This window comes from uncultured Maribacter sp., assembly GCF_963974015.1.
Lineage (GTDB): Bacteria > Bacteroidota > Bacteroidia > Flavobacteriales > Flavobacteriaceae > Maribacter.
The window spans coordinates 1-57671 of record NZ_CAXBBZ010000012.1; the positions used below are offsets into that span (position 1 = coordinate 1).

The window sequence follows — 57671 nt, forward strand, 5'->3', positions numbered from 1 at the left end:
ATACAACTTTTGCTTTAATAATATCTGAAAAATTTACTTCTTCTTTTTTCTGAACAGTCACCTTTCCCTTACCAATAGGCTTAGGCTCTCTTGCCTTCCACTCCAAAACAATAGAGTCATCATTCACCAAGGTTAAATTTCCTTCGATTTTTTGATCCTTTGTTAGAACCTCTAGCTTCCTTCCAACATTCTTTAAATATTGACGTGGCATTACTAGAGGAGCCGAAGCACCTGCCGAAGCAACTTCAAGTGAAAAATCGTGCTCGTCTCGATCTAAATTATGCTCGATAGCCCTACTGATTTTCATACAGTCACTCACCGTAACCCCATGATCACCATCTATTACAACGTGAATACTATTATCAGCACCCATTGTAAAATCTATCAAAAATAGGGATGTGTCTTCTTCAAGACCCTGCTCCAATAATTCTTTAACTTTTTCCTTTAGCATAAATAATAAGTAATAAAAGAGGGGACTAATTGTCCCCTCATGAATACTTTTATATCCTTTCAGCACTGCAAATATACAATAAATTTAATTTCCTACAATACCGTTTCACCTCCTAATTCATTCCACACTAAAACAATCAAATAAAAAATAACCTCTTTAAAAAGAAGCAAGGTTAGTTTTTATATTATTTTTAGCCGAATGTCAACCAAAACACAACCAAATGGAAATTCTATCCTCCTACAACCTAATCATTGGCGCATCGCTTATTGTTGTATTGTCGTTCTTATTTAATGGTATATCAAAAAAAACGAATATACCTGCAGTGTTAATGCTAATCGTATTAGGTATGCTAATAAAGATAGGCTTAGGGTTTTTCATACCTGATATACCCGATTTTAAAGGCTCCTTAGAAATATTAGGAACGGTAGGTTTAATTATGATTGTACTTGAGGCCGCCTTGGAGCTAGAGCTGAAGAAAGAAAAATTTTGGCCTATTCTAAAATCTATGGCAATTGCTTTAATTGGCTTGATTGCTTCGGCTTACGTTGCAGCGCTAATTTTATATCAATTTATACCAAACATGACCATGCAATCTGCATGGCTATATGCTACACCTCTATCCATTCTTTCAAGCGCTATAATTATACCTAGTGTTGGCGGACTTACAGAAGCAAAAAAAGAATTTCATATTTATGAAAGTACATTTTCTGACATCATGGGTATTATGATGTTCTATTTCTTAACAGGCAAACTAAACCCTTCAGAGGATGCTGGTGTAGCAGGTTTTGCAGGAAACTTAGTACTAACCATCATAATTGCAATTGTTGCGAGTTATGCCATCATATTAATTTTTCAACGTATTAAAAGTCAGGCAAAACAATTTTTACTCATATCGGTATTACTGCTACTATATGCAATTGGAAAAAAGATGCACTTATCCTCTTTAATTATAATCCTCATATTCGGTTTAATTGTAAAAAATGTAAACTTATTTTTTCCTGGGAAGACAAAAATTTTCTTGGAAACTGAACGGATGCAACAAATATATCATGAATTACACATAATAACCTTAGAAACCGCATTTGTTGTTCGCACCTTCTTTTTTGTGATATTCGGAATCACAATCGTGCTTGCAACCTTATTAAGCGTTAATGTAGCAATAGTGAGTTTACTAATAATAGCCTCTATTTACTCAATACGCTTTATTGTACTTGTTATCTTTGTCGGCAAAGACATACTTCCACAACTATTTATTGCCCCAAGAGGATTAATAACCGTATTACTTTTTTACGCGATACCCATGGAAGCTCAAGTAGAAGGATTCGAATCGGGAATATTGTTATTTGTAATAATCGCAACAAGTTTAGTTATGACGTGGGCTATGATTCGTGACAAACGCAAAATGGGAACCCTGCTAGATGAAATAGATGAAGAAATATTAGAACGCAATTTAGCTGAAGATGCATTACGTGCTTCTGAAATAGAATCAGCAAACGGCCATAGTATTGAAAAAACGCAGCAAACATCGAAAAAAGACCCTATTTGATATAAAAATAGAATACGAAATAACCTAAAAAGGGTTGTCTTTTTTAAGTTTAATTAGTACTATTGAGGACCAAACGAGGCATGAACCTCGACCTGATCGCTATGAGCTTCAAGCTGATTATTGTTCATGCTATCTACTTCTTTTCTAAAACGAAGAATCATAAGTGTATCTAATTGCTGATCGATACTATCTCGCAAAACCCTCCAGTTAGTGGAATTCATTTTTTTATTGTACTCCATTATTTTATTGAACCTATCTAAATTATAACGGTTCGCTTTCCATGCATGCGCAGTACTTTCTTCGTGCTTTAAATCTTGTAGGTAAAATCCAATGCCAAATCCAAGCAACACAACAATCAATAAAATTTTTAAAATTTTTGGAGAAAGATTCATAGGTCAAGTTATTAAGGGCACTAAATTATGACAAAACCACATCGAAATGGTTTCTTTTCCGATAAATTACTAACGTTATTAGATTAAATGTACAAAAATACTGATATAATAGATAGCCATTTCTTCTTGTTAACATTCAGAACAAATCTCAACACTCCACTAACTTAACGAATGTTTGGGCTGTTAAAAACAAAAATCCCGACATCACATGATATCAGGATTTTCTTTGTTCTCATTAGTTGGCCCACAAGGACTCGAACCTTGAATGACGGTACCAAAAACCGAAGTGTTACCATTACACCATGGGCCAATACCTTCTAAGAGGGTGCAAATTTAAAACAATGTTTGGTTTCACCAAACATTTTTTAATGTAATAATAAAAAATAGTGCTTTTACCCTGTTAAAGGTTTATAAAAATAGTACAAACTTCTCTATATTAATTAGTAAATTCGCGACTTAGGTTTAACCCAAGCTTCATGTTTTCAAAGAACTACCACAAGTGGGACACCATATTAGGATGGTCCGTATTTTTCATAGCCCTTATTACATACTATATTACCGTAGAACCCACAAATAGTTTTTGGGATGCTGGCGAGTATATAGCTACAGCCGCAAAGCTGCAGGTAGGACACCCACCAGGAGCTCCTTTACTGCAAATGATAGGTGCATTTTTCTCTATGTTCGCCTTCGAACCTAGTAAGGTTGCCATGATGGTGAATTTAGTATCAGGCGTTTCAAGTGCATTTACCATTTTATTCATGTTCTGGACAATTACTAACCTTACCAGAAAACTTATCGATAAAGATGGTCCGTTTACCAATAGTAAAGCGATAGCTGTTTTTGGTAGTGCATTTGTAGGATCTCTTGCCTTTACCTATTCAGATAGTTTTTGGTTCAATGCAGTTGAAACAGAGGTTTATGCAACGGCAAGTTTCATCATGGCCTTATTATTATGGCTAGGCTTAAAATGGACTGATAATTTAGATGATCCACGTGGTAACCGATGGATTATTTTAATCTCGTTTGTCGTAGGCCTTACTTTCGGTATTCAATTTATGGGCTTCTTAGCCATACCGTCTATAGGTCTATTGTATTATTTTAAGACCTATAAGGAGACTACAGTTAAAAATTTCCTGCTAGCCAATATCATTGTTATAGCAATTTTAATGTTGGTTTATAAATTCTCTCTTACTTACGTCCTTCAATTATTTGGATGGGGAGAAGTGTTTTTCATCAATAGCATCGGATTACCCTTCAATTCGGGATCTATCATCATCGGCTTAGTATTCATTGCTACTTTCTATTTTGGCTTGAATTACACTCGTAAGAATAATTTTAGAACCGGTAACACCATCGTATTATGTATGATGTTTTTATTCCTAGGATTTTCATCATGGTTAATGTTACCAATTAGAGCAAATGCCAAGGTAGTTATCAATGAGAATAATCCAGAAGATGCAAGAGCCCTTTTAGCATATTACAATAGAGAGCAATACCCTGGTGTAGATAGCCCTGTATATGGTACTTATTATTCTGATATGTTTGCAGCTGCTGGTGAAGACCAAGATGGCAAACCTAAATATGAAAAAGATTATACGCTAGGTAAGTATATTGTTGTAAACAAATTCAAGGATGCAGTTCAGGGTCCTAATCCAAAACATCAAGGTCTACTACCTAGAATGTGGAGTTCACAGAATGCAGAAAACTACATGCGTTATTTTGGGGCGTTAGATTTTAGAATCACACAGCCAAATCAAGAATTAAGACAAGCAGCTGAGCAGATTAAAATAGGTTTTGCTAATGGTGAAATTGGTGCAGACCAATACATTAGTTTTCTGAAACGTTTTGATGAATATATAGAAGTTCAACCACCGACTGTTTGGGACAATATTAAATACATGGTTGAATTTCAATTCAATTATATGTACCTACGTTATTTCATGTGGAACTTTGTAGGTAAGCAAAATGACGTTCAAGGACGTTACAACGATAATGGAAATTGGCTTAGCGGTATAAATTTCTTAGATAGCTGGCGTTTAGGCAGTCAAGATAATTTACCGAGCGATATTAAGAATAACCCTGGTAGAAATACGTACTTCTTTTTGCCGCTATTATTAGGTATAATTGGGATTGTTTTTCAAGTTTCAAAAGACAAAAAACAATTCTGGGTATTATTGATTTTCTTTCTTTTCACAGGTTTGGCAATTCAATTTTACACCAACCCTGGTATATTTCAACCACGTGAACGTGATTATTCCTTAGTAGGCTCATTCTATGTTTTTGCTCTTTGGATAGGTTTAGGCGTATACGGGCTTTATGACAGTTTTAAAGATTGGATTACTCCTAAAATTCTAGCTCCAGTTGTGGTTATTGTCACCCTACTTGCTGTACCTACGGTAATGGCGGTTCAAAATTGGGATGACCATGACCGATCTAATCGTTTTACGGCAAACTCTTCTGCCAAAGCATATCTAGATTCTTGTCAAGAAGATGTGGGAGCCATACTTTTCACCATTGGTGACAATGACACCTTCCCTATTTGGTATGCACAAGAAATAGAGCATTATAGAACAGACGTACGTGTAGTTTGTACGAGTCTTTTTGAAACAGATTGGTACGTAGATCAAATGAAGGTCGCTGCATACGAAAGTGCTCCTATTCCTTCTCAAATTTCACATGAGAAATATAGATGGGGCTCACGAGATGTGTTATATCACCAAAGTATCACCGAAAATAGATGGCCTATTAAAGATTTCATTAATTGGATAGATAGCGACAAACCTAGAACAAAGCTCAAATATCTTTTTGAACAAAATGGGGCTGATTTAAGTCAGTACTCAGAGGACACTCAAAATATGGTGTATTATCCTACTAATAAAATAAGGGTTCCTGTTAACAAACAAAATGTATTAAGTAGTGGTCTTGTTAAAGAAAAGGATGCAGGTTTAATTGTTGATTTTATCGACATAGATTTACCTGGTGCCATCACCAAAAAGAGTATGATGATGTTAGATATTTTGGCCAATAATGATTGGAAAAGGCCATTGTATTTTTCTGGAGGTAGTTTTGATGATGCAGAATATCTATGGATGAAAGATTACCTGCAATTAGATGGCTTGGCGTACAAATTGGTTCCTATTCGTACAGAACGCCCGAATGCTTTTGAATTAGGCCGTATTGATACCGATTTAATGTATGATATTGTTAAGAAATGGGATTGGGGTAATGCAGGCGGTGATATTTACCATGACACGCAAACACGCATACAAAGCGTGTCTTTTAGAGGCAATTTAGCCCGATTGATGGAAGCATTGATCAAAGAGAATAAAATGGATAAGGCTAAAGATATTATTGAAATATCATTAACAAATATGCCAGTTGAAAAATTCGGGTATTATACGCTTATAGAACCATTTATCGATGGATACTATAAAGTTGGTGAAAGCCAAAAAGCGCGTGAACTTTTCGAAACATTGAAGAAGAAGTATCAAGAACGATTAGAATACTATGCCTCAGTAAGTTTAGATGAACAATACAGTAGCATCGATGACATTATCGCCGATATGGAAGCCTATAGACGTAATATTGATATAATCATCGCGAACGATACTGAAGAGATGGCTGAAAAAGAAACTTTAATATTTAACGAGTATATAGATAAATTTCAACATTTCTATAAAGACGAGGATGATATGGCGTTACCAGAGGGCGGCGGATTAGAATCTGACCCAGATATGATAGATACATTACCAGATTCAGATACCATACAGACAGACAATACAAATACAGACATATTACAGGACACTGTTGGTATAAAGGCACAACAATAAGCTTTGGGCGAAAGCCCAAGGCTATACTTAGCTAATCGAATTTATTTAGGAAAGTTAAACGTACTCCTTAAGAATACCAATAAGGGTATTGGCATCTTGCTCACCGCTTTGGCGCCATACCATTTCACCTTTTTTGTAGATCATTAAGGTTGGTAGACCTTTAACACGTAAAGCTTGAGAAAGCTCTTTATTTTTATCTACATCAATTTTAATAACCTTACCTCTATCGCCTAGAGCTGCAGCAACATCTCTCAATACAGGATGCATTGCAGTAGACTGTTCATTCCACTCTGCATAAAAATCGAGAAGAACCGGCACTTGTAAATCTATAAGCTCACCAAATTTGGACATATAAAATGCTTTACTATGTTAGCCAAATGTAATAAAAATTGTTAAAATACAACCCTAGCCGATACATTTGTAGGCTTCTAAAAGGGTTAAAATCATGTTAATGCCTTTTTTCGCAATGTAATGACAGTAATTTCCGGCCATATTCCAACTCTTCCTGGATATCCCAAAAACCCAAAACCTCTATTTACATTAATAAATTGCCCCATTTCCTTATAAATACCTGCCCAATAAGGATATCTCCATTTTACAGGGCTCCATTTGATCCATCCCGGTATTTCAATACCAAATTGCATCCCATGGGTATGCCCACTTAAAGTCAAATGGTAATGATATGAATCTTTGATTACTTCCATCTCCCAATGAGATGGGTCATGGCTCATTAGTATCTTAAAATCATTCTCGTTGATTTGAGAAGCTGCTTTTTTTAAATCTCCGGCCTTTTTAAATCCACCCTTACCCCAATTCTCAACTCCTACCAAAGCAATTTTATCACTTCCTTTCTTTAAGTATCGATGTTCATTAAGTAATAAATCAAAACCCATTTCTTTTTGTAACACTTTTAGGTCTTCCAAATTTTGACTCTTAATCTCCTCAGTCTCCCATGGTATATAATCTCCATAATCATGGTTACCTAAAACAGAAAACTTACCATCTTTAGCTTCTAAGGTTGAAAATAAATCTGCCCATGGAAGCATTTCTGAAGTCATATTATTTACCATATCACCTGTAAACAAAAGCACATCACTTTTTTGCTTATTGATTAGATCAACACCGTACTCGATCATTTTTCTATCATCAAAACTGCCGCTATGAATATCTGAAATTTGAGTGATTTGATAGCCATCAAAACCATCAGGAAGATCATCAAACTCTAAAGTATATTTTAAAACCTTAAAGTTGTATTTACCTTTATACATGCCGTAAAGAAGCGCACCAAAAGGTATTGAAGCTATACCAAGAGCAACTAAACTCAAAAATCGCCTACGTGCCGGCAGACCAAATTCTTTATCTACCCCATAAATTTTATGATAAATTCCGGAAGTGATTCTATATAAATCTTCAGAAAATAAAAAAATAATGGTAATAATATTGAAAGTAAGTATTGTCAATAAAAACCCAAACGCATAGCTTTTAGGCACATTTAAAACTCTACTAGTATCATCACCTACCGTAAACTGATATACAAAATTGACCATTACCGCAAACGAAACAATAATGTATAAATAAGACCACCATGGCTGCTTAGCAATTGTTTTTAATGCTTGAATTACATAAAAACCCAGTGCTATATAAACCAAGATGAAAATAATCCAACGTGTCATAGATTCTTTTTCGCAAAGATATCCGTATAAAAGTTTTATAAGAGCTCATTTGCATTTTATTTAACCTTATCCATCACTGCCTTGATTTTCTCGAACTGCGTAACCACTAAATGGTCATCACTTAGAAAACCACCTGTATTCATAGAAATCAGTGGCGCATTAGACAAAGTTTCAGTCATTGCCGTACCCGATAAATGAACAACATTAAAACCCTTATTCTTAAAAAGTTCGACGTTGCTTGAATTGATTCCTGAACCGGGCATTATTTGAATACAAGAATTTTGCTGCTTTAAATCAGACAATAAATCAATACCTAAGCGTGCAGACTTTTGCTGACCAGAAGACAAAATATAATCTATTTCTAAATCATCTAATTGCTTAAGGGTTCTTAATGGGTCTTTAACCCAATCAAATGCCCTATGAAATGTAAACTTTAAATCACCCGAAGAAGATCTTAATTTTCCTGTTCGTTCTACATCCAAAGTAAAACTTTTAGTGAGCACGCCAGAAACGATTCCTTCAAATCCTAGTTCCTTGCATAATGCGATATCAGCCAACATAATATTAAACTCCGCGTCAGAATACGTAAAGTCACCACTTCTTGGACGAATCAAAACATGTACAGGAATTTGCACCTGATTTTTTACTGCTTTCAACAATCCGTAAGATGGGGTTAAGCCCCCTACCGCCAACTCACAACACAACTCAATGCGATCTGCACCAGCACGTTCAGCAACTAAGGCAGATTCTAACGAATTTGCACAAACTTCTACTAGCATATTCTTATATTTAGGGTTGTTAAAAGTAAAGAACCCAACCCATGAAAAGAAGAAAGTTCCTTAGAAATTCTAGCACAGTAGCTGCAGGAATAATGTCAGCTCCTTTGTTAGCATCATACACTGAGAAAACAACTTCGAAAGAAATAAATTCTGCCGGAGTTTTACCTATCGCTATTTGCACATGGGATTTCGGTAATGCGACCGCCAAAGCATGGGAAGTATTAAAAAATGGCGGCACCTCATTAGACGCAGTTCACCAAGGCGTTATGGTCGAAGAAAACGATTTAAAAAATAGTACCGTTGGTAACGGTGGCAGACCTGACCGTGATGGCAATGTCACCTTAGATGCGTGCATTATGGATAAGGATGGAAATTGCGGAGCTGTTTTAGCAATGCAAAATATTGCGAATCCAATATCCGTGGCTAGAAAGGTAATGGAAGAAACACCGCATGTTATGCTTGCCGGTAAAGGAGCAGAACAATTCGCTTATGAGCAAGGTTTTGAAAAAACAGATTTATTGACCGAAGAGTCAAAAGAAGCATGGTTAAAATGGAAAGAAACCTCACAATACAAGCCCATAATAAATATAGAAAATCATGACACCATAGGCATGTTGGCTATTGACGAAAAGGGAGATATCTCAGGAGCCTGTACCACTAGTGGCATGGCCTACAAAATGGCCGGTAGAGTTGGAGATTCTCCAATCATAGGTGCCGGATTATTTGTGGATAATGAAGTTGGCGGGGCAACCGCTACAGGTGTTGGTGAAGAGGTTGTTAGAACCGTTGGTAGTTTTCTTATCGTTGAATTAATGAGACAAGGAAAGTCACCACAAGAAGCATGCGAAGAGGGCGTAAAACGTATTATTGCAAAAAATAAGGATAAACAAGATTTTCAAATCGGGTTTATTGCCATTAATAAAAAAGGAGAAACAGGTGGTTATTGTATTCATCCTGGGTTCACATATAGAACGTATACCAAAGATGGCCATATAAATAACCCCTCGGATAGTTATTTAAAAAGTTAGGTTAGTTTGACTTAGAAAAATTTTAATGTCTAACCTTAAGACAAATCCATGGGTTAATTTCTCTTTCAATTTGTACTTTTAAACCCTCAAATTTAATATTCAAAAATGGCAGATCAAAAAAGACTCTTCTTACTAGATGCATATGCATTGATATTCCGTGGCTATTATGCCTTGATAAAAAATCCTAGAATCAACTCTAAAGGCATGGATACGTCTGCGATAATGGGATTCATGAATTCATTGCTTGATGTAATTAGAAGGGAAAAACCAGACCATTTAGCTGTATGCTTTGACAAAGGTGGAAGTGTAGAGCGTACAGATATGTATGAAGCTTACAAAGCAAACCGTGACGCAACACCCGATGCCATTCGTATAGCGATACCTTATATTCACAATATTCTGGAAGCGATGCATATACCTAGTGTAGTATTAGAAGGCTGGGAGGCAGATGATATAATAGGTACCTTATCTAAACAGGCAGAAAAGGAAGACTACAAAGTATTTATGGTAACCCCCGATAAAGATTTTGGACAATTGGTTTCTGAAAATATATTCATGTACCGCCCTGCACGTATGGGTAATGGTATCGAGATATGGGGAATTCCAGAAATTCAAAAACGTTTTGGCGTAGAGCGTCCAGAGCAGGTTATAGATTACCTAGGTATGATGGGCGATGCCAGTGATAATATACCTGGTCTACCAGGTGTTGGCGATAAAACCGCCAAGAAATTTATTGCTGAGTTCGGTAGCATGGAAAATCTTTTAGCTAATACTGACAAGTTGAAAGGAAAAATGAAGGAAAAGATAGAGGAGAACAAGGAATTGGGCATCCTCTCGAAAAAATTGGCAACTATTTGTATTGATTGTGACGTAACCTTTAATGCATCAGATTACGAGCTTTCAACCCCTGACTTTGAAAAGGTTCAAGAAATATTTGAAGAGCTAGAGTTTAGAAGGTTAAAAGATCAATTCTTAAAACTGTTTTCTAATGAAACCGCCGAAACTGTCACACAAGTAACAGGCACACCAACCGGTAAAAACCAAGAACAAGATGCAGGATCCGGTCAGTTTTCACTTTTTGGAAATACTGGTGATTCTCCTGCAACCATTAAAGACTTCTCAAGCAGACAGACAATTACGGATGTTGCTCATGTTTACCAAAGCGTCGCCTCGGGTTTGGCTATGAAGTTGTTTATTCAAAATTTGATGAAACAAACATCTGTTTGTTTTGATACAGAAACTACAGGATTGGATCCTTTAACTGCAGAATTAGTAGGAATTGCTTTTTCCTGGGAAGCCACTAAAGGGTTTTACATACCTTTTCCTGAAGATAAAGACGAAGCACAAGCCCTTATTGAAGAACTACGCCCTTTCTTTGAATCTGAAAAAATTGAAAAAATAGGTCAGAACCTTAAATATGATATCAAGGTTTTAGACAAATATAACGTTGATGTAAAAGGACCTTTGTTCGATACCATGTTAGCACATTACCTTATCAATCCTGATATGCGCCATAATATGGATGTTTTAGCGGAAACCTACCTTAACTACACTCCCATTTCCATTACCGAACTCATTGGAAAAAAAGGTAAGAACCAGTTGAATATGCGAGAAGTTCCCGTAGAAAAACAAACGGAGTATGCCGTAGAGGATACCGATATTACTTTTCAATTGGCTCAACATTTTAGACCAGAACTAAAAGAAGCCAATACAGAAAAATTATTTCATGAAATTGAAATTCCATTATTACGGGTATTAGCAGATATGGAATTGGAAGGCATCAATCTAGATAAAGAATTTTTGCATTCACTTTCTTCCGATTTGAACAATGATATCGCTGCACTTGAGAAGAAAATCTATGAGGACGCTGGCACCGAATTTAATATTGGCTCACCAAAGCAGCTAGGTGAAATCTTATTCGACAAGCTAAAATTGGTTGAAAAGCCTAAGAAAACGAAAACGGGTCAGTATTCTACTGCTGAAGATGTATTGTCCTATTTAGCAAAAGACCATAAAATTATTCAAAATGTATTGGATTACAGGGGTCTTGCTAAATTGAAAAGTACCTATGTAGATGCATTACCTGAACAAGTTGAACCATCAACGGGTCGTGTACATACAGACTATATGCAAACAGTTGCCGCTACAGGTCGTTTGAGTAGTAATAATCCCAATTTGCAGAACATTCCTATACGAACCGAACGCGGTCGCCAAGTTCGTAAGGCATTCATCCCAAAAAATAAGGATTATACTTTATTGGCTGCAGATTATTCTCAAATAGAACTTAGGATCATTGCTGCTTTAAGTGAAGAAACCACCATGATAGAGGCTTTTAAAAATGGTGAAGATATTCATGCTTCAACCGCCTCTAAGGTTTTTAATGTTCCTTTAGATCAAGTAACCCGTGAACAACGAAGTAATGCTAAAACCGTAAACTTCGGCATTATTTATGGAGTTTCCGCTTTTGGTTTAAGTAACCAAACTGACTTGTCAAGAAGCGAAGCTAAAGAGCTTATCGACACCTATTACAAGACCTATCCAAAACTGCGAAACTACATGAGCGAGCAAGTAGATTTTGCTCGTGAAAATGGTTATGTACAAACTGTTTTAGGCCGAAGAAGATACCTTAAAGATATAAATGGCAGCAATGCCATTGTTAGAGGTGCAGCAGAACGCAACGCTGTAAACGCTCCAATTCAAGGTAGCGCAGCTGATATTATTAAAATTGCTATGATCAATATTCATAAAAAACTTGTTGAAGGCAATTTTAAATCTAAAATGCTTCTTCAGGTTCATGATGAATTGGTCTTCGATATTTACAACCCAGAGTTAGAAGAATTAAAAACATTGATAAAGTCTGAAATGGAAAATGCCTACAAATTAGATGTTCCTTTAGATGTGGAAGTGGGTGTTGGAGAAAATTGGTTGGTGGCGCATTAACACTATTCCCCTAAATGTTAAACCTTCTTAATATTACAAGAAACTCATTTAAAAACCCGTTAGGTATTTACTATTCTATTGTAAAATACCATGAAAAACAAAATATTATTTTTCATTTACATAACCGCTTTTCAAGTAGGTTTTTCCCAATCATACAAACATGAAATAAGTGTTGAGACTAAGAACCCCATAAAAATAAAAGTCTTTCCTAATCCAGCAACCAATGTAATAAATATTTTAGGTCTTCATAATTCACCCAATGCATCGATTATCATCACAGATATATCTGGTACGCAGGTTATCTCGCATCAGTGGGTAATTCAGCATAACGCCCTAAATATTCCTGTATTTAATTTAGAGAAAGGGGTTTATTTGATAACCATACAAACAGAACATCAAAAAATACAGCGTAAGTTTTTCAAGGAATAAAAAATCTACTATTGAAAAACAAAATTATAAGTCAATGCAAATAGTGGACTATTTAAAATAGAAAGTTCATAAGAACCTAAAGGGCTGCCTAAAAAAACATCGGCATCAACACCAGGTTGACGTTGAGAATAATATATATTGAAAGGATTTCGACGACTATAAACGTTATAGATTGTAAATGTCCAATCGCCAATCCATCTTTTATTTACTTTTTCACCATACTTAATATTCCAAGAGAAATCTAGTCTATGGTAAGGCCGAAGTCTTGCATTGTTTCGATCAATAAAAATTGGAACATCAATATTTTCTAATTTAAAAACACTATTTGCAACTGTATAAGGTCTTCCTGTTTGCCCTGTGAAATTAAAACTCCATGTATTATACTTATCTCCTTCAAAATTTATAGTTGAATTTACCACGTGTGGTCTATCAAAATCTGAAGCATACCAATTATTATTATTTATTCGATCTCCAAGATCTTCATTATCGGATCTTAACAAACTTCTAGACCATGTATAGTTTAACCAGCCATTTACTTTACCACTAGATTTTTTTATGCTAAACTCAACACCATAAGCCCTACCCTCACCTTGAATGACATCACGTTCTAAAAATTCTTCAAGAAAAAAATCTGCCCCAGGCTTAAAAGTCAAGTTATTTTTAGAATCACGATAATATCCTTCTAAACCCAATTCAACAGCATTATTCGCCAAATTTTTATAGATTCCTAATCCATAAGTATCACTTATTTGGGGTTTTATATTTGAATCAGAAGTCTTCCATCTTGAGGTAGGCAAAGGTGTTGTTGAATTATATACATTTTGAAGATATTGGTTGAGTCTTGCATAACTTGCCTTTATCGATGTAGTTTCGTTTAACTTTATATTCGCTCCTAGTCTTGGCTCTAATCCATTATAAGTCTTCACCCCTGCACCCTTTTCAAAATCAGTGACACCCAATAACAAACCGGTAGTTTGGTCTAATTGCGCTTGCTTATAAGGACCTACAAGAACATAATGACTAAATCTTAAACCTGCTGAAATAGCCACATTGGCAACTGGCTTAAAATTAACATTACCATAACCAGCAAATTCATAACTATTTTCTTCAGCCAAAGATACCGCTACCACACTATTACCATTACCAGGCCGTAATTCACCTGGCCTAATCTGGTACTTATTGGCCTGAACACCTACATAATAATCTAGATTAGACTTTATTTCCTTAGAAAATTCTGTAGCAAAACTTTGATAGTTAATTTTCGATTCAAACACAATTTCATTTGGATTGTCAACTTCTGGAAATATAGTTTTTGGCGAATAATCACTCATAACTAAGAATGTTCTTAGATTACTTCTATCATTAAAAGAATGCCTCCAATTTAGTGTGCCGTTTAGAGTTTTAAAATCATACTGATTATTTTTCGCATTGATATTCTGTATTTGGGTAATCAAATCCAACTGATAAAAATCTTTACTATAAAATCCAGTAAATGTTATTTGATCATCCTCTGTTGGCAGATATAATAATTTCAAAGTACTATCATAGAATTTAGCTTTTGTATCCTTTAATCGTTCTGAAACCAAAGGCAATAAAAAATCTGTAAGACCGGCTCGTCCGCCAAAGGTCATCATTAGCTTATCTTTAATTATAGGTGTTTCAATATTCAAACGACTTGAAACAATACCTATTCCTCCACTCAATTTAAATTTGTCTACATATGGGTTTTTTACTTTTAGATCTAATACCGAAGTTATTCTACCTCCGTATCGTGCAGGAATATTAGCTCTATACAAGTCAACACTTGAAATAACATCTGGAGTAAATACTGAAAAAAGACCAAATAGATGGGTTGGGTTAAAAACAGGTGCATTATCTAATAATAATAAATTTTGATCTAGTGCACCACCCCTAACTGATAACCCATTACTGATTTCTCCCGCGTTATTAACCCCTGCCAAAAGGGTCATACTCCTCAGAACATCTGCCTCGCCAAGACCAGATGGTATTTTTTTCAGCTCTTGCGTTTGTAATTGCAACGCTCCCATTTGGGGCAATTCCAAATTATCATTAATGCGTTTAGCCCTCACAACAACTTCAGAAAGCTGCTCTTGTTCTTCAACAAGGTTAATTGTAATTTTCTTCTTAGAGTTTAAGTTAACATTAGCCGTCTCGCTTTTAAAACCGATATAATTAATATGAACCGAATAGGAATTTTGAGGAAGATTAATAGAAAAAATTCCATTGTTATTTGTGATACCACCACATGAACATTCATCGATAATAATTTCCGCACTCTCCAATGGCTGCTGTGTCAGCTCATCGATCACTTCTACAACTAAAAGATACTCTTGAGCTACAATTGTATTTGAGCATAAAACCGTAAGCACTAAACCCAAAATAAGATTTATGGCCTTCCTTGAAAAATGATTTTTATCTTGATCTAATTCATCCATGCTTCTGGCTGTATCGCTGTTTTAAATCTTCCTTCATTACAAGGAGCTTCTATAGTTGCAGGGGGTGGGTAAGGAGACATAAATGTTGGTTCGATGCTCAATGGTATTTGAGGGTCCAATGAACTTTCTGGAATATCACCTCTATCAATAAAAATATCAGCACTTGATGTCGCAGCGGCAGTGAACCTACCAAACACAAAATCATCTGGATCGTTTGGGTTGTAAATATTACCTATTAAAGCAGCTGGTGGTGGTGCATTGAACCCACTATTATTATCGACCAAGTCCTTTAAGACTTTATAATAATCAAATGCATCTGGAGTTAACGCTAACTGTTGAATTTCAACCACGATATTTTCTTTTGTATATAGTGGTACATTGGCAACAATTAAATCAGTTGTAGTTTTTCCGTTTGAAAATTTATCATCAAATAAAGATATACTTTCAGGGTATCTAATTTTCCAGCAATCTGTGTCACAAGTGTAACTGAAATAATCTGGCGTAGTAATACTAGTAGGGCCGCATAACCCATCTCGGTAAATACCATCAAAACAAACTTGGCAAACCAATAAATTTTCATAAGATTTGAATGTCCAGTAATAATAATTCTCTTCATTAACCGGATCATCAAAAGTAATTGAAATAGCATGGCCAGGTTCAAAAGAGCCTGTTCCATCATTATATTGCAATTCAGGATTATAGGAAGCTTTAATATTTGAAATAGGAACAGGTTCCAATACTGTTTCAGGTTGGGAACGGTATTGTCTACCGTCTTCCAAGGCAACCTCTATTTCCCACTGCTCACCCACATTAGCTTTAAATTCAATTGTAGGCACATATGCTCCTTCCAATTCTACTAATTCAACTACTTGGCCCGTCAAAGAATTTACGAATGAAACAGATGCTCCATTTTCAAATTTTGTTTTATTTATTCCAAATTCATTTACCGATTTATTAATTATCACATAAGAGCCTCCTTTTACAGTCGTAGCTATACCTTCTATAAAAACCAAACCTTCTTTAAACTCAAACTCAGGTTCAACCGGATCAATACAATTTGTAAGGAAAAATGGCGATACTATTAAAAGGAGTTTTACAATTAATCTATTCATTGAAATATTCAAAAAAGCACTATTTTGATTTTAAAGATAGCATTAAATATTACATAGAGTTCTTTTGTAAAAAAAACCCTCGCAAATAATTGCGAGGGCTTAAATCTAGAATAAAAAAATTATCTTTTTACGAAAATCATTTGTCCGTCATCCGAAAAGTTCGGAATTTCCAAATCAGCAGCATCAACGGTCATAATATCTCCATCTATAGAAACATTAATACTTAAAATTTCGCCGTTACTTTTAGTAGTCGTTACTGTAGTACCATCAAAAGTATAGGTGCTTGATTCGATGTCAGACTCAGTTGGACAAGGAATATCTAAACCCGTACCAGTTGCATTTACTTCTACATAGTTTGCTGAATTAGAAGCACTAGCCGTTAAATCTTCGTTAAATGTCAAGGTAACTACATAACAATCTTTGTCCGTTAAAAGATCAAGAATCCCTTTTGCAAATTTTGTGTTATCCGACGCTGTAGCATCATCAATTACAAGTTCAGTGGCATCCCAAGTACCTAAAATAGCAGTGCTTGCAACTTGGGTTTCCGCTTCGCTATCATTTTTGTCCGAACTACAAGAAATTAGCACCAGAGCCATCCCTAAAAAGAATAAAATATGTTTATACATCATTGTTAAAATTGGTTATTAACCTTTTAAAACGAAATTATCAACATATTATTTCACAAACAAATTTCACTTATAAAACAAAACGATAGGTGGCTTTTATTAGAAATGTATTATCCTTCTTTTGTCCAAAGATTTGAGCATCCAAATTATTCCCTAGGGTTTCATAAGGATTTGCAGAACCTAAAACACCCTGTGACCATACCAAAAAGATTTCTGAACCAGGAATATACTCCCATCTTAAAACAAGATTTGACCTAAACTGAACGAATGAAAAATCTGGGTTTTCTATTTCATAATCAACTATTCCATCTGTATCTTCATCTATCAAATAAGGATTTCCAATATCTGGACTACTAATTTGATTATTAGAAAACTTAGTTACACGTTCATTAAGGTCTTCTGCTATAGGATTATTTACAAAATTAAAATCGGTGTACGTGCCTCTAGAAATAAAAGGTTGTCCGTAATATTGAATTGATAGATTCGGATTTAAACTGTAATTGAATCGGATAGAAGTGCTGAACGTTCGTTGATCAATATTACCTGTAATATATCTTGGGGTACCATTAAATCTTTTTTCAGTTACATATTGCGTTTTATTGGGATTCTCTTCATATTCAGATGAGATAGAAAGACTAAAAGCATCAAAAGGTTGGTAGTATAACCGTAAAACATAACGCTCTAAAGAGAAGTTATTTTCAGCCGCCTGACTATTAACGTAGCCTAATGTAAAACTTACCTTTTTTCTGTTATCAGAACCAAAAAAGAGATATCCGAAATTTTCATCGGACCATCGCCACCTTGGTCCACCCCGCAGAACTGTGTTTGAAAATATTCTTGGTTTATGCGCCCCTCCAAGTTCAGTCCACCAATTATTCTTATAATTTATAAATCCTTCAAATTGATATTGAACTCTGTTGTAATTACCTTCAAAATCAAAGGTCGCATACTGACTTAGTCCCATTTGCGCACGACGATAAAAATTAGTTGGCTTTAAAAACAATCGCTTAATTGATGCTGTTTGCTTAATTTCATCGGCCTGCCTTAAAAAACCAATATCATTCAATTCTAATTCTGGCGACCTCCATATTAATCCACCATCATAACGCCAATTTCCACCACCGGCTTTGCCTATTTCTATTTTACCGCCAGTACCTGACATCGAGGTTCTTGTAGAATCAACCTCTACATGACCAGCATCTACTCTTTGAAATAAATGGGTTATACTATTTTGAGTTTCGGCTATAGCCTTTTCACTACCCGTAATATGACTAGTAACAAAATTACCTTCAAAATAATAGTTTCTATTTTTCCAGCTATGTCTAAAATCGACTCCACCGGTATATGCGGCACTTCTTAGAAAATTCAATTCATCGGTAAGGTTTCTATTTGTTGCTGTAAAAATTCCTCCGATATACGAATTTCTCTCATTAAAATCTTTCTGAACTCTACCGACAAGGTAGTTTGTTAATGGCTCAACAAGCTCAGACCTTCTATTGCCGGCAACATCTTCAACATCTGCGAACATTTTACCCGTAACACTTTCCAAAAGACCTAATGACCACCCTTTTTTTGTCTTTCCTGAAAATTTAGCAGCTCCTAAAATGGTCGAATTGGTAGGTTCATCAATAAATTCAGTCGCAGTCGCAGTGGTAAAACCTTGAGGACTTCTACCGATTCTTCTACTGTAAAACACGTTATCATTACCATCAGCAAATTCATAATCAAAAATATTCTTGTTTTCTATAAAGAAAGGCCTCCTTTCTTCAAAGAAAATTTGAAAGCCATCTAATGCAATAGCACCAGGATCCGCATCTACTTGTCCAAAATCAGGATTTACAGTCAAATCTAGAGTAAGGTCATTTGTGAGTCCGATTTTAGCGTCTAACCCCACATTTAGCTTATAATCTTGCCCGTCTCTAAACGGATTACCATCTTGAGCGGGATATCTATCGTATTGATTAACCAAAAACGGTTGTATTTCTAATTGTTTTTGAGGCTTTATATTATCCAACCCTTTTAATCTTCCAAACTCACTTACCCAACCTGGAGCTTCTAATGAAATAGGTTGCCATATAGAGCGCTCTTCGCCTCTAAAATACCGTCTATGCACTTGAAGACCCCAAATTTGTTCTTTCTCAGAACCAAACTTTAATTGACTAAAAGGAATTTTCATTTCCGCTGTCCATCCTTCCTCATCAATATTTGTAGATGTATACCAAATGGGGTTCCAACTAGAATCCCAAAAATCACCATTTTGAGAAATAAACTCATCACCTTTGACACCCGCTGCTGATACGCTAAATGAAAACCCAGTTCGTTTATCACTATAACTGTCAATATTCACTTCTACCCAATCACCAGAAAAACTATCACGTCTTGCTAGACGTTTCTCAATTTTACTAGGTATACTATCTAAACATTTAATACCGACATATATATATTTTTCGTCATACATAATTTTGAACTTAGTAGCTTGGCTAGGCAACTTACCGTTATTAGGTTCAAAAACGGTGAAATTACCATCCCAATGAACATTATCCCATGCACTATCTGAAAGAATTCCATCTATAATTACCGCCTCTCCAAAAGGTATTGGCGCTGTGATATATTCCTTGATAATCCTTAAAGTGTCTTTTTGAGAATGAGTAATAGCAAAGGATAAAATAAATAATAAGCTCAAGTAAAAATTTCTAAACATAATATTATAATGTAATCTTTGGTATATTGTTGATGATAGTAGAGTGACTCAAAAAATAACCACTTGTTACAAATTTGGCACTAAAACAGATAAGTTTAACAGTATTGTATTTGCTTTAAAGACTTCAGAAATAATATTTATAATAAAAATGTAAAAAATAAAGAAACAAGTATTTGCAATTCAAGTTAATAATCGTAGATTTGCAGCCCCTTTGACGGGATTGATTAAAATAATAGTTAAAAATAGCAGTAGTGGATACATTAAGTTATAAGACCGTTTCGGCCAACAGAACAACTGTAAACAAAGAGTGGTTATTGGTAGATGCCGAAGGAGAAACATTAGGACGCATGGCTTCAAAAGTCGCCTATTTGTTAAGAGGAAAGCATAAGCCAAGTTTCACCCCTCATGTTGATTGTGGTGATAATGTTGTTATTATCAATGCGGAGAAAATTGTTCTTTCAGGAAATAAATGGTCTGATAAGACGTATTTAAGATACACAGGCTACCCAGGTGGTCAACGTTCTACTAGTGTAAAACAATTATTGGATAAAAATCCAGAAGGTATTCTTGAAAAAGCGATAAAAGGAATGTTACCTAAAAACAGATTAGGTGCAGAACTTTTCAGAAACCTAAAAGTTTACGCAGGTACTGAGCACGGTCAAGAAGCACAGAAGCCAACTGTTGTTAATTTAAAAGACATTAAATAAGATGGAAGTAATTCATAAAATTGGTCGTAGAAAGACCGCTGTAGCAAGAGTATATCTTTCTGATGGAAATGGAGACATCACTATCAACAACAAAGATTTAAGTGTATACTTCCCAACTGCAACACTTCAATATAAAGTAAAACAACCTTTTACGTTAACTGAGAGTTTAGATACTTATAATGTAAAAGTAAATGTTTACGGTGGTGGTATTACAGGCCAAGCAGAAGCTATTCGCCTTGCCCTTTCAAGAGCAATGTGCGAAATTGATGCTGAAAACAGAAGTATTTTAAAACCGGAAGGCTTATTGACAAGAGACCCAAGAATGGTTGAACGTAAGAAATTCGGTCAGAAGAAAGCGCGTAAGAAATTCCAATTCTCGAAACGTTAATTCAAATCACAAAATTACCAGGCACCCTTTTTGGGTGCCTATTTTATATATTTTATCACACTGGAAAATCCAGATTATTAACAAGTTCATTGAAAGTCCTTTAGGGACAATTAAAAATCCTTTAATCCATTTAAATTAAAGGTAAATTAGTTTAGCATCTAAATGGTGAAGGCTTTTGCACAATTGCAAATACCACTTTACTATTGCTAATTCATAAGAACGTAAACTAAATTTAAAATGGCGAGAGTCGAAGTAAAACAATTATTAGAAGCAGGTGTGCATTTTGGCCACCTAACAAGAAAGTGGAATCCAAACATGGCTCCTTACATCTACATGGAGCGTAACGGTATTCACGTAATCAATCTTTACAAAACAGTTGCAAAATTAGACGAGACCAATGAGGCTCTTAGCAAAATTGCAGCATCAGGTAGAAAAATACTTTTCGTAGCTACCAAAAAACAAGCAAAGGACATAGTTGCTGAAAAAGCAGCAAAAGTAAACATGCCTTACATCACTGAAAGATGGCCAGGCGGTATGTTGACTAATTTCGTTACTATTCGTAAAGCTGTAAAGAAAATGGCTTCTATCGATCGAATGAAAAAAGATGGTACATTCTTAACTCTTTCTAAAAAAGAAAGACTTCAAGTAGATCGTTTGCGTGCAAAATTAGAAAAGAACCTTGGTTCTATTTCTGAAATGACACGTTTACCAGGTGCGTTATTCATCGTTGATACAATGAGAGAGCACATTGCAGTTAAAGAAGCTCAAAAATTGAACATTCCTATTTTCGCAATGGTCGATACCAACTGTGACCCTAGAGATGTAGATTATTTAATACCTTCCAATGATGATGCTTCTAAGTCAATTGACATCATTATGACAGAAGTTACCAATGCGGTTGCCGAAGGTCTTGCTGAACGTAAGTCTGAAAAAGGTGATGCTGCTGAAGGTAAATCTGATGATAAAAAAGAAAAAGCTCCTAAGAAAAAAGAAGCGGCCGATAAACCAGCACCATCTCCTGAAAAGGTTGATACTAAACCAGCTCCAGTAGTTGCTAAAGTACCAAACGTTGAAGTTGATGTTGAGGCTACCAAAGAAACAGTTGCTAAAAACGAAAAAGTTGAGGCAGATGACTTAACAAAAGTAGAAGGTATCGGACCTAAAGCTGCTGAAGCTTTAGTTGCTGCAGGTATTGCTACTTTTGCCGATCTTTCTAAAGGAGATGCTGAAAAAATCAAAGAAATCTTAACAGAAGCAAGTTCAAGAATGGCTCATTTAGATCCTACTTCTTGGCCAAAACAGGCTAAAATGGCCGCTGATGGTAAATGGGAAGAGCTTAAAGAATGGCAAGACAACACTAAAGGTGGCGTAGAATAAGCAACTACATTTTTTATATAAATAAATTAAGAATAACCCCCTAGTAAGGGCACACTAAAAGTAAAAGAAATGGCAAAGATTACAGCCGCAGAAGTTAATAGATTAAGAAAAACGACTGGTGCAGGAATGATGGATTGCAAGAAAGCCTTAGTAGAAGCTGAAGGTGATTTTGAAACCGCAATTGAAATTCTTCGTAAAAAAGGTCAAAAAGTAGCAGCTAAGAGAGCCGATAGAGATTCTTCTGAAGGTGCTGCTATCGCTAAAGTAAATGATGATCATACCAGTGGAGTTATCATTTCACTTAACTGTGAAACTGATTTCGTAGCTAAAAACGAAACTTTTGTAACGTTGGCTACAGAATTAGCAGATTTGGCAATCAATTTTGATTCAAAAGAAGCATTCTTAGCTGCTGATTACAAAGGCATGACCGTTCAAGAAAAACTTATTGAACAAACAGGCGTTATTGGTGAGAAAATTGAAATCGGCGGTTTTGAAACTTTAAGCGCTCCATTCGTTGGCTCATACATACATGCAGGAAATAAAATTGCAGTTCTTACAGGTCTTTCAGCTGCGGTCGATGGTGCTGAAGAAGCTGCAAAAGATGTTTCTATGCAGGCTGCAGCAATGAACCCTGTTGCATTAAATGAGGATGGTGTCGATCAATCTGTAATCGATAAAGAAATCGAAATCGCAAAAGATCAATTGCGTCAAGAAGGCAAGCCAGAAGAAATGCTTGACAATATCGCAAAAGGTAAATTAAAGCGTTTCTTTAAAGACAACACCTTGATTAATCAAGACTTTATTAAAGACAGCAAACAAAGTGTTTCTCAATACGTAAAATCTGTTGATTCTAAATTAGAAGTAACAGGATTTAAAAGAGTTGCATTAGGTTAATTACAATACAACTAACTCAATAAAAAACCGTCTTACTATTAAAGGTAGACGGTTTTTTTATTTAAAATACTTAAGTGTAATGATCTAATTCTTCAACCAAGCATTTCGCAACTTAAGTGTTTCTTCAGAAGCCCCCTCCAATGGAACTATTTTCTTGACCTTCCTAACAGGTTTCCCAACAGCTCCTTCTAATGATACCAATTCGCCATCTCTCTCAACGGTCATACTAACTACTGTTTCAGGTGTCCAATCAAAACTATCCCTTAATATAGAACGAAACGTTTCTAAATTTATTTGTTGGCCGTTTATTATTCTAAAAATATCACCGTTCAATAATTTTAAATCATCAAAAAATGAATTTAACTCCATATTTTGACGAATGAAGACAACACTATCATTTTGCACATCAACATCCATATAAGGAACCTGACCGTCAAAAAAGTATCCAGTAGGCTCCCCTACTTCTTTGATTGCAAGACCAACTTTATGTAAATAAACATCATAATCTATAGGTGTATCCCCAATAACATGTTCTCCAAGAAAAGTATTTATCTCTGGATAGGTCATCTCAACTATCTCTCCAAATAAAGACACATCTTCAAAAGGCACATCTGCACCATATTTCTTGGACAACTCTTTCATAAGCCATAGCATACTTTTCTCTCCATTACTCTTTTCCCTCAATAAAATATCAAGACACATATTAATCAAAGCACCCTTTTCATAAACATTAGCGTAATTAGTATCATATGGTTGCTCTAAAATATTCTTACTCATCACGGTAAAAGACATATTATCATCGTAGAGGGATGAATTATTTATTTTGGTCAACATACGATTATAAAAATCATCTTCAGAAATAAGACCCTGCTGAACTTGAAACAAATTCGCAAAGTATTCTGTAGTCCCCTCATACATCCATAAATGCTCGGACATCTTCGGGTTATTAAAATCAAAATACTGTATCTCCTTAGAATGAACGGACAAAGGTGTTACAATATGAAAAAATTCGTGAGATACTACATCAACCATTGCCTGTTCCAATCTTTCGATAGACATAGCCTCAGGCAAAACAACAACAGTAGATGTATGATGCTCTAAAGCTCCAAATCCTTGAGCATCTGGTACGTTAACATCAGAAAGATATAATAAGATGTTATATTCTTTTGTACTATCAACATCACCTAAAAACTTTTTCTGAGCGCCCATCATAGAAACCATTCTATCCTTTAAGTCGGCTGCCTTGTACACATTATTTGGAGAGAACAGACTTAGCGTAACAGTTATTCCATTAATCTCAAAAGTTTCTATATTAGGCCGGGCATACATGATAGGATTATCTATAACCTCAAAATATCGTTTGGCTATAAAACCATCCCAGAGTGGATCAGGCCTTCTATTCGGTTCTTCAGAAAGAGTAGTTGTTGCTATTAAATCTCCTGGTTTATTTACTAAAATAGAATAAGGCACTTCTGTAAATCCATCAAAATAACCAACAAAACCATGAAGATTAAGCATAAAATTGCTTCCCTTAGAAATATTGGTACCAGCCGGTGAGAAGACTGCGTCAGCAACTTCGTTTTCAGTATCATATGTATCATTCACCAAATATTCAACCTTATCTAGTTGATTCCCATTCGAAATACTCCAAGAATTTTCATCAAGATTAACAACCTCAAGTTGATTACCTTTATAATCCAGTGCCTTAAAATCTTGAATATACTTTCCGTAATTATCAGAACTATATGTACCAGGTACGGTTTTAGGTATTCTAAACAATACTGTTTCAGTTGTAAAAGCCCTAGGGTTTATTTCAACCCGAACACGATCATCAACAACATTTACTAAATCTATCGTAGTTAAAATTGGACCAGTATTCTCCGATAATAATGATTTACTTGTTCCACATGCATTAAACAATACCGCTAGAGCAACGACTATTATTATTTTTCTCATAATCAATAACTAATTTTCTTGTTAATTTATGGATGTCAAAGATATATAATCCATGATATACCATTCTGAAAGAATTATGTTTTGCTTCCACAAAATATTGACCACACCCATCAAATATTTTCATTATTTTTGATGGCAAATAAAAAATTAAGATGCACTACAAAAGAATTCTTCTAAAATTAAGTGGCGAAGCACTAATGGGTGAAAAGCAATATGGAATTGACTCCAACAGGCTTAACGAATATGCAGAAGAGATTAAGGAAGTAGTAGAAAAAGGAATTGAAGTAGCTATTGTTATCGGTGGAGGAAATATTTTCAGAGGATTAGCAGGTGCCGCTACAGGTATGGATCGTGTACAAGGAGACCATATGGGTATGTTAGCAACTGTAATAAATGGCCTAGCCTTGCAAAGTGCATTAGAAATGTGCGGTGTTCAAACCAGACTACAGTCCGCAATAAAAATTAATGAAGTAGCAGAACCTTTTATAAGAAGGAGAGCTATGAGACATCTTGAAAAAGGAAGAGTAGTTATTTTCGGTGGCGGAACCGGCAACCCATATTTCACCACAGATTCCGCAGCAGTTTTAAGAGCCATTGAAATAGAGGCCGATGTAATTCTAAAAGGTACTCGTGTTGACGGTATTTATACATCAGACCCAGAGAAAGATAAAAATGCCACTAAATTTGATACGATATCTTTCAACGATGTCCTTAAAAAAGGATTGAAAGTGATGGATACGACCGCCTTCACATTAAGTCAAGAAAATGAACTGCCAATTGTAGTTTTTGATATGAACAAAAAAGGAAACTTGCTTAAAATTGTTGACGGCCAAAGTATTGGCACAACAGTCAATATTTAATTTTGGTACAGTTTATGTTTTGAGAAAGTAATATTATTGTTTTATGAACGAAGAAGTACAATTTATTTTGGACGCGACAAAAGAGGGAATGGATGCCGCTATGGCCCACTTAGAGCGTGAATTTTTAAAAATTAGAGCAGGTAAAGCTAGCCCTGCAATGTTATCATCTATACTAGTTGATTATTATGGGTCCCAAACCCCATTATCACAGGTAGCCAATGTCAATACCCCCGACGGTCGTACTATATCCGTACAACCATGGGAAAAAGGAATGCTTCAAGAAATTGAAAAAGCAATCATGAATGCTAACCTAGGCTTCAACCCTATGAACAATGGTGATTTAATTATCATTAATGTACCACCACTTACAGAGGAAAGAAGAATACAACTTACAAAACAGGCAAAAGCTGAGGCAGAACACGCAAAAGTGGGTGTACGTAGCGCTAGGCAAGATGCAAATAAAGAAATTAAAGATCTTGATATCTCAGAAGACCTTCAGAAGAATGCAACTGCAGATGTTCAAGATATAACCGATGCTTACACAAAAAAGATTGATGATTTTCTTGCCAAGAAAGAAGCAGAAATTATGAAAGTATAAGTTTATACTGATCGTTTAAAACACCAAGCTACCTTAAATCGGTAGCTTTTTTTATTTATAGCTAATTTTAAACTTTTCCTTTTAGGAACAAATACTCCTATTGGTTACCTTTGATGCCTGCAAAAACAGTTATGGTAGCTAAACTAACTAAAGGATTTTGGCCAAAAACGGCAAACATTATTCTGCGAAATAGAATCCTAATCATTTTTCTCATTGTTGGATTTACAATTTTCATGGCCCTTCAGTGGCAATATATGCGATTTTCAAGCTCGCAAACCAACTTACTGCCCGATGACCACCCAGTAAACCAAGAATATCAAGATTTCCTTAGCAAGTTCGGTGAAGAAGGTAATGCTGTGGTTTTTGCTATACGCGATAGCGCTCTTTTTAATCCTATCAATTTCAATAGATGGAATAAACTGAGTAAGCAATTAGCTGCATTTCCCGAAGTAGAATATGTACTCTCTACCGACAATCTGCAAGAACTCATAAAAGATAATGAGAAGCAAGAATTTAAAATGTATCCGTTAATTACTGGAGAACTAAATTCTCAAAAAGAAATTGACAGCATTACCAATCATTTATTCAATGACCTTCCTTTTTATGAAAATCTACTATACAATAAAGAAAGTAAAACAGTAAGAACGATAGTAAATTTAGATAAGGATATCGTTAACACTTCAGTAAGAAAGGACTTTATTCTACAAGATTTAAATACGTTAGTCAAGAATTTTGAAAAAGAAACAAATTTAGATGTTCACATATCTGGCATGCCGTATGTTAGAACCATGAATTCCCAGAATATTATCGATGAAATCGGTAAATTTATACTGGCCGCTCTAGGTGTTACATCATTAATCTTTTTCTTTTTCTTTAGAAGTATAAGAGCTACAGTAATATCAATGTGTGTAGTAATTATTGGTGTAATGTGGGCTTTTGGCTTTCTTGGTTTGCTACAATATGAAATTACCGTTCTTACAGCGCTTATCCCGCCATTAATTATAGTTATTGGTATTCCCAACTGTATTTTCTTAATTAATAAATACCAACAAGAAGTTAAAAAACACGGTAATCAAGCTTTATCATTACAGCGAGTTATTTCTAAAATTGGAAATGCTACTTTAATGACAAATATTACCACAGCCTCAGGGTTTGCTACTTTCATAATTACCGATAGCACGCTTTTAAAAGAATTTGGTATTGTTGCTTCTATAAATATTATAGGCATATTTATTCTTTCTTTACTTATCATTCCTATTGCATATAGTTTTATGCCTTTGCCTAAAACCAAACATCTAAAACACTTAAATAAAAAGTGGATCGACGCTTTTGTAAGTTGGATGGAACGCATCGTTAGACATAGAAGAATATCAGTTTATATTGTTTCTATTGCCTTGTTGGTCATAAGTATAATAGGTATTTATCAAATTAAAATATCAGGAAGTCCGATTGAGGATATGCCTAAAAATGCGGAGTTTTTTCACGATATAAGATTTTTCGAAAAAGAGTTTAAAGGCATAATGCCCGTTGAAATAGTGATTGATACAAAAACACCTAAAGGGGTTTTAAAACCGGCCACTCTTAAACGAATGAATCAATTAGGAGAAGTAATTGAAGATATCCCTGAACTCTCTTCACCAGTATCGGTCGTTAACTTAGTGAAGTATTCTAAACAGGCTTTTTATAATGGCATACCAAAATATTATCAATTACCGACAAGTCAAGAGAATACTTTTATTATGGATGTTGCAAGAAAATCTTCCAACAACAGCGACCTATTGAAAACATTTGTAGACAGTTCTGGTCAAACCGCAAGGATAACGACCTTCATGCGAGATGTAAATACAAATCGTATGGAACAAATTGAGGCGCGGTTAATGGAACATATATCTAAAATATTTCCAGCCGAACGCTACAACGTTTATATGACCGGTAGTGCACTCTTATTCTTAAAGGGAACAAAGTACTTAGTTAAAAACCTAATAATGTCACTGGCATTGGCTATTGGATTAATCGCTCTTTTTATGGCCTATCTTTTTAGGTCTTTTAGAATGATTATCATTTCGCTAATACCAAATTTATTGCCATTGGTCATTACGGCAGGTATAATGGGCTTTGTTGGAGTGCCTATAAAACCTTCTACAATATTAGTTTTCAGTATTGCATTCGGAATTTCTGTAGATGATACCATACATTTCTTAGCAAAGTATAGGCAAGAATTAACGGCGAACAATTGGCGAATTGAAAAATCGGTATATAATGCCTTACGTGAAACCGGCGTTAGCATGTTCTATACATCGATAGTTTTGTTTTTCGGGTTTTCGGTCTTTGTTATTTCCAACTTTGGAGGTACGGTTGCACTAGGATCTTTGGTCTCTGCGACACTGCTTCTTGCAATGCTAGCGAATCTAATTCTTTTACCTTCATTACTTTTATCATTAGAAAAGAGTATCGCCAACAAGCAAACACTTAAAAAACCACAGATAGACATACTGCCACAAGATGAAACTAACAATTAAGTGAAATTCATTTTGGCCATAGTTTTATCTCATATGAAAAGCCAATTATTTTTTAACAAAATCCTATCTTTGGCGTTTTAATTTTCAATTCAATAAGCATGCGTTCAGCTACTATAAAAGAACTTTTATCAAGTAAAAATTTACTTCAAGAAATAACTATCAAAGGTTGGGTAAGAACCTTTAGAAGCAATAGGTTCATTGCTTTAAATGATGGGTCAACATTGAATACCATTCAATGTGTAGTGGATTTCGAAAATTTTGATGAAGAATTATTAAAAAAAGTAAATACAGGAGCTGCATTAAAAATTACCGGTACGCTTGTAGAAAGCCAAGGTAAAGGACAATCAGTTGAAATTCAAGTTTCGGTTTTAGAAGTTTTAGGTATCGCTGATCCCGAAGAATATCCTATTCAACCTAAAAAACACTCCTTAGAATTTTTAAGAGAAAAAGCACACTTAAGAATTCGAACGAATACGTTTGCCGCTATAATGCGTGTTAGGTCTACCCTATCATTCGCTATTCACAATTATTTTAGAGAGAACGGTTTCAATTATTTTCACGCTCCAATAATTACAGGTTCGGATGCCGAGGGTGCAGGGGAAATGTTTAGAGTAACAACACTTGACGAAAAAAATCCGCCTTTAACTGAAGATGGAACAGTTGATTACAAACAAGATTTTTTTGGAAAAGAAACCAACTTAACCGTTTCAGGGCAATTAGAAGCCGAAGCTTATGCCATGGCATTGGGCAAAGTTTATACTTTCGGACCAACCTTTAGAGCTGAAAATTCAAATACTTCTAGACATTTAGCAGAGTTTTGGATGATCGAACCAGAAATGGCTTTCTTTGATTTAGATGCTAATATGGATTTAGCCGAAGATTTCATTAAGAATGTTATTTCATATACATTGACACATTGCCAAGAGGATTTAGAATTTTTAGAAAAAAGATTATTAGACGAGGAAAAAAGCAAACCACAAGCACAGCGCAGTGATATGCCATTAATAGAAAAATTAAAATTCGTCGTTGATAATAATTTCAAGAGAGTAAGTTACACAGAGGCAATCGATATCCTTAAAAACTGTAAGCCGAACAAAAAGAAGCAATTTAAATATCCTATTGAAGAATGGGGTACCGACCTACAAAGTGAGCATGAGCGTTACCTTGTTGAAAAGCATTTTAACTGTCCGGTGATATTATTTGATTATCCTGCAAAAATCAAAGCTTTCTACATGCGTTTAAATGAAGATGGTAAAACTGTTAGAGCTATGGATATCTTATTCCCTGGTATTGGCGAAATAGTTGGAGGCTCGCAAAGAGAAGAACGCTTAGACGTTCTAAAAGAAAAAATAAAAGACTTGGGTATCGATGAAAAAGAACTTTGGTGGTATTTAGATTTAAGGAAATTCGGAACAGCTGAGCACAGTGGTTTTGGACTTGGATTTGAACGATTAGTTCTTTTCGCAACAGGCATGGGTAACATTAGGGATGTTATACCATTTCCTAGAACACCACAGAATGCAGAATTCTAAGCGGATTTAGTTACTTTTACAAGTACTAGAAAAAAGTAATGCTGAAACAACACCTACAATTTAAACTTTCCCAAAAATTATCTCCTCAGCAAATTCAATTGATGAAGCTGATTCAACTGCCTACGCAAGCATTTGAACAACGGTTAAAGCAAGAATTAGAGGAAAATCCGGCTCTGGAAACAGGAAAGGAAGAATTAGAAACAGCCTCTGACGAGTATGATGATATCTATGAAGATAATTCTGACAATGAAACCATCAACACAGAAGACATCAATATTGATGACTATTTAAGTGATGATGAAATACCCGATTATCGTACGAAAGCAAACAATTATAGTTCAGATGACGAGGAAAAAAGTGTGCCCTATGCAGCAGGCATTTCATTTAATCAATATTTAATAAATCAGTTAAACACCTTTTACTTAAGTGATGATGAATGGACAATTGCTGAATTTTTAGTAGGTAGCGTAGATGAAAGTGGGTATATCAGAAGACCAATTGCCGACATTATGGATGATTTGGCATTTACTCAAAATGTTTACACCGACGAGCAAACCATAGAAAAAATTCTAGCCATCGTTCAAGACTTGGACCCACCAGGTGTAGGTGCCCGTTCTCTAGAAGAGTGTTTAATTATTCAATTAGAACGTAAAGAACTTACCCCAAGTGTAGAATTGGCAACCGCTATTCTGAAAAAATCGTTTGAACATTTTACTAAAAAGCACTATCAAAAATTAATTCAAAAACATAATATTTCAGAGACGGAATTAAAAGAAGCTATAGGCGAGATTGAAAAATTAAACCCTAAACCAGGGGGTTCTTATTCAGGCAACAATAGAATAATAGAGCATGTAGTACCAGATTTTGCCATACGAATTGTTGAAGGTGAATTAGAACTAACCCTAAATGGTCGTAATGCACCCGAGTTGCATGTGTCAAGAGAATATAGCAACATGCTAAAAGGCTATAAAGAGGCCAAGGACAAGTCTAAATCTCAAAAAGACACGGTAATGTTCATAAAACAGAAATTAGACGCGGCAAAATGGTTTATCGACGCAATACGACAACGTCAACAGACTTTATTCATTACTATGAACGCCATTATGCATTATCAAAGTGAATATTTTTTAACAGGCGACGAACGAAACTTACGACCTATGATTTTAAAAGATATTGCTGACGAGATTGGAATGGATGTCTCTACCGTATCGAGAGTTGCCAATAGTAAGTATGTAGACACCCCATACGGCACAAAATTGATCAAAGAATATTTCTCTGAATCAATGAAAAACGAGCAAGGTGAAGACGTATCTACTAAGGAAATAAAAAAAATTCTAGAAACTGTAATACAAAACGAAGTAAAAAAGAAACCATTAACCGATGACAAACTTGCAGTTATCTTAAAAGAAAAAGGATATCCAATTGCTAGGAGGACGGTTGCTAAATACAGGGAACAGCTTAACATACCTGTTGCCCGAATGAGAAAGGAAATTTGATGAAGATTTTTTCTAATTTTATATCTTATTTACTTCATCCCCTTTTCATCCCTATCGGAGGTACAATTGCTTATTTTCTAATTACCCCGAAATACACGCCTTTAGAAATACAAAGTGCCAGCATATTACCCATATTTATATTGACCGTCATAATCCCTATTGTGACATTTTACATTTTAAAAAACGTAGGGTTAGTTAATTCAATATTTTTGGAAACAGCGACAGAACGTAAATACCCACTTTACATTCATGCTTCAATACTGCTTTTAATATTATATAAGGTGATACCTACCAATTATGTTAGCGAAATATATTTTTATTTCACAGGCCTATTAGGAGCTACAGTAGCATGCCTATTATTGTTATTATTTAATTTTAAAACAAGTTTACATGCAGTAGGTGTAAGTGGCCTACTCATGTATCTTATTAACCTGAGTATCCATTTCGAAATCAATCTAATAATCGCAATTAGTATTTTTATTTTACTAACAGGCGCTATTTTAACCGCGCGGCTCTATTTAAAAGCACATACTAGAATAGAACTTATTATCGGTGTTTTTATCGGCCTTCTATCTCAGTTGCTAACTGTACGGTTCTGGTTATAGAATATAGAATATAAGTCCAATTCGAAGTGGTCGATATTGAAGTACTTCTCCATTAACAGTTGCACTACCGTTAAAAAGATCTGTTAATGCGTAATATGCATTTAAATTAAAGGTATTATAACCAAAGCTCAATGTTAGGCCATATTGAAATCTTGATAAATCTTTATTATAAAATCCATCACTAGTGGTATCCGAAACAAATTTAGACCTAGCTCCTACTATATAGGCGGCCTTAATACCTGTATAAATTCTCCAGAATTTATATTCTTCCGGTGTTGAATTACGCCATCTAAATTCTAATGGAAATTCTAAAAGGTGGGTTTCCAATTTACTCCTTGTAATATTATCCTCAATTCTATAGGTGATTTTATTATTTGATAAGTTCGCCACAAGATTCGAGTAATAACTATTTAACGCCAACCCAGCTCCAATGCCAATAGCTTTAGTTCCTAACCGATTTATAGGAATATCTTTAATAACACCTGCCTGAAGACCATAAGATAAATTCCGTTGATTAGAGCCTACGGGGTGATTCAATAGAAAATTATATGATAGACCTAAATAAAACTGGTCTTCAAAATATTTTTGACTGATTAAGCTATCATTACCATTCTGACCAAAGAAAGTAAACGGGATAAGAATAAATAGAAGTACGAATCGCATCTAGTAAAGTTAATGAAATAAAAAACGCTTCAAATAAATTTGAAGCGTTTTGAAAACTTGTATTCTACTAACTAACTATTGTAGATTATTAAAAGCATCTCCTTCATAGGTAGTATAATTTACCTTTAAAGCATTTACCTTTCTTAACTCTTGTTTAATATCGGATATTAATCCCATACTAGCATTCTTATCAACTTTTAAAGCTGTAGTCAATACATTTTGAAGCTCTTGAGGTTTTTTCGCCCTCTCCATCAATATATAATCTCCAACTTCAGAAGGACTAGCGAATTTATCATTCAATTGAATTTTTGGTTCAGTACCAAAAGTTTTTTCGTATTCTCTAGTTGGTTTTCCAACATAAATATAGATTACACGATCCTTCTTTTCCAATTTTTTTACTTCACTAGCATTTGGAAGTACGTTTTCCACTTTCAAAGAACTATCCTTCATTACTGTTACCGTCATAAAGAAAAACAAAAGCATAAATACAATGTCAGGAAGTGAAGCAGTGGAAACTGCTGGAATCTCTCCATCTTTTTTCTTTGCAAATTTTGACATAGTGTTACTTTTAGTTGTTAATTATTCTTTTGAGGTTTCAGCTTCAGATAATTTCTGCGGATACAAACCTTGAATACGAGTTACCTTTTCCTTTAATTCTTCTTTAACAGAATCATCAGTTTCAGGGTTCAAATATTCAGCTTCCATTTCAACATACTCTTTACCGAACAGTCTCTTTGATTCTCTGTTACGAAGTTCATTATAAGCCCCTACCAATTCGTTTTGAACTGTAATGTAGGTACTATACTTTGTTTCGCGATCGTTCTTTAAAGAAATAATCGCCTTTGTCGGATTATCTGAAGATTCAGCATTACGCTTTCCTTTACAATAGCTACAATAATCTGGGCTACCTTGAGGCGCTCCACCGTTATCTAAAAACGCCATCGCCTTTTCGCGCAATTTATTAATTGGAAGAATTTCATCTTCCACCAACAATTGACCATTACGGTTAATATTTACCGTGAAAATGTTCTTTTGTTTAATAATTGGTGGTTCCTCCGTAGGTGGTTCCATTGGTGGAAGCATACGATCCAATCCTGCATCTGTTTCAATGGTAGTTGTTACCAAGAAAAAGATTAGTAGAAGGAAAGCTATGTCCGCCATCGAACCAGCACTAACCTCTGGTGCTCCTGCTCTTCTAGCCATAGTTCTTTATTTAATTATTTACTAAACATATTTTTAATTGCTGGTAATACCAAAGATGCCACAGCTATTATAGTAAGGATAAAGAAAACATTCAATCCCATACCAATTTTCTTAACTGTACTTTCAGTTGTCATAGCCATGAATTCAGGAGCAACGTCCGTCCCACTTGACATAACATAAGATATACCAACTACCAATAAAAGACCACCTACTACAAACAAGGTTTTTTTCAATCCTTGTGGATTAGAGAATAAGTTTTTCAAGGTAAAGACTAAACTTACTATAACTGCAACCGCTAAAAGGAAATAAGTTATAATAAACATAAAGTTCATAGCTCCGCTTTGAGCCGCTTCAGCAGCAGGCATATCCCTTTCAGGAAGCATGAACCATAAAACCGCACCCAGTAATCCTATTACTACCAATGCTATTTTTACAATTTTTTGCATAATATTTTAGGTATTAAAAGTGTTACTTATTTTTTGTGATCTACTAACATATCGATTAAAGAAATCGAAGAATCTTCCATATCATTAACAATACTGTCAATTTTCGCAATGATATAATTATAAAAAATTTGAAGTATAATAGCCGTAATAAGACCAAATACCGTTGTTAATAACGCAACCTGAATATCACCTGCAATAAGAGATGCACTTAAGTTACCAACAGCAGCAATCTTTTGGAAGGCTTGAATCATACCAATTACCGTACCCATGAAACCAAGCATCGGTGCAATAGCGATAAACAATGACAACCAAGAGACATTCTTCTCTAATTGTCCCATTTGAACTCCACCGTAAGCAACAACCGCTTTTTCAGCAGATTCTACACTTTCACCGGCTCTATCCAAACCTTGATAGTAAATAGATGCAACAGGACCTTTTGTATTTCTACAAACTTCCTTAGCAGCTTCTACACCACCTGATGCTAATGCATCCTCAACTTGTTGTTTCAACTTAGCGGTATTTGTACTTGCCATGTTTAAATAGATAATTCTTTCGATAGCAACTGCTAAACCAAGAATCAAACATAAAAGAACGATACCCATAAAGCCGGCACCACCAGTGATAAACATTTCTTTTAACATTTGAGTAAAACCTCTCTCTGCTTCTGGTGTTGCGTCTTGAAGTAGTAAAGCTACTGCAGTTACTTTAGCGCTTGCCATATTTGTACCTGCTACAAATGCCCCAGCAATTGCTAGGCTTGGGAATAATTTTTTCATTTTTTCGAACTTAAATTAGTTAGTTAATAGGGTTAAAGATAAAAAAAAAACAATATAAAAAAAGTAAAACTTACTTGCAGAGAGGAAGGGATTCGAACCCTCGATACCCTTTTGGGGTATACACACTTTCCAGGCGTGCGCCTTCGACCACTCGGCCACCTCTCTAAATGACCCTTATTAAGGGTGGGCAAATAACAAAAAAAAAATTAGTTAAAGAAATTAAACCAGTGTTAATTTTAAAGCATTTCGCCACGCAAAGAAGTCTCGAAAACTGTTTTAAATAAGTCATGTGAGACACCACAACCTAATAGATACATTGCCTTTGTTATTGCTGCTTCGGTCGTAATATCCTTACCGTTAATAACTTGCATTTTCTTTAATCCTGAACTTGTCTCATAATGACCCATCATAACTGCACCGCCAGAACATTGTGTAACATTAATTATATGAATACCATTTGCTATAGCATTATTTAATCGCTCCAAAAACCATTCTTCCATTGGTGCATTTCCTGAACCGTATGTTTCCAAAACAAGTGCTTTTAAATTTTTAGCCCCCAATATGGCATCGATAACATTTTTGTTAATTCCTGGAAAAATTTTCAAAATAGCAACATTATCATCCATATTTCTATGAGACTTTAAGCCTAATTTCTTCTTTTGTGGCAATAAATATTCATTAAATACTGTCAAATGAACACCCGATTCAATTAGTTGCGGATAATTTAAAGAGGCAAATGCCTGAAATTGTTCTGCATTTATTTTAGTTGTTCTATTTCCTCTATACAATTTATATTCAAAATAAAGTCCCACTTCTTGAATTACAGCTTTTCCTTTATTTTTCAATGCTGCTATTTGAATCGCCGTAATTAAATTCTCTTTAGCATCGGTTCTTAAATCACCAATTGGCAATTGCGAACCAGTTAATATCACAGGTTTCGCTAAATTCTCTAGCAAAAAACTAAGAGCAGAAGCGGTATAACTCATTGTGTCACTCCCATGTAGCACCACAAAACCATCATATTCATTATACTTTACTGAAATAATATCTGCTATTGCAATCCAATGGGTAGGATTCATGTTCGAGGAATCTATAGGATGCTCAAAAGAGTAGCTTGATATTGTACAATCTAGCTGATTAAGTTCTGGTATATTCTTCAATAACTGCGAGAAATCAAAAGCTTTCAACGCCCCAGAAGTATAATCCTTCATCATTCCGATCGTCCCCCCTGTGTAAATCAACAAAATACTACTCTTAGCTGTGCTCAAATTTTCTCTTTTAAATAATTACTAAATTCCAAATACCACTTTTGAATTATCGGTTGTTATCAAAGCAACCTGTTCATTAGGAATCTGATGAATATCAGCTAATTTCTCGAGGATATTAACAATATAAGAACTTTCATTTCTTTTACCCCTATATGGAGTAGGTGCCAAATAAGGAGAATCTGTTTCCAATACAATATGCTTTAGCTCGATATCCTTTAAGAACCTATCGATTTTACCATTCTTAAAAGTCACAACGCCCCCAATACCTAATTTCATGTTATAAGATATCGCCTTAAGCGCCTGTTCATGCGTACCTGTAAAACAATGAAAAATTCCTCTTAAATTTTCTCCCTTTTCATCTTCCAAAATTTCAAAAACTTCGTCAAACGCATCTCTGCAGTGAATTACGATAGGGAGTTTATTCTTTTTCGCGAGTTGTATCTGAGATTTAAAGGCAATTTGTTGTTCTTTCAAATACTTTTTATCCCAATATAAATCTATTCCGATTTCGCCAATTGCATAAAACTTATGAGTAGTGAGCATTTCGTTAACATGAGAAAGCTCTTCTAGAAAATTCTCTTTCACGTGTGTAGGATGCAAACCAGTCATTAGAAAAACATGCTTCGGAAAGTCTTTTTCCAAATCAAGCATCCGTTGCGTATATGTAGAATCAATGGCTGGCACAAAAAATCGCCCAACTCCTAAATCAATAGCTTTTTGAATAACATTACTTCTATCCTCATCGAAAGCTTCGCTATATAAATGGGTATGTGTGTCGGTTATCATCATGCCACAAAAATAGACTTATCTTTGAAAAAAACGAGTAATGAGTACCCTCAAAAAATTCTTAAAAAAGAAAAACTACGTCAATATTCCATTGGTTTTAACAGCTACAGATCACTTTGAAATTAACGCCAAAATAAACTCTATAAAAGGTAGGTTCATTTTAGATACAGGTGCTTCCAACACATGTATTGGCATGGACCGTATCGAACATTTCAATCTTGTATCTCAAGAATCTAAAATAAAGGCTACTGGTGCAGGAGCTACGAACATGGAAACGCTTATCTCAAAAAAAAATATAATAGGCTTACGCTCATGGCAATTAAAAAATCTTAAAATTGTTCTATTCGACCTCAAACATGTCAATGAAGCATTGATTGCTCATAACGCCGAACCAGTAGACGGAATAATTGGTGCGGATATTCTAAAAAAATCGAAAGCAATAATTGACTACGACAACAAATGTCTCTATTTGAAAAACAAAAAGCGCTGAGAATTCTCAGCGCTTTTTGTTTATTTATATTTTAGAAAATTTACATTTCTAAAGCCTTCTTTACATTATTATCCATCAATAAAGCCTCAGGGCTTTCCAATGCCTCTTTAATAGCCACTAAGAAACCTACTGACTCTTTACCATCGATGATACGGTGATCATAAGAAACCGCCACATACATAATAGGTGCAATTGCTATTGCGCCATCACGAGCGATAGGTCGCTCCACAATATTATGCATACCTAAAATTGCGCTCTGTGGTGGATTAATAATAGGTGTTGATAACATTGAACCAAAGACACCACCATTAGTAATAGTAAAGGTACCACCTGTCATTTCATCTACAGTTATTTCGCCTTCACGCGCTCTAATAGCAAGTCTTTTCACTTCTGCCTCAATACCTCTAAAAGTTAAATTTTCTGCATTTCTAATTACCGGTACCATAAGTCCTTTTGGCCCCGATACCGCGATACTAATATCACAGAAATCAAAAGAAATCATTTCTTTACCATCTATCATAGAATTAACAGCTGGGTACATCTCTAAGGCTCTAACAACTGCTTTAGTGAAAAAAGACATAAAACCTAGCCCTACTCCGTGCTTATTTTTAAAATCTTCCTTGTACTTATCCCTAAGTTCAAAGATGGCGCTCATATCCACTTCATTGAAAGTGGTCAACATTGCGGTCTCATTCTTAGCAGAAACCAATCGTTCTGCAACTTTTCTTCGTAGCATAGACAATTTTGACCTTGTCTCACCTCGATTACCGCCAGTAGGAGTACCCATAGAAGGAACTGCATTCACAGCATCTTCTTTGGTAATTCTACCATCACGACCTGAACCAGAAACGGTTTTTTTATCGACACCCTTTTCTTCTAAAATTTTCTTTGCAGCAGGTGAAGGAACTCCTGATGCATATGTTTCTTTAGCCTGAACTGGTTGCTGAGCCTTTTCGGCTACGACTTCTTTTTTTACTTCCTCACTCTTAGAAGCAGGTGCAGCGCCTTTATCATCACCTTCTGGTTTAGCAGCGCTTGTATCAATTAAACATACAATTGCACCTACCGCAACGGCATCTCCTTCTTCAGCCTTCAACGTGATAATACCACTTGCTTCAGCCGGCAACTCTAAAGTAGCCTTATCTGAATCTACCTCTGCTATTGCCTGATCTTTTTCTACGTAATCCCCATCTTGAACCAACCACTCCGCTATTTCTACCTCTGTGATAGACTCGCCCGGTGAAGGGACCTTCATTTCTAGAATCATTCTTTCTATAATTTGATATGTTATTTTAAATCTTTGGGTTTGAACATATTATCCTTTGACTTATCAAAGACATAATCTATTACTTGTTGATGACGCATTTTAGACCTAACCGCACTCCCTGCAGCAGGGGCAGCATAAAAACGTCGAGAAGCTACTCTAAATTTCTGAACATCGCTAAAGTGCATTAATAAATGGCTCCATGCTCCCATATTTCTTGGTTCTTCTTGAGCCCAAACAAAGTCATCTGCATTATTATACTTCGCCATTATCTGTTTCATTCTCTCTTCAGGTAATGGAAATAATTGCTCAACTCTAACTAAGGCAACATCATCTCTATTTTGCTCTTCTTTGACCACTAATAAGTCATAATAAAACTTACCGGTACAGAAAACTAAGCTTCTAATTTTCTTAACATCGGCCGATTCATCATCTATAACCTCTTGAAAACCACCTTCAGCTAATTCAGAAATTTTTGAAACCGCTTTTGGATGTCTTAATAAACTTTTAGGTGTAAAAATGATTAAAGGTTTTCTAAAATTGGCCTTCATTTGCCTTCTTAAAATATGAAACATCTGCGCAGGTGTTGTTACATCTGCGATATACATATTATCCTTAGCGCATAATTGTAAATAACGCTCCATTCTAGCAGAAGAATGTTCCGCTCCTTGACCTTCATAACCGTGAGGCAATAACATTACCAATCCGTTTTGAAGTTTCCACTTATCTTCAGCAGCAGAAATATATTGGTCAATCATGATTTGGGCCCCATTGCTGAAATCGCCAAATTGAGCCTCCCATATAGTTAATGTATTAGGGCTAGCCATGGCATACCCATAATCAAAACCTACTACACCATATTCTGATAAGAGTGAGTTGTAGATTTGGAATTTAGCTTGTTTCTCCGAAAGCATGTTCAAAAGTATAACCTCTTCTTCACTTTCTTCAACCTTCATAACGGCATGACGATGAGAAAAAGTACCACGCTCAACATCTTGACCAGACATACGCACTGCAAAACCTTCTTCCAATAGAGAACCATAGGCTAATAATTCGCCCATTGCCCAATCTAGATTATCAGATTCGAAATACATATTATGACGATCATTAACCAATTTCTCAACTTTTCGTAAGAACTTTTTACCCTTAGGCAATTCTGTCAGAACTTTAGCGACCTTGGTTAATTCATCTTTATCAAAAGTGGTGTCAACGGCATCCATCATTTCCCATTCACGCACATTTTCAAAACCCTTCCATTCATCAGCCATAAAAGGCGTGATTACTGTTTTATCTTCTTTTCTTGAATCTTCTAATTTTTCCTCAAGAGAGTCTTTATATTGTTTTTCAAGTTCAGCTACATATGTGTCGTCAATCACACCCTCTTTCATCAATCTTTCTGCATAAATATCTCTTGGATTTTTATGTTTAGCTATAGCTTTATATAATTTTGGCTGTGTAAATCTAGGTTCATCACCTTCGTTATGACCATATTTTCTGTATCCTAACAAATCGATAAATACATCACTTGCAAATCGCATTCTATATTCCAATGCAAAAAGAGAGGCATGAACTACCGCCTCTGCATCATCGGCATTCACATGTAGTACAGGACTCAAAGTAACTTTTGCAACATCTGTACAATACGTAGATGTTCTTGCATCTAAATAGTTGGTAGTAAATCCTATTTGATTATTAACTACTATATGTATAGTACCGCCTGTTTTATACCCGTCAAGATTGGCCATCTGAACCAATTCATATACTAAACCTTGACCAGCTATTGCAGCATCACCATGAACTACAATTGGTAGTACTTTAGAAAAATCGTCTTGATAATGAGCATCTTGTTTTGCTCTAGCTATACCTTCAACAACTGCACCTACAGTTTCTAAGTGTGACGGATTTGGGGCAATATTCATTTTAATTTTATTGCCGTTGTCTGATTTTCTATCGGATGTCCACCCTAAATGATACTTGACATCACCATCAAAAATCTCCTGCTCATAATCTTTCCCATCAAACTCACTAAAGATATCTTTCGCTGATTTACCAAATATATTGGTAAGCACATTTAATCTTCCTCGGTGTGCCATACCCATAACGAACTGCTTCACGCCCATTTCTGCCGCGCGTTCAACAATTACATCTAAAGCAGGTATTAATGATTCGTTCCCTTCCAAAGAAAATCTTTTCTGCCCTACGTACTTGGTGTGAAGAAAAGTTTCAAAAGAAATCGCATGATTTAATTTTTTAAGAATATGTTTTTTTCGGGCTGGATCAAAATTTGGATGATTGTCATTAACATTGATCCAATCTTGTATCCATTTGACCCTTTCAGGTTTACGAATAAACATATATTCAACACCAATGGCATCACAATAAATACTCTGTAAGTGTCTAATTATTTCATTTAACGAACTTGGCCCAATGCCGATGATATCACCTGCATTAAAAACTGTTGCTAAATCAGATTCTTCTAAACCAAAGTTTTGAATATCTAAAGTAGGCTCGTAATGTCTTCTCTCTCTAACAGGATTTGTTTCTGTGAACAAATGACCTCTACTTCTATAACCGTCAATTAAGCGAATTACTTGAAACTCTTTCTGAAGAGATTCTGGCATTTCACTTTTGTTGCCATTAACTATAGCCGTAGTTCGATTTTCATCAATATCTAATTCATCTAACGAACTCTCTAGACCAAAGTCAAAACCTTGAAAAAAGGCTCTCCAACTTGGCTCTACACTGTCCGGATTCACTAAATACTTATCATATAGCTCTGAAAAATAAGAGGTATGTGCGGTATTCAAAAAGGAATATTTATCCATGAATTACTTTCTGTATCTTTAGAATAAATTTGTACAAATTTACAACATTTACAATATCTAACGGAAGAATGTAGTGTATTATTGAAAAAAATGAAACTTTAAAACAAAATCTATAAATGGACTTAAAAAAATTTCTTTTTATACTTCTAGCCACCTTCAATTTCATCTATTCTTTAGCTCAAAATTCAAGTAACAATGTCGATTTTTGGAACAACGTTAGATTTGGCGGTGGTATAGGCTTAGGTTTTAACAACAATAGCTTTAATGGCTCGATATCACCGAGCACCATTTACCAATTTAATGACCAAATAGCGGCAGGCACAGGTTTAAATTTTAATTATGCCAAGTTCAATGATGATAAATTTTTAGCCTACGGCGGAAGCGTACTATCACTTTTTAATCCCATACCACAACTTCAGCTTTCGACAGAGTTTGAACAATTACGCATCAATAGAACATTATATACCCAAACTATCAATATTGAAGACAATTATTGGCTGCCTGCTTTCTTTGTTGGCCTTGGCTATAGCACACGAAATGTAACGCTAGGATTAAGGTATGATTTACTCTATAATGATAGTAAAAGTATTTATGGCAATGCATTGACGCCGTTTGTTCGTGTATTCTTTTAGATTTTATTCTACCTTTCACTACCAATCAAACCAACCAAAATGAATACATTAAAAAATAGGTATCTTTCTTTAGATGTTTTTAGGGGAATGGATGTTGCCCTAATGATAATAGTCAATTCACCTGGAAATGGCGATACAAGTTTCGGGATATTAAAACATGCCGAATGGAACGGATTTACCTTAACCGATTTAGTATTTCCTACCTTTTTGTTTGTCGTTGGGAACGCCATGAGCTTTAGCATGAAAAAATATGAAGCCATTGGAGATGGTGCTTTCCTTAAAAAAGTCTTTAAGCGTTTTTCAATTATTTTTCTTTTAGGTTTTTTAATGTATTGGTTTCCTTTTTTTGAGAACGGTAGCCTAAAACCTATCGCAGAAACCCGAATATTCGGTGTATTGCAGCGTATAGCACTTTGTTATTTATTTGCATCTCTTCTCCTTCATTATTTTAAATCTAGAACCGTCATTATTTTTAGCATATTAGCATTAATTGCCTACAATATTCTACTTGTTGTCTTTGGCGACTTAACACTATTGGGCAATGCCGTTATAAAACTTGACGAATTTTTAATTGGGAAAAACCACATGTACCACGGTAATGGAGGTGTTGCTTTTGACCCTGAAGGATTACTGAGTACCCTACCCGCTATCGTAAATGTAATTGCTGGATATCTAACAGGGAAATTCATTCAGAAGAACGGTCAAAACTTTGAAACTATTGCAAAATTATTAATGGTCGCGGCCATATTAGTCGTGGCTGGTTTTGCTTGGGATTTAATTATGCCGTTCAATAAAAAACTTTGGTCTAGTTCGTTCGTATTATTGACTAGTGGTATTGATGTATTCATCATAGCCACTTTAATATATTTGTTGGACATGAGAAAACCAGGTAAGTGGACCTATTTTTTTGAAATCTTTGGTAGAAACACTTTATTTATATACTTGTTGTCAGAATTGTTTGTTATTTCGTTGGGTGTGATATCAATGAAAGGCACCAGCACCTATAACTGGATTGCAGAAAATATTTTCATTGCGACAGGAGGTGACTACTTTGGGTCACTACTGTTTGCATTATGGATTATGCTGACTTGCTGGTTTATTGGTTTCCTTATGGATAAGAAAGGTATTTATGTTAAGGTATAGATTTCGTAAGTGGGATTTGAATTACAAATTCTACTTACTTATACTTATTCCTATACCACACTTTTTGGTACTCGCGTTTTAAGATGAGATATGTCATTTGATCTGCAATCTCAACAGCATCAGTAATTGCAATTTGCTTAAATTGATTTTCAGGTATATCAACTATATAAAGAAGATTAAGGTATTCAGGAAATTGCTGCATCATCAAGTAATAAACTTTCTCCCTAATAGCAGATACAAAAGATTGAGCATCAAAATTCACCGGTAATTTCAATGAAATATTAGCGAGACCAAAATCTTTCTCTATTTGATTTTTCAAATCTGAAAGTAGCGTATTTTCATTTGCCAAAGTCAACACTTCATTACTATTGATCGCGTTTAACTCCATTCTTTAATTTTATATAAAAACACTAAACGATTTTAAAATTCTATTGCTTATAAACAGCACCATCTTTCATTACAAAAATTACATTCTCCAATGTTTTTACATTTTGATCAGGATTTTCTTCAACCGCAATAATATCCGCTATATACCCCGGTTTAATCTCTCCTAATTTTTCTTGCATATCTAATAAACCTGCATTTATTATTGTTGCTTGCTTTAATGATTGTTTTACCGGAATGCCTGCCTCTAACAAATACCCAAATTCAATCGCATTTTTACCATGGGGAAATACACCTGCATCAGTACCAAAACCCATCGGAACACCTTTTTTATAAGCTTTTGCCATAGTAGCAATATGCTTAGGCCCTATTTCTAAAGCCTTCTTAGCAACAATATCTGGAAAAAAACCAGGAATAAGGGCTTTTTCAGCAACTTGCTTTCCTGCACTTATGGTTGGTATCAGATAGCATTGGTTTTTAATCATAAGATCCATGGTTTCCTCACTCATTAATGTACCATGTTCTATGGTATTAACGCCACCCATAACCGCTATTTTCATACCTTCATCTCCATGGGCATGCGCAGCAACAGTAAAACCATAATTCTTTGAAGTTTCTGTAATCGCTTTTATCTCTTCTAGTGTAAATTGCGGGTTTTGACCACTTTTAGCAACACTTAAAACTCCACCTGTTGCGGTAATTTTAATGACGTCAGCCCCATTTTTATACCGTTGTCTCACCGCTTTTTTTGCATCTGGTACAGAATTTACCACTCCTTCCTTTGGACCTGGATCTCCCATCAGGTCATTTCGTCTACCATTGGTAGGGTCTGCATGCCCACCTGTGGTAGCAAGCGCCTTGCCTGCAGTAAAAATTCGCGGTCCATCTACCAGACCTCCATTAATAGCATTTCTAAGTGCAATATTCACACCCGTACCTCCTAAATCACGCACCGTAGTAAAACCTGCCATCAATGTACGTTTAGCATAAACCGTTGATTCTAAGGCGATATCAGCTTCATTTGCCGTAAATTCTTTTATATAGGATTGTGCATTATACTCTCCTTCTATATGAACATGCATATCGATAAGGCCAGGCAATACAATTTTATCCTTTAAATTGATTATCCTATCCGCATCTGTTCCAAAAACAAAACCATTCTCAATAGATTTAATTTTGTTCTCAAAAACCACTATTGTTTTATCCTTAATAAGCTTTCCAGAGTTAGTATCATAAATCGTCCCACATTGGATATAAATATCTTGTGCAGAAATTATGGTAGTAACAAACAAACAAATTATTAGATTCAAGTTTTTCATGAAATAAAGTTTAAAGTAATAAGGGGAAATATAACCATATTTCCCCTTATTAAAGTCCTTGAGATTAATAATTTCAGTCACGAATTTTCTGTTCCCAGATCCATGCGTAGTTCATGGCCTCTTCTAAAGTATATTCAGCTTTCCATCCTAAAACAGTATTCGCTTTAGTTGTATCAGCATATGCCGAAGTAATATCACCTGGCCTTCTATCAACAATTTTATAATTTAATTTTCTACCTGAAACTTTTTCAAAGCTATGAATGGCTTCCAATACAGAACTTCCTGTACCGGTACCAACATTGAAAACTTCATAGTTTTTTTCATTTTTTCCTTGAAACAAACGCTCCAAAGCAACAACATGTGCTTTAGCCAAGTCGACGACATATATATAGTCTCTAATACACGTACCGTCTGGTGTTGGGTAGTCATCACCAAATACAGAAAGTTCTTTTCTTAAACCAATGCCCGTTTGGGTAATAAAAGGCACTAAGTTTTGTGGAACTCCTTTAGGCAATTCACCAATCTCTCCGCTTGGATGTGCTCCCATCGGGTTAAAATAACGCAATGCAATAGCATTTAAACTAGGTGTAACCTTACAGGTATCCGCAATAATTTCTTCACCCATTTGCTTTGTATTTCCATAAGGAGATTCGGCTACCTTAACCGGAGCATCTTCTGTAATAGGCATTTTATCTGCCTGACCATAGACCGTACATGATGAACTAAAAATAAAACTTGCTTTGTTCTTTTTGCAAAGTTCCTTTAAGACGTAAACCAGTGTGCCAATATTATTTTCATAATAAAGTAAAGGCTTTTCAACGCTCTCCCCTACCGCTTTTGAAGCAGCAAAATGGATAACACCTGCAACGTCTTGATGTCTTTGAAAAAAATCTTCTACCTTATGCTTTTCCTTTAAATCCAATTTTTCGAAAATTGGTTTTTTACCGGTAATCGCTTCAATACCAATAAGTACTTTCTCATCAGAATTCGAGCAATCATCTATAATGATGACATCAAAACCCTTATTCTGAAGTTCGACCACTGTATGTGAACCAATAAACCCTAACCCACCTGTTACTAATACTTTCATCTAATATGATATTTCAACTTTAACCAAATATAGCGCACTTACTTACCTAACCATTCACAAACTCGATAACCATCTTTGTAATATGGTTAATCTGTTCCTCATTCAATTCTGTATGCATTGGTAACGAGATTACTTCTTTTACCAATTGATTAGTAACCGGGAAATCTTCTTCCATATATCTTTCATCCAAATAAGCCTTTTGCTTATGTAGGGGAATCGGGTAATATACCCCACAAGGAATTTCGTTCTGGTTTAAATATTTCACCAACGCATCTCTTTTTCCGTTGGTTATTTTTAAGGTGTATTGATGAAAAACATGACAATCGCACACATCACAAATACCATCACAATTATTTACGGTAACCGGTGTAACGATATGTTCTTGATTTTTAAACGCTTTTGAATATGCCCGCGCTGCATTTCTTCTAGCTTCACAATACCCATCCAGTTTTGGAAGTTTTGCCCTAAGAACAGCTGCTTGTATAGAATCTAATCGAGAATTAACTCCCACCACGTCATGATGATATCTTTCATACATACCATGATTTACAATACCTCTTATGATATGTGCCAATTCATCATCATTGGTGAAAATAGCACCGCCGTCACCATAACACCCTAAGTTTTTAGAAGGAAAAAAGGAAGTTGCGCCTACATGACCCATGCTTCCCGCCATAGATTTTTTACCGTTTTTAGATAAGTATTTAGCACCAATAGCTTGTGCATTATCCTCTATCACATATAAATTATGCTTTTCAGCTAAAGTAAGAATGGCATCCATATTAGCACATTGTCCAAAAAGATGAACAGGAACAATTGCTTTCGTCTTTGGGGTTATTGCTTTTTCTAAAGCTTCTATATTAATATTAAACGTGTCAGGGTATACATCTACCAAAACTGGTGTTAATTGCAATAAAGCGATAACCTCCACGGTTGCGGCAAAAGTAAAATCTGCAGTAATAACCTCATCCCCAGGCTTCAAACCTAATCCCATCATTGCAATTTGCAATGCGTCTGTACCATTTGCACACGGAATTACATGTTTTACACCAAGATAAGTTTCTAACTCCTTCTGAAATGCATGTACTTCAGGACCATTAATAAAGGCCGATGTTTCTAATATTTGAGTTATAGCAGAGTTGACTTGATCTTTAATTTCTTGGTATTGACCACTTAGGTCTACCATTTGTATCTTTTTCATCTGTTGAAATTACATGAAGCGATACAAAAATACGAAACAGACGACACTAATTTTATGGAAAGAAACGTAATTTAGCCCAAAAGCATTGGTTTGTACTTTCTTTATAATCTTCTTGTCTTAACCGCTTCTACTATTCTTCGAGCACTAGCCTTGGTAAACACCAAACTATCTCTTTTTATAAATGGTAGAAAAGAGACATTTTCAATATTAAAAAAATCTATCTCAAAAAAGGATAAAGTTATTTGGATTCACGCTGCATCGTTAGGGGAATACGAACAAGGACTCCCCATTATGGAAGAATTGAGAAAGACTCGTCCTAATCATAAATTAGTGCTCACCTTTTTTTCTCCATCAGGTTATGAAGTAAAAAAGAACAGTAAAACCGCAGATGCAATATGCTATTTACCATTAGATACTAGAAAAAATGTTTCACAGTTTTTAAAAGCAGTTCATCCAGAATTGGTAATCTTTATTAAATATGAAATTTGGCCGAACTACCTTTCAGCATTAAAAGAAAAGAATATACCTACCTTTTTAATATCTGCTTTATTCATAGAAAGTCATATTTACTTTAAATGGTATGGCGGATTCATGCGAAAAGCGTTAACCAAGTTTACGCACTTCTTTGTTCAAAATGAAATGTCATATGACTTACTCAATTCAGTTGGATTAAATAATGCGACTATTGCAGGTGATACTCGTTTTGATAGGGTAAACGAAATTCTAGAAAGAAACAATTCTTTAGATTTTATGACCCATTTTAAGAAAGACAATTTGTGTTTTGTAGCTGGTAGTACATGGTCAGAAGATGAAAACATCATTATAGATTATATTAACCAAAACACTCATCCAATTCAATTCGTTATTGCTCCACACACCATGAAAGCAAAACATATTGAATATATTAAACAAGCTATACATAAACCTGTTTTATGCTATTCGGAACTTAGCGATAACGACCCTAGAAATTATGAAGTCATTATCATAGACACTATTGGAATTTTGACAAAAGTATATAGTTATGCCGATGTAGCCTATGTAGGTGGTGGCTTTGCTACTGGTTTACACAATACATTAGAGCCTGCTGTATTTGGCATACCAGTTATTATAGGTCCAAAATACGATGGCTTTGCAGAAGCTGAAGAATTGGTACAACTAAAAGGAGTTTTATCTATAAACAGCGCATCTGAGTTTAGAAAGAAAATGAATTTATGCTTTGAAAATGTAGATTATAAAGAAAAAACAGGTGAAATAAACCATTCTTATATAACCTCAAGAAAAGGAGCTACAAGCAAAATAATGAATGTAATCAATTCAAAAATTCAATCGTAGAATTTATTTTTTGCTTTAACCGGTCCATATAAATTACACATGGATAATTGGTTCTAAATAGGTAAATCTTACTTTACAAAGTTGATTTGATACTTTAGTCGATTTTACATCTCTATTTCACAGCACTTTAACCCCAATATCCTTATATTGAGTACAGAACAATAGAACTATGATTATGGAACAACAACTTTCTACAGGAGTTAAAATGCTCAATGGTTTTTTAAAATTAATGATTGGTTGCTTGATACTGATACTTATTTCAGTACCCCTAGCTGCCATAGCAGATTGGATTGGTTTAATTGAATAATTTAAATTGACAACATCAAAAGTCTTTAAATTATCGAGTGTATTTTAAACAAGTATCGATAAATTACCATTTTAATAGATAAAATACATTACCAGAATTACCAAACATCAACAAAGTAAGACTTTGCAACAGGTTTGTAAGGTTTTACAACATTGTCTATTTAAATGTTGCAAACATCAACTAGCTTTAGTAGTATAACTTTAAAGTAGGTAATGTTATGAATAATTTATCATTTAAAACGGGGGTAGATTCTTATCTATCTGTCTTAATTATTGCGATGAATGCTTTTTTAGCAGTCGTTGCAGTTGGAACTCTTTTAGCCCTAATAGGGATTGTTTAATCTTTTAACCATAGCCCATATTGTTAAAAAAATACTTTAAAAAAGCCCCTTGTAAAAAGGGGCTTTTTATTTGGAAAAAAAATATATCCTTAAATAATCTTTATCATTCTGTTAAAGACTAAATCATTTAATTTCATTTAACCTGTTTTATTTTTTTCTTTGTCTTTCTTTTCCAGATATCAACCATATCTAAAGAGAAAGGTATCGTTTGCCATATCGTTGGGTAAAATTTTATATTCTTCATGATTTTAATTCTTTGCATTAATATTATGCAAAGGTTTATAATCTTAGTAAACAACAACACATGCATTTTATCTACTATCTATGTTAGATTACCTCTTAAATTACCCATTTATATATTATTTTGAAAATGGGCCTATTTGAATAAAATCTCTTTCAACCCCTAATAACTAAAATAACCAGAATGAAAAAGGCCATTGTAAATGAATACAATAGCCATAATATATATTTAAAAACTATTAATTATTGATAGACTCTTATATAGTCAACTTCCATGGTATCTTGAGTAAACTCACCATCAATAGTGCCACCAAGTGTACCACCCATAGCGACATTCATAATTAAAAAGAAATCACTATTAAAAGGTGTACTAGCTGAGTTGATAAAACTATTATGTATAAGTTCTTCATCTACTACAAACTTGATACTATCGGGCGTCCATTCTACCGTATAATTATGAAACTCTGAGGTAGCCGATGGTACCGAAATTGCACCAACAACCGCCGAACCACCAAAATTACCAGGGTAATGTAAGGCACTACTAACCGTATTGTTATTGTTACCAACATGTTCCATAATGTCTATTTCACCGGTTGCTGGCCAACCCACTTCATCAAAGTTAGCACCTAAAGCCCAAAGTGCAGGCCAAGTGCCACCTGTAGAAGGTAGTTTGGCTCTAATTTCAACTCTACCATACGTGAATTCAAATAAATTTTCGGATTTAATCCTTGCAGAAGTATATGCAGCACTTCCTGTCGGACTAACCCCAAAATCAAAGAATAAGACAACTCTATCATAAGTAAATGCAGGTGCTGAACTTAGGTCAAAAGTCAAGGTTTCCCATACTTCGGCAACAGAAGTAGTTGCATCAACTTCAAAAAATTCATCTGGATTTGCTTGATTCTCAAGTTTCAATCTAACAACAGCACCCATCGCAGGTGACCAAGTCTTAATTTCCATACTTGAGTATGTAGTTAAATCTAATGGTGCGGCAACATTGAAAAAAGAACCAGCCCAAACTTCTGCTCCATTATTTTTTGTCGATTCTCCCACATTAGTCGACGTATTTTCACCCGATGCATCAGGATTACTAATTACTGCAGTTGAAGCACCTCCAAAATCAGTAAATACTGGAGCTGTTCCTTCAAAATCCTGGACAATTGATGTGCCACCACCACTTGCCACTAAAGTAACATCATCATAGTAATGTATTGCACCTCCTGCAACACCTGAACCACGAGCTGTTATTTTAAGTAAGCCATCTTCCACGATAACATTATCGGCACTATCGGTATACTCTTGAGCTTCGCCATTACCCCATCCACCTGCACCAAGGTCATAGGTCCAATTAGCAGGATTTGGCGCTCCATTAACATCAAACTCATCAGACCAAACTAAATTCGTATAAACGGTCTGTAGACTCTCATCTCCATCACCTGATGAAGGAGCTGAAGTAAATCTAATATACCAAGCTAAATCAGGATTCATCGTATCATATGTTCTAACATATAATAAGTTTTCGCTTAATGATAAGATTTCATAAGTAGATGACCCTACATAGTAGCTCATAAAACCACCATCAGAAAAATCCATTTGCATTCCCGTAGTTTCAGCTTCTGGAACATTTCCCTCTACAGAGGAAATAGTAACTGCCTTTTCCCCAGAGGTATCATAATCATAACAAAAATCTTCGTCAGAAGTTCCACCAACTACAGCCTTATGCCCAACATTGAAAAATGTTTGACCCATATTATCTAAAATATACGTTACATCTCCATTAGAATCTACAGAAAAAGTAAGCTCGTCATCACAAAAACAATCAGAAATATCACTGCCACACTTTTCAAAAGCCTTAGCAGAATACCATTTAGGATACCACCAATCACCATCTATTCCTTCTCGTGCAGGACCCAATCCTAAATGACCAGGTTGGGCTGCCGCCAAGAACCATGTTTTAGAAGTGCCATCTGTAAGTAAATTTACCAAGTCTGAATTCGTTACAGGGATATTTACTGAAACTTCAACAGTTTCCGTCATAGTTGTCCCATCAAAACCATTTGCAGTTATAGTAACGGTAAAGATATTTTCTCCAACTGTGCTATAAGTTTTAGAAATAAAACCAGTAAGAGATTCTCCAGTAGTTCCATCTCCAAAATTATAATTATAAGACTTTGCTCCCGAAGCAGAAGGCTTAAATATTACAGTGCCAGATCCGCCATCACTAACTTCTGTGTTTACGGTAAGATTAGATAATGCTACAAATCCAAATGCATCATCGTCTTCACAACTGAACAATACCATTAGAAATGCAACAAAAATGTAATTCAAGTTTTTCATAATTAATTTTATTTGAGTTAATCATTTACAAGTATCTAAATACAATAACATAAGTTGTGTTTCTTTTTAGGTACAAGACTGATGCAATTTAATTTAGCTGATCATCAATTCCGAAATAATAGCCTATACAAAAAACATACAAATCAATAAAAAGCCAAAATAAAGTCATATTCTTAATAATAGATAGTCAATGAAGCCTATTTCACCATCTAAACATTATGATGCCTCTTAACTATTTAATTAAGTAATGTTGTGGTAATGTTGTGGTAAAAGGAGTCTATGTAGAGGGGTTATAAATCCATGATATACTCTGTTAAGCCATCTTCACGTAATAAGTTCATTTTTTTACGCAATCGATACCTTTTTACTTCTACACTTCGTACAGATATATTCAAGAGAGGAGCAATCTCTTTTGATGACAAGTTTAGCCGCAAGTAAGCACATAACCGTAAATCATTTGCAGATAATTCTGGGTGGACATTTTTTACTTTTTTCAAAAAATCTTTATCGGCATTATTGAATGCATTCTCAAAAAATTTCCAATCGTCCACATTATTTATATTTCTATCAATTGTTCTAATAACAGATTTGACCTGAGAATCAACACTACTTTCGTTCAATTGTTCTTTAATAGAATTTAAAAATTCATTCTTTTTTATAATACTCATAGTAGATATTGCCAATTCACGATTCTTACTTTCTATAAGCTCTTTTAGCTGAGCATTTTTAATTTGGACAATTCTCTTTTGGTTTTTTAACTTTTTGCGTTTCAACCTTTTCTTACTCTCATTCAAAAGCTGATTCTGTTGCTTTTTGTAATATCCTTTATATAACTTGTGAATAAAAACCACCAACAGCGTAATTAATACTAAGTAGCAAAAAATAGCACCATAAGTTAAATACCATGGTTTAGAAATCATAAATTCATAAGAAGCGGTATTCTTCGAAAGGTTATTACCTACTTTTGCCCTAACTTCAAAAGTATGATTGCCGTAGGGTAAGTTTGTGAACGAAACTTCAGAATTCGATGACCAGGTACTCCATTCGTTATAAACCTCTTCTAATCGATATTGGTATTCCGCATCGGTGTATTTATCGAATTCAGGAACATTGAAAAGAAATTTTAAATTATTTTCAGACGATTTAAATTCATTAAATCCTTCGAGCTTAATATTAATATTTGGAGCATCATAAAATTCTTTGAAAATTGAATTTATTGAGATTTGATATTCATTTTGCTTTACCTTATTTAAATCAACGGTGACATAACCGTTAGCTATACCGATTAAATACACCTCGTCCTTTAAATGAACTATCGACTCAAAACCCAAAATACCCATGCTTCTTCTGAAGAAATCTGGAATAGAAATTTTTAAGCGTTGCGGAACATCACTTAATATGCCTGGCGAAACGCAAATAATATTATCATTGGTAAAGCCCCATATTTTTTCTGAATTATTTGTTGGCTTAAGTATCCCAATAATACTTTCATTTGCATTAAAAAACTTACTCGTTAAAATAGAATCCTTACCAAAATCTTGTTGTTCGGTTATATATTTAAAAACTCCATTTATCGTAGTATAAATTACTTCATCATCATACTTCAGAAGACTTGACCCTGGTCCTTTAGATTCTTTTTGTGTAACCTCTATAATTTCATTAAACCCAGTATCAACTTTTAAATCGAAAATACCCTTGTAGTCGTGATTCACGACAATATGTTCTATGTCTAGAAATTCAAAAAATCTACTTGAGCTATTAAATCCTTCAATTTTATTTCGAAAGCTCCATTGACCATTTATCTTTTCAAGAATACTCAAACCTTTGTAATTACCCTGTAATAAAAGATTCACGTTAGACTCTATTTTGTGAATATCCCAAGTGCCTGGCACATCTGATATTTGGTTAGCCTGACCATTTTCAATAACGTAAGTGCCTTTGTGATGACCACAAAACAGTGTACCATTTATTACTTTCAATAACCAAACTTGCCCTTGAGTAGCATCGACAAGTTGAAAATCAACATCCTCATTCCTTCTTTTATAAAACAAGCCTTGGTTTGTGCCTAAATATAAAATATCATCATATAATACCGCAGTATATACTACCCCTAAGACTCCATTATGATCTATATATTCATTGAAGGGAGAATCTAAGTTTATAACACTTAATCCATTATCCAATCCTAACCACAAATTTTGGTCAACATCTTGAAATAAAGAAAGAACTGTATTATTGTTTAGACCTTTTTCTTGATTAATATGATTTAGAATAGTACCATCATTATCTAAATGATAAACACCGTTTGAGATAGTACCTAAAACAAATGAGCCATCATTTAATCGTAAAGCACTATATGTTTCTCTCTTTGACAAAACTACATCTGCAGAAATATCCCATTTAGTTAGCATAGCTTTATCGAGAAAATAAAATTTACTTTGTTCGGTAACAAATAGAATTTTATTTTCTTTTAAAAATGCCCCAATAATAATATCAGTTTTAAAGATATCGTTATCTGATACTAAAACTGATTTTCCATTATCAATAGTGAAAATTCCTTCGTTTATTTTCTGAAAGTAGATTTTATTCCCAACTTCAAGAATTGACGCCCTCGTAGTTTTAGCATCCAATATATCAATAGAACCATTAATTGTATTGTAGATATAGATGCGATCTAATGATTGGAACAATACCCAATCTTTAAATTTCGATATATTCCAAAAATGTTCATCTTCTATAAGTGGCTGCTCTATTTTAGAAGAAATCGAGTTATATATTAAAACCCCAAAATCATCTTTTATCCAATAACCAAATTCCATATAACTACCTGTAAAAACTCGGTCATTTATGATTTTTACAGATTTTAACGGTGTCCCATTAGGAGATTGATATAATTTCCATACTGCACCATTAAATTCTAGCAAACCTCCATTGTTCGCTATATAGATATGCTTATCTATAGATTGCGTAATTGACCAATTTTGGTTTCCAGCTGCATATTCAATAGGAGTGTAATTTTGAATTGGGGAGAGTTCTTGGGCATTTATGCCAAGTATAAAAAAGATGCAAACAATATAAAAAGGTCTCAATATCATCTTATAGTTATATAAAATTATTATTTTAAATATAACATTTTAAAACCACTGATGATTTATACTATTTGATGTAGATTTCCTAGATTTATTACCCTTATCTGCCTGTATTAAAATTCTATTTCTTTCTTGATTATTTTATTTACCGAAGTATCAATCAATAACTAGGTTGAAAAAAATCACACTGCTTTGCGAAATATAATTTACAATACAAACTTCATATTCGCAAAAAAATGAAAAGAACAGGGTAATTATATTATCAGACATTGAAGCTGATCCAGATGACACTTAATCGTTTTTACGTTTATTTCTATATGCCAAGAAATTGACATCAAGGCATGGTTGCTACTACTTGTTGTTGTTTGCAAGCTAAAATCAATCCCGAGTCTATAGACAAAATAGTTAGCGCTTATGGTAGAATTCACTCCAACCTTTTAATAGATGACAAAAACTATCCTAATGCCAATTACCTTTCAAAATTGATCAAGTCAGGTCTACCAAAATACGGTATGTTGGGTGTTGGAGAAGGAATGGATTCAGAAGGTTCTGATTGAATAATAAAAATACTTGAAAAAGATGATGACCGACCATTGTGGATTTGGTTTGGGGAGGAGTAAATACACTTGCGCAATCATTACATAAAATCAAAAACACAAAAAGTAAAAAAGAAGCTAAAAGGCTAATTTCGAAACTAAAGGTTTACACCATCTCTGAACAAGAGAATAGCGGCATCTGGATTAGTAATAATTTTCCAGATTTGTTCTATATCGTTAGTCCTGGAGGTGAATATAGCCAAGCTACTTGGATAGGAATCAACTCATATATCAAAGGCTTCGATAACACAACAATAAGTAATGATTTGATTGCAAAAACATATTCAACAAAATCATGGTCCGCTAGGAGCAAACTATCCGGATATAGCCTGGGGCGTAGAGCGAGATACGCCCGCTTTCTTTTCATTAATCCTTAATGGCCTTAATGATGCGGAACATCCTGAATTAGGTGGCTGGAGAGGTCGATACGAATTATATAAACCTGATTTTTCGAAAACAAAAAAATACTTTAATTAATAATCCAGATTCGAACACTTGGCGTTATCAATATCAAAAGTTTAGTCGTCTGTATAATTTTTATTCAATAATAACTAAGTATGCTGCATCTTTAAAATAATCTATTCATCATTCAATAAAAATGTACAATCGTATTTACCCTTCTTTACTTATTGTATTCTTCATTTTCAGTAATAACCAACTAATAGCTCAAGAAAAAATAACCATTATTACAGGTAGAATAGTATAAGACAACAATAGTGGCCCGATTGAATTTGCAACAGTATTGGTTGGAAATCCTGTTGACCAAAACCTATCGCTGGCACAACTACAATCGAAGAGGGTAGTTGTGTTCTAGAAACCAACGCGCGCGATTTTTATATCGAAGTTAGTTTTATCGGATTCACCACTAAGAGATTTGACAACCCTACCATTGTTGATGGCAAAATCAACTTAGGCACTGTGACCATTTCTGAAGATTCACAACAATTGGATGAAGTGGTTGTGGAAGGTGAAATTTCAGATAACCTGTTTATGGATTTTGGAGCACGAAAGAAAATATTAATAGGTAAAGCAATTTTAAATATTC

At 34.7% G+C, this 57671-nt stretch carries 47 protein-coding genes, 2 tRNA genes and 1 pseudogene (1 of these 50 running past the window's edge); 23 read left to right on the plus strand and 27 right to left on the minus strand.

Features of this window, described 5'->3' with window-relative positions; genetic code table 11:
- Window positions 1–451 (minus strand): ribosome assembly cofactor RimP (rimP, locus tag AACZ41_RS13740; RefSeq protein ID WP_339629101.1); only part of this gene is annotated, 451 nt, incomplete at its 3' end.
- A gap of 220 nt (window positions 452–671) precedes the next feature.
- Here rimP and AACZ41_RS13745 point away from each other — a divergent pair.
- Window positions 672–1997 (plus strand): cation:proton antiporter, encoded by a 1326-nt coding sequence (locus AACZ41_RS13745; protein ID WP_339629102.1) that lies wholly within the window; start codon window positions 672–674, stop codon window positions 1995–1997.
- Between the two features lie 59 nt (window positions 1998–2056).
- On the opposite strand, the gene AACZ41_RS13750 is transcribed toward AACZ41_RS13745, so the two are convergent.
- On the minus strand, window positions 2057–2389 hold the full coding sequence (locus AACZ41_RS13750) for a hypothetical protein (protein WP_339629103.1): 333 nt from the start codon (window positions 2387–2389) through the stop codon (window positions 2057–2059).
- 239 nt (window positions 2390–2628) lie between these two features.
- A tRNA-Gln gene (locus tag AACZ41_RS13755) sits at window positions 2629–2699 on the minus strand.
- A gap of 166 nt (window positions 2700–2865) precedes the next feature.
- Here AACZ41_RS13755 and AACZ41_RS13760 point away from each other — a divergent pair.
- A complete protein-coding gene (locus tag AACZ41_RS13760) occupies window positions 2866–6219 on the plus strand; it encodes a DUF2723 domain-containing protein (protein ID WP_339629104.1) in 3354 nt (1117 codons plus the stop codon).
- Window positions 6220–6273: 54 nt separating this feature from the next.
- Here AACZ41_RS13760 and AACZ41_RS13765 read toward each other — a convergent pair whose 3' ends face one another.
- From AACZ41_RS13765 to AACZ41_RS13775, 3 genes are all read right to left on the minus strand, one after another.
- Window positions 6274–6570: a thioredoxin family protein gene (locus AACZ41_RS13765; RefSeq protein WP_091623614.1), complete on the minus strand. Its 297-nt coding sequence runs from the start codon at window positions 6568–6570 to the stop codon at window positions 6274–6276.
- A 92-nt stretch (window positions 6571–6662) separates the two neighbouring features.
- Window positions 6663–7892 (minus strand): metallophosphoesterase, encoded by a 1230-nt coding sequence (locus AACZ41_RS13770; RefSeq protein WP_339629106.1) that lies wholly within the window; start codon window positions 7890–7892, stop codon window positions 6663–6665.
- A 56-nt stretch (window positions 7893–7948) separates the two neighbouring features.
- Window positions 7949–8671, minus strand: coding sequence for a copper homeostasis protein CutC (locus AACZ41_RS13775; protein WP_339629107.1), 723 nt, complete (start codon window positions 8669–8671; stop codon window positions 7949–7951).
- Window positions 8672–8712: 41 nt separating this feature from the next.
- Between AACZ41_RS13775 and AACZ41_RS13780 the strand changes: the two genes are divergently transcribed.
- The 3 genes from AACZ41_RS13780 (at window position 8713) to AACZ41_RS13790 (ending at window position 13068) form a co-directional block, all read left to right on the plus strand.
- Window positions 8713–9699, plus strand: coding sequence for a N(4)-(beta-N-acetylglucosaminyl)-L-asparaginase (locus tag AACZ41_RS13780; protein ID WP_339629108.1), 987 nt, complete (start codon window positions 8713–8715; stop codon window positions 9697–9699).
- Between the two features lie 105 nt (window positions 9700–9804).
- The gene (gene polA, locus AACZ41_RS13785) at window positions 9805–12639 is read left to right on the plus strand and encodes a DNA polymerase I (RefSeq protein ID WP_339629109.1); all 2835 of its coding nucleotides are present in this window, start codon (window positions 9805–9807) and stop codon (window positions 12637–12639) included.
- Window positions 12640–12729: 90 nt separating this feature from the next.
- Window positions 12730–13068 carry a T9SS type A sorting domain-containing protein gene (locus tag AACZ41_RS13790; RefSeq protein ID WP_339629110.1) on the plus strand — a complete coding sequence of 113 codons (339 nt, stop codon included), beginning with the start codon at window positions 12730–12732 and terminating at the stop codon, window positions 13066–13068.
- 8 nt (window positions 13069–13076) lie between these two features.
- Here AACZ41_RS13790 and AACZ41_RS13795 read toward each other — a convergent pair whose 3' ends face one another.
- The 4 genes from AACZ41_RS13795 to AACZ41_RS13810 all read right to left on the minus strand — a co-directional run bounded on the left by AACZ41_RS13795 (window position 13077) and on the right by AACZ41_RS13810 (window position 19945).
- Window positions 13077–15524 carry a TonB-dependent receptor gene (locus AACZ41_RS13795; protein ID WP_339629111.1) on the minus strand — a complete coding sequence of 816 codons (2448 nt, stop codon included), beginning with the start codon at window positions 15522–15524 and terminating at the stop codon, window positions 13077–13079.
- Window positions 15512–16636: a DUF4249 domain-containing protein gene (locus AACZ41_RS13800; RefSeq protein WP_339629112.1), complete on the minus strand. Its 1125-nt coding sequence runs from the start codon at window positions 16634–16636 to the stop codon at window positions 15512–15514. Before AACZ41_RS13800 ends, AACZ41_RS13795 begins: the two co-directional genes overlap by 13 nt.
- A 119-nt stretch (window positions 16637–16755) precedes the next feature.
- Window positions 16756–17265: a hypothetical protein gene (locus AACZ41_RS13805; RefSeq protein ID WP_339629113.1), complete on the minus strand. Its 510-nt coding sequence runs from the start codon at window positions 17263–17265 to the stop codon at window positions 16756–16758.
- A gap of 67 nt (window positions 17266–17332) precedes the next feature.
- Window positions 17333–19945, minus strand: a complete 2613-nt coding sequence (locus AACZ41_RS13810) for a DUF5916 domain-containing protein (protein ID WP_339629114.1) — start codon at window positions 19943–19945, stop codon at window positions 17333–17335.
- 269 nt (window positions 19946–20214) lie between these two features.
- Here AACZ41_RS13810 and rplM point away from each other — a divergent pair, with 269 nt between their 5' ends.
- The 4 genes from rplM (at window position 20215) to tsf (ending at window position 23329) form a co-directional block, all read left to right on the plus strand.
- Window positions 20215–20670, plus strand: a complete 456-nt coding sequence (gene rplM, locus AACZ41_RS13815) for a 50S ribosomal protein L13 (RefSeq protein WP_091623643.1) — start codon at window positions 20215–20217, stop codon at window positions 20668–20670.
- A 1-nt stretch (window position 20671) separates the two neighbouring features.
- Complete coding sequence (gene rpsI / locus AACZ41_RS13820) at window positions 20672–21058, plus strand: 30S ribosomal protein S9 (protein WP_339629115.1); 387 nt, start codon at window positions 20672–20674, stop codon at window positions 21056–21058.
- Window positions 21059–21295: 237 nt separating this feature from the next.
- Window positions 21296–22435 carry a 30S ribosomal protein S2 gene (rpsB, locus tag AACZ41_RS13825; protein ID WP_339629116.1) on the plus strand — a complete coding sequence of 380 codons (1140 nt, stop codon included), beginning with the start codon at window positions 21296–21298 and terminating at the stop codon, window positions 22433–22435.
- A gap of 69 nt (window positions 22436–22504) precedes the next feature.
- On the plus strand, window positions 22505–23329 hold the full coding sequence (gene tsf, locus AACZ41_RS13830; protein ID WP_339629117.1) for a translation elongation factor Ts: 825 nt from the start codon (window positions 22505–22507) through the stop codon (window positions 23327–23329).
- Window positions 23330–23413: 84 nt separating this feature from the next.
- Here the strand turns inward: tsf and AACZ41_RS13835 are convergent, their stop codons facing one another.
- Window positions 23414–25285, minus strand: a complete 1872-nt coding sequence (locus AACZ41_RS13835) for a peptidase M61 (protein WP_339629118.1) — start codon at window positions 25283–25285, stop codon at window positions 23414–23416.
- Window positions 25286–25437: 152 nt separating this feature from the next.
- Between AACZ41_RS13835 and pyrH the strand changes: the two genes are divergently transcribed.
- The 6 genes from pyrH (at window position 25438) to AACZ41_RS13865 (ending at window position 32895) form a co-directional block, all read left to right on the plus strand.
- Complete coding sequence (gene pyrH / locus AACZ41_RS13840; protein WP_091623654.1) at window positions 25438–26145, plus strand: UMP kinase; 708 nt, start codon at window positions 25438–25440, stop codon at window positions 26143–26145.
- A 43-nt stretch (window positions 26146–26188) separates the two neighbouring features.
- Window positions 26189–26743 (plus strand): ribosome recycling factor, encoded by a 555-nt coding sequence (gene frr / locus AACZ41_RS13845; RefSeq protein ID WP_091623657.1) that lies wholly within the window; start codon window positions 26189–26191, stop codon window positions 26741–26743.
- A gap of 131 nt (window positions 26744–26874) precedes the next feature.
- The gene (locus AACZ41_RS13850) at window positions 26875–29262 is read left to right on the plus strand and encodes an efflux RND transporter permease subunit (RefSeq protein ID WP_339629119.1); all 2388 of its coding nucleotides are present in this window, start codon (window positions 26875–26877) and stop codon (window positions 29260–29262) included.
- Window positions 29263–29360: 98 nt separating this feature from the next.
- Window positions 29361–30794 (plus strand): asparagine--tRNA ligase, encoded by a 1434-nt coding sequence (asnS, locus tag AACZ41_RS13855; protein ID WP_339629120.1) that lies wholly within the window; start codon window positions 29361–29363, stop codon window positions 30792–30794.
- Between the two features lie 38 nt (window positions 30795–30832).
- Window positions 30833–32290, plus strand: a complete 1458-nt coding sequence (gene rpoN / locus AACZ41_RS13860) for an RNA polymerase factor sigma-54 (RefSeq protein ID WP_339629121.1) — start codon at window positions 30833–30835, stop codon at window positions 32288–32290.
- 209 nt (window positions 32291–32499) lie between these two features.
- The gene (locus tag AACZ41_RS13865) at window positions 32500–32895 is read left to right on the plus strand and encodes a hypothetical protein (protein ID WP_339629122.1); all 396 of its coding nucleotides are present in this window, start codon (window positions 32500–32502) and stop codon (window positions 32893–32895) included.
- Here the strand turns inward: AACZ41_RS13865 and AACZ41_RS13870 are convergent.
- The 8 genes from AACZ41_RS13870 to AACZ41_RS13905 form a co-directional block, all read right to left on the minus strand.
- The gene (locus AACZ41_RS13870; RefSeq protein WP_339629124.1) at window positions 32890–33558 is read right to left on the minus strand and encodes a porin family protein; all 669 of its coding nucleotides are present in this window, start codon (window positions 33556–33558) and stop codon (window positions 32890–32892) included. The two genes, AACZ41_RS13865 and AACZ41_RS13870, sit on opposite strands and share 6 nt — an antisense overlap.
- A gap of 75 nt (window positions 33559–33633) precedes the next feature.
- Window positions 33634–34116, minus strand: a complete 483-nt coding sequence (locus tag AACZ41_RS13875; protein ID WP_091623674.1) for a biopolymer transporter ExbD — start codon at window positions 34114–34116, stop codon at window positions 33634–33636.
- Window positions 34117–34137: 21 nt separating this feature from the next.
- Window positions 34138–34761, minus strand: coding sequence for a biopolymer transporter ExbD (locus tag AACZ41_RS13880; RefSeq protein WP_339629126.1), 624 nt, complete (start codon window positions 34759–34761; stop codon window positions 34138–34140).
- 14 nt (window positions 34762–34775) lie between these two features.
- Window positions 34776–35207 carry a hypothetical protein gene (locus AACZ41_RS13885; RefSeq protein WP_091623679.1) on the minus strand — a complete coding sequence of 144 codons (432 nt, stop codon included), beginning with the start codon at window positions 35205–35207 and terminating at the stop codon, window positions 34776–34778.
- A 26-nt stretch (window positions 35208–35233) separates the two neighbouring features.
- Window positions 35234–35983, minus strand: coding sequence for a MotA/TolQ/ExbB proton channel family protein (locus tag AACZ41_RS13890; RefSeq protein ID WP_339629127.1), 750 nt, complete (start codon window positions 35981–35983; stop codon window positions 35234–35236).
- 77 nt (window positions 35984–36060) lie between these two features.
- Window positions 36061–36148 (minus strand) — tRNA-Ser (locus AACZ41_RS13895).
- A gap of 71 nt (window positions 36149–36219) precedes the next feature.
- On the minus strand, window positions 36220–37251 hold the full coding sequence (locus AACZ41_RS13900) for an asparaginase (protein WP_339629128.1): 1032 nt from the start codon (window positions 37249–37251) through the stop codon (window positions 36220–36222).
- 21 nt (window positions 37252–37272) lie between these two features.
- Complete coding sequence (locus tag AACZ41_RS13905) at window positions 37273–38040, minus strand: TatD family hydrolase (protein WP_339629129.1); 768 nt, start codon at window positions 38038–38040, stop codon at window positions 37273–37275.
- A gap of 37 nt (window positions 38041–38077) precedes the next feature.
- Between AACZ41_RS13905 and AACZ41_RS13910 the strand changes: the two genes are divergently transcribed.
- Complete coding sequence (locus tag AACZ41_RS13910; protein WP_339629130.1) at window positions 38078–38527, plus strand: retropepsin-like aspartic protease; 450 nt, start codon at window positions 38078–38080, stop codon at window positions 38525–38527.
- Window positions 38528–38567: 40 nt separating this feature from the next.
- On the opposite strand, the gene odhB is transcribed toward AACZ41_RS13910, so the two are convergent.
- Window positions 38568–39794: a 2-oxoglutarate dehydrogenase complex dihydrolipoyllysine-residue succinyltransferase gene (odhB, locus tag AACZ41_RS13915; protein WP_339629131.1), complete on the minus strand. Its 1227-nt coding sequence runs from the start codon at window positions 39792–39794 to the stop codon at window positions 38568–38570.
- Between the two features lie 20 nt (window positions 39795–39814).
- The gene (locus AACZ41_RS13920) at window positions 39815–42616 is read right to left on the minus strand and encodes a 2-oxoglutarate dehydrogenase E1 component (RefSeq protein ID WP_339629132.1); all 2802 of its coding nucleotides are present in this window, start codon (window positions 42614–42616) and stop codon (window positions 39815–39817) included.
- Window positions 42617–42732: 116 nt separating this feature from the next.
- Between AACZ41_RS13920 and AACZ41_RS13925 the strand changes: the two genes are divergently transcribed.
- The gene (locus AACZ41_RS13925) at window positions 42733–43248 is read left to right on the plus strand and encodes an alpha-ketoglutarate decarboxylase (RefSeq protein WP_339629133.1); all 516 of its coding nucleotides are present in this window, start codon (window positions 42733–42735) and stop codon (window positions 43246–43248) included.
- 39 nt (window positions 43249–43287) lie between these two features.
- Window positions 43288–44391 carry a heparan-alpha-glucosaminide N-acetyltransferase domain-containing protein gene (locus AACZ41_RS13930; RefSeq protein WP_339629134.1) on the plus strand — a complete coding sequence of 368 codons (1104 nt, stop codon included), beginning with the start codon at window positions 43288–43290 and terminating at the stop codon, window positions 44389–44391.
- A gap of 34 nt (window positions 44392–44425) precedes the next feature.
- Here the strand turns inward: AACZ41_RS13930 and AACZ41_RS13935 are convergent, their stop codons facing one another.
- From AACZ41_RS13935 to AACZ41_RS13950, 4 genes are all read right to left on the minus strand, one after another.
- Window positions 44426–44779 (minus strand): hypothetical protein, encoded by a 354-nt coding sequence (locus AACZ41_RS13935; RefSeq protein ID WP_339629135.1) that lies wholly within the window; start codon window positions 44777–44779, stop codon window positions 44426–44428.
- 40 nt (window positions 44780–44819) lie between these two features.
- Window positions 44820–46094: an amidohydrolase family protein gene (locus tag AACZ41_RS13940; RefSeq protein WP_339629136.1), complete on the minus strand. Its 1275-nt coding sequence runs from the start codon at window positions 46092–46094 to the stop codon at window positions 44820–44822.
- A 73-nt stretch (window positions 46095–46167) separates the two neighbouring features.
- Complete coding sequence (gene galE / locus AACZ41_RS13945; protein WP_339629137.1) at window positions 46168–47184, minus strand: UDP-glucose 4-epimerase GalE; 1017 nt, start codon at window positions 47182–47184, stop codon at window positions 46168–46170.
- Window positions 47185–47230: 46 nt separating this feature from the next.
- Window positions 47231–48385: a DegT/DnrJ/EryC1/StrS family aminotransferase gene (locus AACZ41_RS13950; protein WP_339629139.1), complete on the minus strand. Its 1155-nt coding sequence runs from the start codon at window positions 48383–48385 to the stop codon at window positions 47231–47233.
- Window positions 48386–48475: 90 nt separating this feature from the next.
- Between AACZ41_RS13950 and AACZ41_RS13955 the strand changes: the two genes are divergently transcribed.
- Both AACZ41_RS13955 and AACZ41_RS13960 read left to right on the plus strand, forming a co-directional pair.
- The gene (locus AACZ41_RS13955; RefSeq protein ID WP_339629140.1) at window positions 48476–49717 is read left to right on the plus strand and encodes a glycosyltransferase N-terminal domain-containing protein; all 1242 of its coding nucleotides are present in this window, start codon (window positions 48476–48478) and stop codon (window positions 49715–49717) included.
- A gap of 175 nt (window positions 49718–49892) precedes the next feature.
- Complete coding sequence (locus AACZ41_RS13960) at window positions 49893–50024, plus strand: hypothetical protein (protein WP_339629142.1); 132 nt, start codon at window positions 49893–49895, stop codon at window positions 50022–50024.
- 823 nt (window positions 50025–50847) lie between these two features.
- Here AACZ41_RS13960 and AACZ41_RS13965 read toward each other — a convergent pair.
- On the minus strand, window positions 50848–52941 hold the full coding sequence (locus AACZ41_RS13965) for a glycoside hydrolase family 16 protein (protein ID WP_339629143.1): 2094 nt from the start codon (window positions 52939–52941) through the stop codon (window positions 50848–50850).
- Window positions 52942–53231: 290 nt separating this feature from the next.
- Window positions 53232–56036 carry a triple tyrosine motif-containing protein gene (locus tag AACZ41_RS13970; RefSeq protein WP_339629144.1) on the minus strand — a complete coding sequence of 935 codons (2805 nt, stop codon included), beginning with the start codon at window positions 56034–56036 and terminating at the stop codon, window positions 53232–53234.
- A 359-nt stretch (window positions 56037–56395) separates the two neighbouring features.
- Between AACZ41_RS13970 and AACZ41_RS13975 the strand changes: the two genes are divergently transcribed.
- From AACZ41_RS13975 to AACZ41_RS13985, 3 genes and pseudogenes are all read left to right on the plus strand, one after another.
- Window positions 56396–56587, plus strand: a complete 192-nt coding sequence (locus AACZ41_RS13975) for a nucleoside hydrolase-like domain-containing protein (protein ID WP_339629145.1) — start codon at window positions 56396–56398, stop codon at window positions 56585–56587.
- 38 nt (window positions 56588–56625) lie between these two features.
- Window positions 56626–57103 (plus strand): annotated as a pseudogene (locus AACZ41_RS13980) (DUF1593 domain-containing protein).
- A gap of 441 nt (window positions 57104–57544) precedes the next feature.
- A protein-coding gene (locus tag AACZ41_RS13985; protein ID WP_339629147.1) for a hypothetical protein crosses the window boundary here: on the plus strand, window positions 57545–57671 show its 5' portion. It continues 164 nt past the right edge of the window; the window shows 127 of its 291 coding nt (coding positions 1–127); it begins with the start codon at window positions 57545–57547; the stop codon falls past the right edge of the window.

Excerpts from the sequence above, each read along its gene's own strand:
- AACZ41_RS13745 (WP_339629102.1), top strand. The coding sequence starts at position 672 with ATGGAAATTCTATCCTCCTACAACCTAATCATTGGCGCATCGCTTATT.
- AACZ41_RS13750 (WP_339629103.1), bottom strand. The coding sequence starts at position 2,389 with ATGAATCTTTCTCCAAAAATTTTAAAAATTTTATTGATTGTTGTGTTG.
- AACZ41_RS13760 (WP_339629104.1), top strand. The coding sequence starts at position 2,866 with ATGTTTTCAAAGAACTACCACAAGTGGGACACCATATTAGGATGGTCC.
- AACZ41_RS13765 (WP_091623614.1), bottom strand. The coding sequence starts at position 6,570 with ATGTCCAAATTTGGTGAGCTTATAGATTTACAAGTGCCGGTTCTTCTC.
- AACZ41_RS13770 (WP_339629106.1), bottom strand. The coding sequence starts at position 7,892 with ATGACACGTTGGATTATTTTCATCTTGGTTTATATAGCACTGGGTTTT.
- AACZ41_RS13775 (WP_339629107.1), bottom strand. The coding sequence starts at position 8,671 with ATGCTAGTAGAAGTTTGTGCAAATTCGTTAGAATCTGCCTTAGTTGCT.
- AACZ41_RS13780 (WP_339629108.1), top strand. The coding sequence starts at position 8,713 with ATGAAAAGAAGAAAGTTCCTTAGAAATTCTAGCACAGTAGCTGCAGGA.
- polA (WP_339629109.1), top strand. The coding sequence starts at position 9,805 with ATGGCAGATCAAAAAAGACTCTTCTTACTAGATGCATATGCATTGATA.
- AACZ41_RS13790 (WP_339629110.1), top strand. The coding sequence starts at position 12,730 with ATGAAAAACAAAATATTATTTTTCATTTACATAACCGCTTTTCAAGTA.
- AACZ41_RS13795 (WP_339629111.1), bottom strand. The coding sequence starts at position 15,524 with ATGGATGAATTAGATCAAGATAAAAATCATTTTTCAAGGAAGGCCATA.
- AACZ41_RS13800 (WP_339629112.1), bottom strand. The coding sequence starts at position 16,636 with ATGAATAGATTAATTGTAAAACTCCTTTTAATAGTATCGCCATTTTTC.
- AACZ41_RS13805 (WP_339629113.1), bottom strand. The coding sequence starts at position 17,265 with ATGATGTATAAACATATTTTATTCTTTTTAGGGATGGCTCTGGTGCTA.
- rpsI (WP_339629115.1), top strand. The coding sequence starts at position 20,672 with ATGGAAGTAATTCATAAAATTGGTCGTAGAAAGACCGCTGTAGCAAGA.
- rpsB (WP_339629116.1), top strand. The coding sequence starts at position 21,296 with ATGGCGAGAGTCGAAGTAAAACAATTATTAGAAGCAGGTGTGCATTTT.
- tsf (WP_339629117.1), top strand. The coding sequence starts at position 22,505 with ATGGCAAAGATTACAGCCGCAGAAGTTAATAGATTAAGAAAAACGACT.
- AACZ41_RS13835 (WP_339629118.1), bottom strand. The coding sequence starts at position 25,285 with ATGAGAAAAATAATAATAGTCGTTGCTCTAGCGGTATTGTTTAATGCA.
- pyrH (WP_091623654.1), top strand. The coding sequence starts at position 25,438 with ATGCACTACAAAAGAATTCTTCTAAAATTAAGTGGCGAAGCACTAATG.
- frr (WP_091623657.1), top strand. The coding sequence starts at position 26,189 with ATGAACGAAGAAGTACAATTTATTTTGGACGCGACAAAAGAGGGAATG.
- AACZ41_RS13850 (WP_339629119.1), top strand. The coding sequence starts at position 26,875 with ATGGTAGCTAAACTAACTAAAGGATTTTGGCCAAAAACGGCAAACATT.
- asnS (WP_339629120.1), top strand. The coding sequence starts at position 29,361 with ATGCGTTCAGCTACTATAAAAGAACTTTTATCAAGTAAAAATTTACTT.
- rpoN (WP_339629121.1), top strand. The coding sequence starts at position 30,833 with ATGCTGAAACAACACCTACAATTTAAACTTTCCCAAAAATTATCTCCT.
- AACZ41_RS13870 (WP_339629124.1), bottom strand. The coding sequence starts at position 33,558 with ATGCGATTCGTACTTCTATTTATTCTTATCCCGTTTACTTTCTTTGGT.
- AACZ41_RS13875 (WP_091623674.1), bottom strand. The coding sequence starts at position 34,116 with ATGTCAAAATTTGCAAAGAAAAAAGATGGAGAGATTCCAGCAGTTTCC.
- AACZ41_RS13880 (WP_339629126.1), bottom strand. The coding sequence starts at position 34,761 with ATGGCTAGAAGAGCAGGAGCACCAGAGGTTAGTGCTGGTTCGATGGCG.
- AACZ41_RS13885 (WP_091623679.1), bottom strand. The coding sequence starts at position 35,207 with ATGCAAAAAATTGTAAAAATAGCATTGGTAGTAATAGGATTACTGGGT.
- AACZ41_RS13890 (WP_339629127.1), bottom strand. The coding sequence starts at position 35,983 with ATGAAAAAATTATTCCCAAGCCTAGCAATTGCTGGGGCATTTGTAGCA.
- AACZ41_RS13905 (WP_339629129.1), bottom strand. The coding sequence starts at position 38,040 with ATGATGATAACCGACACACATACCCATTTATATAGCGAAGCTTTCGAT.
- AACZ41_RS13910 (WP_339629130.1), top strand. The coding sequence starts at position 38,078 with ATGAGTACCCTCAAAAAATTCTTAAAAAAGAAAAACTACGTCAATATT.
- odhB (WP_339629131.1), bottom strand. The coding sequence starts at position 39,794 with ATGATTCTAGAAATGAAGGTCCCTTCACCGGGCGAGTCTATCACAGAG.
- AACZ41_RS13920 (WP_339629132.1), bottom strand. The coding sequence starts at position 42,616 with ATGGATAAATATTCCTTTTTGAATACCGCACATACCTCTTATTTTTCA.
- AACZ41_RS13925 (WP_339629133.1), top strand. The coding sequence starts at position 42,733 with ATGGACTTAAAAAAATTTCTTTTTATACTTCTAGCCACCTTCAATTTC.
- AACZ41_RS13930 (WP_339629134.1), top strand. The coding sequence starts at position 43,288 with ATGAATACATTAAAAAATAGGTATCTTTCTTTAGATGTTTTTAGGGGA.
- AACZ41_RS13935 (WP_339629135.1), bottom strand. The coding sequence starts at position 44,779 with ATGGAGTTAAACGCGATCAATAGTAATGAAGTGTTGACTTTGGCAAAT.
- AACZ41_RS13940 (WP_339629136.1), bottom strand. The coding sequence starts at position 46,094 with ATGAAAAACTTGAATCTAATAATTTGTTTGTTTGTTACTACCATAATT.
- galE (WP_339629137.1), bottom strand. The coding sequence starts at position 47,184 with ATGAAAGTATTAGTAACAGGTGGGTTAGGGTTTATTGGTTCACATACA.
- AACZ41_RS13950 (WP_339629139.1), bottom strand. The coding sequence starts at position 48,385 with ATGAAAAAGATACAAATGGTAGACCTAAGTGGTCAATACCAAGAAATT.
- AACZ41_RS13960 (WP_339629142.1), top strand. The coding sequence starts at position 49,893 with ATGGAACAACAACTTTCTACAGGAGTTAAAATGCTCAATGGTTTTTTA.
- AACZ41_RS13965 (WP_339629143.1), bottom strand. The coding sequence starts at position 52,941 with ATGAAAAACTTGAATTACATTTTTGTTGCATTTCTAATGGTATTGTTC.
- AACZ41_RS13970 (WP_339629144.1), bottom strand. The coding sequence starts at position 56,036 with ATGATATTGAGACCTTTTTATATTGTTTGCATCTTTTTTATACTTGGC.